The following is a 55,765-nucleotide window of genomic DNA, read 5'->3' on the forward strand; positions in this document are numbered from 1 at the left end:
CACACCCGTTCCCATACCGAACACGGAAGTTAAGCTCTTCAGCGCCGATGGTAGTCGGGGGTTTCCCCCTGTGAGAGTAGGACGCCGCCAAGCAAGCTTAAACCCAGCTCATTGAGCTGGGTTTTTTGTATTTTGGTTTATTGGTATCATAAAATTCCACTTAACTGTATAATATAATAACTTTATACGAATTTTAAATCAGCAATCAGGTTTTGTGGACCGCGAAAATGGAAATAATAAAGGATAGAGCGAGAAAGTTGAAATTCCTCGAGAAACGGCTTATAGTAAGATTATAGTCAAATATAGTCAAAGTCAGTAAAGGAGGGGGTTGAGTGGGACATAATATTTCTGACATCATTGAACAATATTTAAAACGAGTGTTAGATCAAAATGGCAAGGAAATTTTAGAGATTAAACGAAGTGAAATTGCAGATAAATTTCAATGCGTTCCTTCCCAAATAAATTATGTCATCAACACCAGATTTACAAGCGAAAGAGGATATATTGTTGAGAGCAAACGCGGGGGCGGCGGTTACATCAGAATCATTAAAATTAAAATGAACAATGAAGTTGTCCTGATCAATAATATAATTTCTCAAATTAATACCCATTTGTCTCAAGCAGCCTCTGATGACATTATTTTAAGGCTATTAGAAGACAAGGTAATTTCAGAAAGAGAAGCAAAAATGATGGTCAGCGTAATGGACCGCTCAGTTTTACACATTGACTTGCCTGAACGTGATGAATTAAGAGCGAGAATGATGAAGGCAATGCTGACTTCTTTAAAATTAAAATAAGCGGGTGAAAAGATTGATTTGTCAAGAGTGCCACGAGAGACCAGCCACTTTTCACTTTACAAAGGTTGTTAACGGAGAAAAAATAGAAGTTCATATTTGTGAACAATGTGCCAAAGAAAATAGTGATTCATATGGTATAAGTGCAAATCAGGGTTTCTCTATTCATAATTTACTTTCGGGTTTACTGAACATGGATTCTTCATTTCAAAATGCAGGAACTCAAATGTTCAGTCACTCGGAGCAAATATCTGCTTGTCCGAAATGCGGAATGACTTTTCAGCAATTCAGAAAAATTGGCCGTTTTGGATGTTCTGAATGTTACAAAACATTTCATAGCAACATTACACCAATCCTACGTAAAGTGCACAGCGGAAACACTGTGCATGCAGGTAAGATACCGAAACGAATAGGCGGCAATCTTCATGTCAGACGGCAGATTGATATGCTAAAAAAGGAATTGGAATCCTTAATCCATCAAGAAGAATTTGAAAATGCAGCTCATGTAAGAGATCAAATTCGTTCATTAGAACAATCACTCAAAAGTACAGATAGTGAGGAGGAACAGGGGTAATGTCGCTAAAGCATTTTATTCAGGACGCACTAAGCAGTTGGATGAAGCAGAAAGGACCTGAAAGTGACATTGTACTCAGCAGCCGCATACGTTTAGCAAGGAACTTTGAGCATATTCGGTTCCCTACGCGGTATTCCAATGAAGAAGCCTCATCCATCATACAGCAATTTGAAGATCAGTTTTCAGAGCAAGAAATTCCCGGAATCGGCAAATTTGTTTTGATTAGAATGAATGATGCACAGCCTTTAGAAAAGCGTGTACTTGTTGAAAAACATCTAATCAGTCCTAATCTGACAGAGTCTCCTTTTGGCGGCTGTTTGCTTTCTGAAAATGAGGAAGTAAGCGTCATGTTAAATGAAGAGGACCATATTAGAATTCAGTGTCTTTTCCCTGGATTTCAGCTTTTAGAAGCAATGAAAGCCGCAAACCAGGTCGACGACTGGATTGAAGAAAAAGTTGATTATGCATTCAATGAGCAAAGAGGATACTTAACCAGCTGTCCTACAAACGTAGGTACAGGTTTAAGGGCTTCGGTCATGATGCATCTGCCGGCACTGGTTTTAACTAGGCAAATAAATCGAATTATACCGGCAATTAATCAATTAGGCTTAGTTGTTAGAGGAATTTATGGGGAAGGCAGCGAAGCAGTAGGGAATATCTTTCAAATTTCAAATCAGATCACGCTTGGTAAGTCAGAGCAGGATATTGTAGAGGATCTTAACAGTGTTGCTGCTCAGTTGATTGAACAAGAACGATCTGCCCGAGAAGCGATTTATCAAACTTCTAAAATCGAACTTGAGGATCGGGTATATCGGTCTTACGGGGTCTTGTCTAATTGCCGGATGATAGAATCGAAAGAAACTGCAAAGTGCCTTTCAGATGTTCGGTTAGGCATAGACCTAGGCATTATAAAAGGACTTTCAAGCAACATACTTAACGAACTTATGATTTTGACGCAGCCAGGATTTTTACAGCAATACTCGGGAGGCGCTTTGCGTCCGAACGAAAGGGACATTCGAAGAGCGGCTCTCATCAGAGAACGGCTTCACTTAGAAATGAATGGGAAAAGACAGGAGGATGAATCGATATGATGTTTGGAAGATTTACAGAAAGAGCTCAAAAAGTACTGGCGCTAGCACAGGAAGAAGCACTTCGGTTAGGTCATAATAACATTGGCACTGAGCATATTTTATTAGGACTGGTAAGAGAAGGAGAGGGCATTGCTGCTAAAGCTCTTCAAGCGCTTGGACTCGGTTCAGATAAAATTCAGAAAGAAGTAGAAAGTTTGATCGGGCGCGGGCAGGAAATGTCTCAAACGATTCATTATACTCCTAGAGCTAAAAAAGTCATTGAGCTTTCAATGGATGAGGCAAGAAAACTCGGTCATTCTTATGTTGGAACAGAACATATTCTTCTTGGTCTGATTCGTGAAGGAGAAGGTGTTGCTGCGAGAGTTCTGAATAATCTCGGTGTCAGCTTAAATAAAGCAAGACAGCAGGTGCTCCAGCTTCTAGGAAGTAATGAAACAGGATCATCAGCGGCAGGAACAAACAGCAATGCGAATACGCCTACGCTTGACAGCTTGGCAAGAGACTTAACTGCTATTGCGAAGGAAGACAGCCTTGACCCTGTAATCGGCAGAAGCAAGGAGATCCAGCGTGTCATTGAAGTGTTAAGCCGCAGAACGAAAAACAACCCTGTTCTCATTGGGGAACCAGGTGTAGGTAAAACGGCTATCGCAGAAGGTTTGGCACAGCAAATTATCAATAATGAAGTACCCGAAATTTTGCGTGATAAACGTGTGATGACATTAGACATGGGAACAGTTGTTGCCGGCACAAAATACCGCGGAGAATTTGAGGATCGCCTGAAGAAGGTCATGGATGAAATTCGCCAGGCAGGAAATATCATTCTATTCATCGATGAGCTCCATACATTAATCGGGGCAGGCGGAGCAGAAGGTGCTATTGATGCATCTAATATTTTAAAACCTTCACTTGCTCGCGGCGAACTCCAATGTATTGGCGCAACGACTCTTGATGAGTACCGTAAATATATTGAAAAAGATGCAGCACTGGAACGCCGTTTTCAGCCGATTCAGGTTGATCAGCCATCTGTAGATGAAAGTATTCAAATTTTACAAGGTCTGCGTGACAGATACGAAGCCCACCACCGCGTTTCTATCACTGATGATGCCATTGAAGCTGCGGTTAAGCTTTCTGACAGATATATTTCTGACCGCTTCCTTCCGGATAAAGCAATTGACTTGATCGATGAAGCAGGTTCAAAGGTGAGACTGCGCTCATTTACAACGCCTCCTAACTTAAAAGAGCTTGAGCAGAAGCTTGATGAGGTTCGTAAAGAGAAGGATGCGGCAGTGCAAAGCCAAGAGTTTGAAAAAGCTGCTTCCTTGCGTGATACTGAACAACGCCTGCGCGAGCAAGTAGAGGATACGAAGAAATCATGGAAAGAGAAGCAAGGGCAGGAAAACTCAGAGGTTACTGTGGATGATATTGCGATGGTTGTATCCAGCTGGACCGGTGTGCCTGTATCTAAAATTGCCCAAACTGAAACTGATAAGCTTCTCAATATGGAAAACATTCTTCACTCCCGCGTCATCGGCCAGGATGAGGCAGTTGTAGCTGTTGCAAAAGCCGTCAGACGTGCGAGAGCAGGATTAAAAGATCCTAAACGCCCAATCGGCTCATTCATTTTCTTAGGCCCTACAGGTGTAGGTAAAACAGAACTTGCACGAGCACTTGCTGAATCCATTTTTGGCGATGAAGAATCCATGATCAGAATTGATATGTCTGAATACATGGAAAAACACTCAACTTCAAGACTTGTTGGTTCACCTCCGGGATATGTGGGATATGATGAAGGCGGTCAATTGACAGAGAAAGTCAGAAGAAAACCTTACTCTGTCGTGCTTCTTGATGAGATCGAGAAAGCGCACCCTGATGTCTTCAATATCCTTCTGCAAGTTCTTGAAGACGGGCGTTTGACTGATTCTAAAGGACGCACAGTCGATTTCCGCAATACCATTCTGATCATGACATCAAACGTTGGAGCAAGTGAGCTGAAACGCAATAAATATGTCGGCTTTAACGTTCAGGATGAAACTCAAAATCATAAAGACATGAAAGATAAAGTGATGGGTGAATTGAAACGAGCGTTCAGACCTGAGTTCATCAACCGTATTGATGAAATCATTGTCTTCCATTCACTTGAGAAAAAACATCTTACTGAAATTGTGTCATTAATGTCTGATCAATTAACGAAACGCCTGAAAGAACAAGATCTTTCTATCGAATTGACAGATGCTGCAAAAGCGAAAGTCGCGGAAGAGGGCGTTGACCTGGAATACGGTGCCCGTCCGTTAAGAAGAGCGATCCAAAAACATGTCGAGGATCGTTTATCTGAAGAACTCCTCAGAGGAAATATTCATAAAGGACAGCATATTGTTCTTGATGTAGAAGATGGCGAATTTGTCGTAAAAACGACTGCTAAAACGAATTAATATAGAAGACGGAAATGAGGCATACAGCATGTAAGTGTATGCCTCACTTTCATATCAAGAAATAGAACAAGGGAGAGGTCTTACACTATATATGGCTAAAACAAAATCGAAATTCATCTGCCAATCCTGCGGCTACGAGTCTCCAAAATGGATGGGGAAATGTCCGGGCTGCGGTGCTTGGAATACAATGGTGGAAGAAATGATTAAAAAAGCACCGGCCAATCGGAGAGCGGCTTTTTCTCATTCTGTTCAAACTGTACAGAAACCTTCACCTATTACATCAATCGAAACATCAGAAGAACCCCGCGTCAAAACCCAGCTTGGCGAGTTTAACAGAGTACTCGGCGGAGGTGTCGTTAAAGGCTCCCTCGTTTTAATTGGCGGTGATCCCGGTATCGGAAAGTCAACGCTATTACTGCAGGTTTCCGCTCAATTATCAGGCTCATCAAACAGTGTCCTGTATATTTCGGGAGAAGAATCTGTAAAGCAAACGAAGCTGCGAGCAGACCGTCTCGGCATTAATAATCCGTCACTGCATGTTTTATCTGAAACCGATATGGAGTATATTTCGTCTGCTATACAAGAGATGAATCCAGCGTTTGTCGTTGTTGACTCTATTCAAACGGTTTACCAAAGCGATATTACATCGGCTCCAGGCAGTGTGTCGCAGGTCAGAGAGTGTACCGCTGAGCTGATGAAAATTGCAAAAACAAAAGGTATTCCGATTTTTATCGTAGGGCACGTGACGAAAGAAGGGTCTATTGCAGGTCCGAGACTGTTGGAGCATATGGTTGACACTGTTTTATATTTTGAAGGAGAACGCCACCATACTTTCCGTATTTTGCGGGCTGTAAAAAACCGTTTCGGATCTACAAACGAAATGGGCATTTTCGAAATGCGGGAAGAGGGGCTCACTGAGGTTTTGAATCCTTCGGAAATTTTCTTAGAAGAACGCTCTGCTGGTTCCGCAGGCTCGAGTATCACTGCCTCTATGGAGGGCACTAGACCGATTCTCGTTGAAATTCAGGCGCTCATCTCGCCAACAAGCTTTGGCAACCCAAGGCGTATGGCAACGGGAATAGACCATAACAGGGTCTCTCTGTTAATGGCTGTGTTAGAAAAAAGAGTAGGGCTGCTGCTGCAAAATCAGGATGCTTATTTGAAAGTGGCTGGCGGCGTTAAGCTTGATGAACCGGCAATTGATCTTGCCATTGCGATTAGTATCGCATCAAGCTTTAGAGACACACCTCCAAATCCTGCAGATTGTTTTATTGGAGAAGTGGGATTAACCGGAGAAGTCCGGCGGGTTTCAAGAATTGAACAGCGTGTGAAAGAAGCGGCAAAGCTTGGTTTTAAACGCATGATCATACCCGCGGCAAATCTGGATGGATGGACAAAACCAAAAGGGATTGAGGTTATCGGAGTAGCAAATGTTGCAGAAGCGCTTCGTACTTCATTAGGAGGATAATAGATGGAAAAAGAGAAAAAAGGGGCGAAACACGAGTTAGACCTGTCATCTATATTGCAGTTTGTTGCTCCGGGTACACCGCTCAGAGCGGGGATGGAAAACGTCTTGAGAGCAAATACAGGCGGTCTGATTGTTGTTGGATATAATGATAAAGTAAAAGAAGTGGTGGACGGCGGCTTTCACATAAACACGGCTTTTTCTCCGGCGCATTTATATGAGCTGGCTAAAATGGATGGAGCGATCATTTTAAGTGATTCTGGTCAAAAGATCCTCTACGCGAATACTCAGCTGATGCCGGATGCCACAATTTCTTCATCAGAAACAGGAATGCGGCACAGAACTGCCGAAAGAGTAGCTAAGCAAACTGGCTGTCTTGTAATCGCTATTTCTGAAAGAAGAAATGTCATAACGTTATATCAGGAAAACATGAAGTATACACTAAAAGACATAGGATTTATTTTAACCAAGGCAAACCAAGCCATTCAAACACTTGAAAAATATAAGACAATCCTCGATAAAACGATTAATGCACTGAACGCGTTAGAGTTTGAGGAACTTGTTACCTTCAGTGATGTCTTGTCTGTCATGCATCGTTATGAAATGGTACTGAGAATCAAAAACGAAATTAATATGTATATCAAAGAGCTGGGGACAGAAGGGCATCTGATCAAACTGCAAGTCATTGAATTGATTACGGATATGGAAGAAGAGGCCGCTTTATTTATTAAGGACTATGTAAAAGAAAAGATTAAAGATCCGTTTGTTCTCTTGAAGGAGCTGCAGGATATGTCCAGTTATGATCTGCTGGATGATTCCATTGTGTATAAGCTTCTCGGTTACCCTGCTTCTACTAATCTTGATGATTATGTATTGCCGAGAGGATACAGGCTGTTAAATAAGATACCGCGTCTTCCGATGCCGATTGTTGAAAATGTTGTAGAAGCATTTGGAGTCCTACCAAGGATTATTGAGGCGAGTGCAGAAGAATTAGATGAAGTAGAGGGAATCGGTGAAGTACGAGCCCAAAAAATCAAAAAAGGATTAAAACGCCTGCAAGAGAAGCATTATTTAGACAGACAACTGTGATTTCGGTTAAAACCTTATGAATACGGGTATATTAATGTTGGTTTTTGTTTATTCTGATATTCGTAGGATGCATAAGACTTTGTGAAATTAAAATGTTAAAAAAGGAGGTGGGGGTATGTTAAAACGAATAGTTCAGGCGTTCTTCATTATTTTTGGCGGCGTTGTTGGTATATTTTTGATACCTGAATTGTTTGTACTGTTAAATATACAGGACATACCTTTAATAACAAACGCATATACGTCTGCGGCAATAGGAGCAATTATCTTTTTTCTCATCAGTATATGGGGTACAGAATACGTTGTGAACTGGGTGAAGTGGATAGAGGATTCATTGTTAAAAGCGCCGGTTCCAGATTTGTTATTTGGAAGTCTTGGCTTAGTTTTTGGACTTATAATTGCTTATCTTATCGTAAATGTTATTCCTTTAGACAATATACCTTACCGCATATTCAGCACAATAATTCCTGTATTTTTGGCTTTCTTCCTCGGTTATCTCGGCTTCCAGGTGGGCTTTAAGAAAAAGGATGAATTGATCAGCCTGTTTTCCATTAGCGCCAGAATGCAAAAGAAAAAAGGAACAGCTGATGAAGAACATGAGGTTCAAGACAAGAAGCTGAAAATTTTGGACACTAGTGTTATTATTGATGGGAGAATAGCAGATATTTGCCAGACTGGTTTTTTAGAGGGAGTTATCGTGATTCCGCAGTTTGTCCTTGAGGAATTGCAGCATATTGCAGACTCTTCAGATGTTTTAAAACGAAACAGAGGACGCCGCGGTCTTGATATCCTGAACCGCATTCAGAAAGAATTAGACATTGAAGTTGAAATTTACGAAGGCGACTTTGAAGATATTCAGGAGGTTGACAGCAAGCTCGTCAAACTTGCTAAGCTGACATCCGGGGTCGTTGTGACGAATGATTTTAATTTAAATAAAGTGTGCGAGCTTCAGAAGGTAGCAGTATTAAACATTAATGACCTAGCCAATGCGGTCAAGCCTGTTGTGCTTCCTGGCGAGGAAATGAATGTTCAGGTCATTAAGGACGGGAAAGAGCATAATCAGGGAGTTGCCTACTTGGATGACGGTACGATGATTGTCGTTGAAGAAGGACGGAATTATATCGGCAAGCATATTGATGTACTCGTCACAAGTGTGCTGCAGACAGCAGCGGGACGAATGATTTTTGCGAAGCCTAAGCTGTTGGAGAAGGCGCTGTAAAGGGAGAAGAAACAATGAGTTATGATGTGGTGATTCCTGCAGCCGGACAGGGAAAGCGGATGAAGGCAGGGAGAAATAAACTGTTCATTGAGCTGAAAGGAGACCCGGTGATCATACACACGTTAAGAGTGTTTGACAGCCATCGGCAGTGCGATAAAATCATTTTGGTGATTAACGAGCAGGAGCGGGAGCACTTTCAACACTTGCTGTCCGATTACCCGTTTCAAACTTCAATTGAGCTTGTAGCAGGCGGAGATGAGCGTCAGCACAGTGTGTATAAGGGGCTGAAAGCCGTAAAGCGGGAAAAGATTGTCCTTGTACATGACGGTGCCCGCCCATTTATAAAACATGAACAAATTGACGAACTGATCGCAGAGGCGGAACAGACAGGAGCGGCCATCCTTGCTGTTCCGGTAAAAGATACGATTAAACGCGTTCAAGATTTACAAGTCAGTGAGACGATTGAACGTTCAAGCTTGTGGGCTGTCCAAACGCCACAAGCTTTTCGTCTTTCTTTATTGATGAAGGCTCACGCTGAGGCCGAGCGCAAGGGATTTTTAGGGACGGATGACGCCAGCCTCGTTGAACAGATGGAGGGCGGTTCGGTCCGTGTTGTAGAAGGCAGCTATACAAATATTAAGCTGACGACGCCAGACGATTTGACGTCAGCTGAAGCTATCATGGAATCAGAAAGTGGGAATAAACATGTTTAGAATTGGACAAGGATTTGATGTGCATCAATTAGTTGAGGGCCGTCCTCTCATTATTGGCGGAATTGAAATCCCGTACGAAAAAGGGCTGCTTGGCCATTCTGATGCAGACGTATTGCTGCATACCGTCGCTGACGCCTGCCTGGGAGCTGTGGGTGAAGGAGACATAGGCAAGCATTTTCCTGACACAGATCCCGAGTTCAAGGACGCAGATTCTTTCAAATTACTTCAGCATGTCTGGGGAATCGTGAAACAGAAGGGGTATGTCCTTGGGAACATTGATTGCACCATCATAGCGCAAAAGCCGAAGATGCTGCCGTACATAGAAGATATGAGAAAAAGAATTGCTGAAGGCCTTGAGGCAGATGTTTCTCAAGTAAATGTAAAAGCAACAACGACAGAAAAGCTTGGATTTACAGGCCGGGCGGAAGGAATAGCGGCTCAGGCGACAGTACTGATACAAAAAGGCTAACTTGTTTTGATGCCGGGTCTATTTGGTGGTAGAATAGATTCATACATTTTTGCCTGAGGCCATACATGACATGAAAGGAAGTATTTGAAAATGGGAAACGAAGTACGCGTCCGTTATGCACCGAGTCCAACCGGACATTTGCATATTGGAAATGCCAGAACGGCGCTTTTTAATTATTTATTTGCCCGCAATCAAGGCGGTAAGTTTATCATTCGAGTTGAGGATACTGATAAAAAGCGCAATATTGAGGGCGGAGAACAAAGCCAGCTGAATTATCTGAAGTGGCTAGGTATTGACTGGGATGAGAGTGTGGATGTCGGAGGAGAGTACGGCCCATACCGTCAGTCCGAGCGTAACGATATCTATAAAGTGTACTATGAAGAGCTTCTTGAAAAAGGGCTTGCTTATAAATGTTACTGTACGGAAGAAGAGCTTGAAAAAGAGCGTGAAGAACAGATTGCCCGCGGAGAAATGCCTCGTTATTCCGGAAAACACAGAGACCTGACTCAGGAAGAACAGGAGAAATTTATCGCCGAAGGCAGAAAACCAAGTATTCGTTTCCGCGTGCCGGAAGGAAAAATCATCGCCTTTAATGATATCGTAAAAGGTGAAATTTCTTTTGAATCAGATGGCATCGGCGACTTCGTTATTGTGAAAAAGGACGGAACGCCTACTTATAACTTCGCGGTAGCTATTGATGACTACTTAATGAAAATGACACACGTGCTGCGCGGTGAGGATCATATTTCTAACACACCGAAACAGATTATGATCTATCAAGCATTCGGGTGGGATATTCCTCAGTTCGGACACATGACGCTGATTGTAAACGAAAGCCGTAAAAAGCTCAGCAAACGTGATGAATCCATTATTCAATTCATCGAGCAGTACAAAGAGCTTGGCTACCTGCCAGAAGCGCTGTTCAACTTTATCGGCCTGTTAGGCTGGTCACCGGTTGGAGAAGAAGAGCTTTTTACAAAAGAGCAGTTTATTGAAATTTTTGATGTAAATCGTTTATCTAAATCACCAGCTTTGTTTGATATGCATAAGCTAAAATGGGTTAACAACCAATATGTGAAGAAGCTGGATCTTGATCAGGTTGTTGAACTGACGCTTCCGCATTTGCAAAAAGCGGGCAAAGTTGGCACTGAGCTTTCTGCTGAAGAACAAGAGTGGGTTCGTAAACTGATTTCCCTGTATCATGAGCAATTAAGCTACGGTGCGGAAATTGTTGAGCTGACTGATTTGTTCTTTACGGATGAGATCGAGTATAATCAAGAAGCGAAAGCTGTTCTGGAAGAAGAACAGGTTCCTGAAGTGCTCAGCACATTCGCAGCGAAGCTTGAAGAGCTTGAGGAGTTCACTCCGGATAATATCAAAGCATCAATCAAAGCAGTGCAGAAAGAAACTGGCCATAAAGGGAAAAAACTGTTTATGCCGATTCGTGTTGCTGTAACAGGGCAAACTCACGGTCCGGAACTGCCGCAATCAATTGAATTGATCGGTAAAGAGACTGCAATTCAGCGTTTAAAGAATATCTAAATAAATGATTGTTGACAGGGAAGAGTATAAAGCTTTAGGCCATTACAGAAAGGATCTTCATTGGCTGAGAGAGATCCATGAGCCGGGTTTTAGAAGTGCGCCCTTAAGACCTTTGAAGAACGTTTTTTGAAACCAGTATTCAAAGGCGGCCGCCGCCGTTACAGGCTGAAGTTGGGAGAGCAGAAGTCTGCTTTTCAAACAGAGTGGAACCGCGCGGTTAAAGCGTCTCTGTCATGTTTACATGCAGAGACGCTTTTTTTATTGGGTAGAGGAAATCAGATAGAGAAACGGGGGGAAGCATGTGTTTTTTAGAATGCTCAAAGAAGACATTGATACTGTGTTCGATCAAGATCCCGCAGCAAGAAGCTATTTTGAAGTGATTTTAACTTATTCCGGTTTACATGCTATATGGGCGCATCGGATTGCACATGCTTTATATAAACGAAAATTTTATTTCCTTGCACGCCTTATATCTCAAGTAAGCCGATTTTTTACCGGGATAGAAATCCACCCCGGCGCTACAATCGGGAGAAGATTTTTCATAGACCACGGCATGGGGGTTGTCATTGGGGAGACATGTGAAATCGGGAATAACGTAACCGTTTTTCAGGGGGTTACCCTCGGGGGAACGGGGAAAGAAAAGGGAAAAAGGCACCCAACGATTAAAGATGACGCATTGATAGCCACAGGTGCTAAAGTGCTCGGTTCTATTACGGTCGGTGAAGGCTCAAAGATTGGCGCTGGTTCAGTAGTGCTGCATGATGTTCCTGATTTTTCAACAGTTGTCGGTATCCCTGGACGGGTCGTTGTACAAAATGGCAAGAAAGTAAGACGCGATTTAAACCATCAGGATTTGCCCGATCCAGTTGCTGACCGCTTTAAGTCTTTGGAACAGCAGATTTTAGAGCTGAAGGCAGAACTTGAAGACAGAAAAGAAAGGATCAATCAAAAATGACAATCACACTTTATAATACATTGACTAGACAGAAGGAAACATTCGTTCCTCTTGAAGAGGGAAAAGTGAAAATGTATGTATGCGGACCTACGGTTTACAATTACATTCATATCGGGAACGCGCGTCCGGCAATCGTTTACGATACGGTTCGAAACTATTTAGAGTATAAAGGCTATGATGTGCAGTATGTCTCTAACTTCACAGACGTAGACGATAAATTAATTAAAGCGGCAAATGAACTCGGTGAGGATGTACCCACCATTTCAGAGCGTTTTATTAAAGCATACTTTGAAGACGTAGGTGCGCTCGGCTGCCGAAAAGCCGACCTTCATCCGCGAGTAATGGAGAACATGGGTGCCATTATCGAATTCGTAGATCAGCTCGTGAAAAAGGGCTACGCATATGAATCAGAAGGTGACGTATATTTCAAAACCAGAGCGTTTGAAGGGTACGGAAAGCTTTCTCAGCAATCAATCGATGAACTTAGATCAGGTGCACGCATCCGAGTCGGCGAGAAAAAAGAAGATGCTCTTGATTTCGCACTGTGGAAAGCGGCAAAAGAAGGAGAAATCTCTTGGGATAGCCCTTGGGGAAAAGGACGTCCGGGCTGGCACATTGAATGCTCAGCAATGGTGAAAAAGTATCTCGGTGACCAGATTGATATCCATGCGGGCGGACAGGATTTAACATTCCCTCACCATGAAAACGAAATTGCGCAATCTGAGGCGCTGACAGGCAAAACGTTTGCGAAGTACTGGCTTCATAATGGTTATATCAATATTGATAATGAAAAAATGTCAAAATCACTAGGCAACTTTGTGCTTGTCCATGACATCATTAAACAGCATGATCCGCAGCTTTTGAGATTCTTTATGCTATCTGTTCATTATCGCCACCCGATTAACTATTCAGAAGAGCTTCTGGAGAATACGAAAAGCGCGTTCAACCGTTTAAAAACAGCGTACAGCAATCTTCAGCACCGTCTGAACAGCAGTACGAATTTAACCGAAGATGACGATCAATGGCTTGAAAAAGTTGAAGAACACCGCAAAGCATTCGAAGAAGCGATGGACGATGATTTTAATACGGCGAATGCCATTTCAGTCTTGTTTGACTTAGCGAAACACGCCAATTATTATCTTCAGAAAGATCATACGGCTGATCATGTGATTACGGCGTTTATTGAGATGTTTGACCGCATTGTTTCTGTCCTCGGTTTTTCGTTGGGTGAGCAGGAACTTCTCGATCAAGAGATTGAAGACTTAATCGAAAAGCGAAATGAAGCGCGCCGGAATCGCGATTTTGCATTGTCAGACCAGATCCGCGACCAGCTGAAAAGCATGAATATCATTCTTGAAGATACGGCTCAAGGCACTCGCTGGAAACGGGGAGAATAACAGATGCTTGAATTTGATACGATAAAAGATTCTAAGCAGCTTAACGGTCTTGCGCTTGCTTATATAGGTGATGCCATTTTTGAAGTGTATGTCAGGCATCACCTGCTTAAGCAGGGCTTTACCAAACCAAATGATCTTCATAAGAAATCAAGCCGGATTGTTTCAGCAAAGTCACAGGCTGAGATCCTATTTTTTCTGCAGAATCAATCATTTTTTACGGAAGAAGAGGAAGCGGTGCTGAAAAGAGGCAGAAATGCCAAGTCAGGGACAACACCTAAAAATACAGATGTTCAGACGTACCGCTACAGTACAGCATTTGAAGCGCTTCTGGGCTACCTTTTTCTAGAGAAAAAAGAGGAACGACTTAGTCAGCTCGTAGCCGAAGCTATACAATTCGGGACGTCAGGGAGGAAAACAAATGAGTCAGCAACATGATTACGTCATAGGGAAAAATGCAGTGATCGAGACGTTAAAATCTGATCGGAAGCTGTATAAGCTGTGGATGGCGGAAAACACCGTAAAGGGACAAGCACAGCAAGTGATTGAGCTTGCCAAAAAGCAGGGAATCACGATTCAATACGTCCCGAGAAAAAAACTCGATCAAATGGTGACAGGACAGCATCAGGGCGTAGTGGCACAGGTTGCAGCGTATGAATATGCAGAACTGGACGATTTATATAAAGCAGCCGAAGAAAAAAATGAACAGCCTTTCTTCCTCATTCTGGACGAGCTTGAAGACCCTCATAATCTTGGTTCCATTATGAGGACAGCAGATGCGGTCGGCGCTCATGGCATCGTCATTCCAAAACGGAGAGCTGTCGGGCTGACAACAACAGTGGCAAAAGCTTCAACAGGAGCAATTGAGCACATTCCTGTGGCAAGAGTCACCAATTTGGCACGGACGTTAGAAGAGATGAAAGAGCGGGGAATCTGGGTTGTCGGAACGGATGCGTCCGCGCGTGAGGATTACCGTAATATGGACGGCAATATGCCTTTGGCTCTAGTCATCGGAAGTGAAGGAAAAGGGATGGGCCGCCTTGTGAAGGAAAAGTGCGATTTTCTCATTAAACTCCCGATGGCCGGAAAGGTAACTTCACTAAATGCATCTGTCGCGGCTGGTCTTTTGATGTATGAAGTCTACCGGAAACGAAACCCTGTGGGAGAATAAAGACCCATGGATATCCTGTTAGTAGACGGGTACAACATGATTGGAGCCTGGCCGCAGCTGAAGGATTTAAAAGCGAACAGTTTTGAAGAGGCGAGAGACGTACTGATTCAGAAAATGGCGGAATATCAATCGTATACAGGAAACAGGGTTATTGTTGTTTTTGACGCGCATCTCGTAAAAGGGCTTGAGAAAAAACAGACCAACCATAGAGTTGAAGTAATTTTTACAAAAGAAAATGAGACGGCTGATGAGCGGATAGAAAAGCTCGCTCAGGCTTTGAATAATATTGCGACTCAAATTCACGTTGCGACCTCTGACTATACTGAGCAGTGGGCGATTTTCGGACAGGGGGCATTGCGGAAATCGGCCCGGGAGCTTTTGAGAGAGGTAGAAACGATTGAAAGGCGAATAGAGAGACGGGTAAGAAAAATCACTTCCGAAAAGCCGGCGGGTAAAATTGCTTTATCGGAAGAGGTTTTGAAAACGTTTGAAAAGTGGAGGCGGGGAGACTTAGATTAAGTTGACGCTTTTTTGCCCAATACTGTATAATATTTCTATCTACGTGCGCCGGGGGGATCGGAGTGAATCTACAGAACAACAAGGGAAAATTCAACAAAGAGCAGTTTTGCCAGTTGGAGGACGAGCAGGTCATTGAAAAGGTTCATGTTGGGGACAGTGATGCGTTAGATTACTTGATTACGAAGTACCGAAACTTTGTTCGGGCGAAAGCAAGATCCTATTTCTTAATAGGGGCGGACAGAGAGGATATTGTTCAGGAAGGCATGATAGGCCTCTATAAGTCTATTCGTGACTTCAAAGAGGACAAGCTTACCTCATTCAAAGCTTTCGCAGAATTATGTATTACCCGCCAAATTATTACCGCAATAAAGACAGCTACTCGCCAGAAACACATTCCTTTGAATTCCTACGTCTCATTAGATAAACCGATTTTTGATGAAGAATCAGACCGAACGCTGCTGGATGTCATTTCAGGAGCGAAAACCTTAAATCCTGAGGAAATGATCATTAATCAGGAAGAATTTGATGATATTGAAATGAAAATGGGAGAACTATTAAGTGATTTAGAGAGAAAAGTACTCGTCTTATATCTCGACGGGAGAAGTTACCAAGAGATTTCTGATGAACTGAACCGACATGTGAAATCGATCGACAATGCCCTTCAGCGTGTGAAACGCAAGCTGGAGAAGTACTTGGAAATTCGCGAAATCAGTTTGTAATAGGAATTTATGCTATATTGACAGTATTTTTCTGACTATGATATGTTACTAAAGATAAGAACTAATGTCTATTTAGAAAAAGGTGTAATGACATGAGAAAAAAGATTACGTTAGCATGCAAGACATGCGGAAACCGTAATTATACGACAATGAAGAGCTCTGCATCAGCGGCTGAGCGATTAGAAGTAAAGAAATACTGCAGTACTTGCAATTCACATACAGCTCATCTTGAAACAAAATAGTTTTTGCGCTTTTAAATTGTGGAGGTCTTTTACATGCGTATTATGAAATTCTTTAAAGATGTTGGGAAAGAAATGAAAAAGGTAAGCTGGCCTAAAGGAAAAGAGTTAACGCGTTATACCATTACGGTAATTTCAACAGTTATCTTTTTTGTTATCTTTTTTGCCCTCCTTGACACAGGAATTTCTCAATTAATTCGTTTAATAGTTGAATAATGATCAGCAATACGTGCTATAATAGATCATAATATTACTTGCCAAAACCCGTTCAGCGGGTTTTTTATTGTGGCTTAAAATGATAGTTATCATAGGCTTGCCGCCTATTTTTTGAAGCGTTATGGTAATTCACTAAAACCAAATGCGGGGAGGGAAGGACTGGACAGTCCTGAATAGAATGGAAAAGAATTGGTATGTTGTTCACACGTACTCTGGTTATGAGAATAAAGTAAAAGCCAACTTGGAAAAACGTGTTGAATCAATGGGGATGCAGGATAAAATTTTCCGTGTAGTCGTACCCGAAGAAGAAGAAACGGATATCAAAAACGGCAAGAAAAAAGTCGTGAAAAAGAAAGTGTTCCCTGGTTATGTGCTTGTTGAAATTGTAATGACAGACGACTCTTGGTATGTTGTCCGAAACACGCCGGGCGTTACTGGATTCGTAGGATCTGCCGGGTCAGGTTCAAAACCGACGCCGCTTCTTCCGGGCGAAGCAGAAACCATTCTGAAGAGAATGGGCATGGATGAACGCAAAACTGATATTGACTTTGAACTGAAAGAGACAGTGAAAGTAATAGACGGACCTTTTGCTAACTTTACAGGATCAATTGAAGAGATTGATTATGATAAAAGCAAGGTCAAAGTTTTCGTTAATATGTTCGGCCGTGAAACGCCGGTTGAGCTGGAATTTACCCAAATCGATAAATTGTAATGTGAAAAAACTTGAAATTGCTATATATAAATGATAATATAGCAAAGGTACGTCTTGGACTTATCCAAGGCAACTAGCATGATATTTCGTCATTCATATAAAGAATGAAACCTTGAGTGGGAGGGTTTACCCTATTACCACATCACGGACTTAAGGAGGTGTGTCTCGTGGCTAAAAAAGTAGTTAAAGTTGTAAAATTGCAAATTCCTGCTGGAAAAGCTAACCCAGCACCACCAGTTGGACCTGCACTTGGTCAAGCCGGTGTTAACATCATGGGATTCTGTAAGGAGTTTAACGCTCGTACAGCTGACCAAGCTGGTTTAATCATTCCTGTTGAAATTTCGGTTTACGAAGACCGTTCATTTACATTTATTACAAAAACTCCACCTGCTGCAGTATTGCTTAAAAAAGCAGCTGGAATTGAGTCTGGTTCTGGTGAACCAAACCGTAATAAAGTGGCAACCGTTAAGCGCGATAAAGTACGCGAAATCGCTGAAACGAAAATGCCTGACTTAAACGCAGCAGACGTTGAAGCGGCAATGCGCATGGTTGAAGGTACTGCCCGCAGTATGGGTATTGTAATCGAGGATTAATTTGTTTCTTGTCGGGTTGCGAGTTTTAACAAGTTCGCAACCCTTATTCGTGGGAGGTTATTCCGCTATAACCACATAAGGAGGAAATTTTAAAATGGCTAAAAAAGGTAAAAAGTACGTTGAAGCTGCTAAGCTTGTAGACCGTTCTAAAGCTTACGACGTCTCTGAAGCAGTAGCTCTCGTTAAAAAAACAAACACAGCTAAATTCGACGCTACAGTTGAAGTGGCTTTCCGTTTAGGGGTTGACCCTCGTAAAAACGACCAGCAAATCCGTGGAGCAGTTGTGCTTCCAAACGGAACTGGTAAAACTCAGCGCGTTCTCGTTTTCGCAAAAGGCGAAAAAGCGAAAGAAGCTGAAGCTGCTGGTGCAGATTTCGTAGGCGATACTGACTACATCAACAAAATTCAACAAGGCTGGTTCGATTTCGATGTAATCGTAGCTACACCTGACATGATGGGTGAAGTTGGTAAAATCGGTCGTGTACTTGGACCAAAAGGTTTAATGCCAAACCCTAAAACTGGTACAGTTACTTTCGAAGTTGAAAAAGCGATCGGCGAAATCAAAGCTGGTAAAGTTGAATACCGCGTTGATAAAGCTGGAAACATTCATGTGCCTATCGGTAAAGTTTCTTTCGAGGATGAAAAACTTGTTGAGAACTTCACAACAATGTACGATACAATCCTTAAAGCTAAACCTGCTGCAGCTAAAGGCGTTTACGTGAAAAACGTTGCTGTAACTTCTACTATGGGACCTGGTGTCAAAGTAGACTCTTCAACTTTTAACGTAAAATAATATTGACATGACATCAACATTCTGATATTATTCAAAATGTTGTAAAATAGAATATCATTTATACCGTAGACAGTAGGGGCCTAACCGCTTAATTATCCTACCGAGGTGTATATTATCACAGCTATTACGTTACGTATGCTTGTATATACAGCCTCCATGTCTCATGGAGGCTTTTTATATGGAATCCGTCGTCTCAGTCGTGATCACCTAACGGTATAAGTGTTACACAAGAATCTACAGGAGGTGTAACCATGAGCAGCGCAATTGAAACAAAAAAAGTTGTTGTTGAAGAAATTGCTTCTAAACTGAAAGAAAGTAAATCAACGATCATCGTTGACTATCGCGGACTTAACGTTTCTGAAGTAACTGAACTTCGTAAACAGCTTCGCGAAGCTAACGTTGAGTTCAAAGTTTACAAAAATACGATGACTCGCCGTGCGGTTGAACAAGCTGAGCTTAATGGTTTGAATGATTTCTTAACTGGACCGAACGCGATCGCATTCAGCACTGAAGATGTTGTCGCTCCGGCTAAAGTTCTTAATGACTTCGCTAAAAATCACGAAGCTCTTGAAATCAAAGCTGGCGTTATCGAAGGTAAAGTTTCTACTGTTGAAGAAGTGAAAGCTCTTGCTGAACTTCCATCACGCGAAGGCTTGCTTTCTATGTTGCTTAGCGTACTTCAAGCTCCAGTTCGCAACCTTGCTCTTGCTGCAAAAGCTGTGGCAGAACAAAAGGAAGAACAAGGCGCTTAATCTAATCAGTTTTTCATAAATTAAAACAAAATGGAGGAATTACAAATGGCTTTAAATATCGAAGAAATCATTGCTTCCGTTAAAGAAGCAACTGTACTTGAATTGAACGACCTAGTAAAAGCAATCGAAGAAGAATTTGGCGTAACTGCTGCTGCTCCTGTAGCTGTAGCTGGCGGAGCTGCTGCTGGCGGAGCTGCTGAAGAGCAAAGCGAATTCGATCTTATCCTTGCTGGTGCAGGATCTCAAAAAATCAAAGTTATCAAAGTTGTACGTGAAATCACTGGTCTTGGCTTGAAAGAAGCTAAAGAACTTGTTGACAACACTCCAAAACCACTTAAAGAAGGTATTGCTAAAGAAGAAGCTGAAGAGCTTAAAGCTAAACTTGAAGAAGTTGGCGCTTCTGTAGAAGTTAAGTAATCTTCACTTACCTGTAGGGGAAGCTCGCTTTTATGAGGCGAGCTTTTTCTTTGCCATTCTTTAAGCCATGAAAAAAGGAGGTTCTAATAATGAGTGAGCACTATTATTCAGAAAAACCTTCAGTAAAAAGCAACAAGCAAACCTGGTCTTTTAGGCTTCGGAATAAAGATTTCACGTTTACCAGCGACAGCGGGGTTTTTTCTAAAAAAGAAGTTGATTTCGGCTCCCGCCTGCTGATTGATTCTTTTGAAGAGCCTGAGGTTGAGGGCGGCATTTTAGATGTAGGCTGCGGATACGGCCCGATTGGTTTATCGCTCGCCAGCGACTTTAAAGACCGGACTATCCACATGATTGACGTTAATGAGAGAGCCGTAGAACTATCAAATGAAAATGCGGAACAAAACGGAATAACAAACGTTAAGATTTATCAAAGCGATTTGTTTTCAAACGTTGATTCTGCTCAAACATTTGCTTCTATTCTTACAAATCCCCCAATCCGAGCCGGAAAAAAAGTTGTCCATGCTATCTTTGAGAAAAGCGCTGAACACTTAAAAGCTTCAGGTGAGTTGTGGATCGTCATACAGAAAAAGCAAGGAGCGCCTTCTGCCATTGAAAAGCTCGAGGAACTGTTCGATGAGGTTTCCGTCGTTCAAAAAAAGAAAGGCTATTATATCATAAAAGCAAAAAAAGTTTGACTCGGTATTTTAACTATGTTAATATTGTAAAATGCCAATGTATATATTTTGCTTGATATGATGAATTGTCAATATCTATGTATAAATTATACAAGTATGGAAATGCTAATAAAATCGGTATTTGTTTTTGGATGTGGTTTTCTTAATTAGAAACCCTTTTTTCTTTTGTCTTGTAAAAGTATTTTCTTTCTTTGGAAGAAATGCTTATTACACATATAATACGCATGATTTGAGGGGTGAATCAGTTGACAGGTCAACTAGTTCAGTATGGACGACACCGCCAGCGCAGAAGCTATGCTCGCATTAGCGAAGTGTTAGAATTACCAAATCTCATTGAAATTCAAACCTCTTCTTATCAGTGGTTTCTTGATGAGGGTCTTAGAGAGATGTTTCAAGACATATCACCAATTGAGGATTTCACTGGTAACCTCTCTCTTGAGTTCATTGATTATAGTTTAGGTGAGCCTAAATATCCTGTAGAGGAATCAAAAGAACGTGATGTGACTTACTCAGCTCCGCTAAGAGTGAAGGTTCGTTTAATTAACAAAGAAACTGGAGAGGTAAAAGACCAAGATGTCTTCATGGGTGATTTCCCTATTATGACAGATACAGGTACTTTTATCATTAACGGTGCGGAACGCGTTATCGTTTCCCAGCTTGTTCGGTCTCCAAGTGTATATTTCAGTGGTAAAGTAGACAAAAACGGTAAAAAAGGTTTTACCGCAACTGTCATTCCAAACCGTGGCGCATGGTTAGAATACGAAACTGATGCGAAAGATGTTGTTTATGTCCGCATTGATCGCACACGTAAGTTGCCGGTTACGGTTCTTTTGCGTGCTCTCGGCTTCGGCTCCGATCAAGAGATTCTTGATCTCATAGGAGAAAACGAATACCTGCGAAATACGCTTGATAAAGATAACACAGAAAACAGCGACAAAGCGTTGCTGGAAATTTACGAGCGTCTCCGTCCTGGAGAGCCGCCTACAGTAGAAAATGCGAAAAGCTTGCTTGATTCTCGTTTCTTTGATCCGAAACGATACGATCTTGCCAATGTAGGACGCTATAAAATTAATAAAAAACTTCATATTAAGAATCGCCTCTTCAATCAGAGACTTGCTGAAACGCTTGTTGATCCTGAAACAGGAGAAATCCTTGCTGAAAAAGGTCAGATTCTTGATAGAAGAACACTTGATAAAGTACTGCCATACTTAGAAAACGGAATCGGTTTTAGAAAGCTGTATCCGAATGGTGGCGTTGTTGAAGATGAAGTGACTCTTCAATCAATTAAAATCTTTGCTCCGACTGATCAAGAAGGAGAACAGGTTATCAATGTAATCGGCAATGCTTACATCGAAGAAGAGATTAAAAACATCACGCCTGCTGATATTATTTCTTCAATCAGTTACTTCTTCAACCTGCTGCACGGAGTAGGCGACACAGATGATATCGATCATCTTGGAAACCGCCGTTTACGTTCTGTAGGTGAGCTTCTCCAGAACCAATTCCGTATCGGTTTAAGCCGTATGGAGCGTGTGGTTCGTGAGAGAATGTCAATTCAAGATACGAATACAATTACGCCTCAGCAGCTGATCAATATTCGTCCTGTTATTGCGTCCATTAAAGAGTTCTTTGGAAGCTCACAGCTTTCTCAATTCATGGATCAGACGAACCCGCTTGCTGAATTAACGCACAAGCGCCGTCTGTCAGCATTAGGACCGGGCGGATTGACACGGGAGCGTGCCGGAATGGAAGTGCGTGACGTTCACTACTCCCACTATGGCCGTATGTGTCCGATTGAAACGCCTGAGGGCCCGAACATCGGTTTGATCAACTCACTATCATCTTATGCAAAAGTAAACCGTTTTGGCTTTATTGAAACGCCATATCGCCGCGTTGACCCTGAAACAGGGAAGGTAACGGGCAGAATCGATTACTTAACTGCTGATGAAGAGGATAACTATGTTGTCGCTCAAGCGAATGCTCGTCTTGATGACGAAGGCGCCTTTATTGATGACAGCATCGTAGCTCGTTTCCGCGGGGAGAACACCGTTGTTTCCAGAAATCGTGTAGACTACATGGATGTATCGCCTAAGCAGGTTGTATCTGCTGCGACAGCATGTATCCCGTTCTTAGAAAACGATGACTCCAACCGTGCCCTCATGGGAGCGAACATGCAGCGTCAGGCTGTGCCTTTGATGCAGCCGGAAGCGCCATTTGTTGGAACTGGTATGGAATACGTATCAGGAAAAGACTCTGGTGCCGCTGTTATTTGTAAACACCCTGGTATCGTTGAACGCGTAGAAGCGAAAAACGTTTGGGTTCGCCGTTATGAAGAAGTAGACGGTCAAAAAGTAAAAGGAAACCTGGATAAATACAGCCTGCTGAAATTTGTCCGCTCTAACCAAGGTACGTGCTACAACCAGCGTCCGATCGTAAGTGTCGGCGATGAAGTGGTAAAAGGAGAAATCCTTGCTGACGGTCCTTCTATGGAGCTTGGTGAACTTGCACTTGGCCGTAACGTAATGGTCGGCTTCATGACATGGGATGGCTACAACTATGAGGATGCCATCATCATGAGTGAACGCCTAGTGAAGGATGATGTTTATACATCTATCCACATTGAAGAATACGAATCAGAAGCACGTGATACGAAACTTGGACCTGAAGAAATCACTCGCGATATTCCAAACGTCGGTGAAGATGCGCTTCGCAATCTTGATGACCGCGGAATCATCCGTATTGGGGCAGAAGTAAAAGACGGAGATCTTCTTGTTGGTAAAGTAACGCCTAAAGGCGTAACTGAACTGACCGCAGAAGAACGCCTTCTTCACGCCATCTTTGGCGAGAAAGCCCGCGAGGTTCGTGATACTTCTCTTCGTGTGCCTCATGGCGGCGGCGGAATTATCCATGACGTTAAAGTCTTCAACCGTGAAGACGGAGACGAACTTCCTCCAGGTGTTAACCAGTTAGTACGCGTATATATCGTTCAGAAACGTAAGATTTCTGAAGGAGATAAAATGGCCGGTCGTCACGGTAACAAAGGTGTTATCTCTAAGATTCTTCCTGAAGAGGATATGCCTTACCTTCCTGACGGCACACCAATTGATATCATGCTTAACCCGCTGGGCGTACCATCACGTATGAACATCGGGCAGGTATTGGAACTTCACATGGGTATGGCCGCTCGTTACCTTGGCATTCACATTGCATCTCCTGTATTTGACGGAGCGCGAGAAGAGGATGTCTGGGAAACACTTGAAGAAGCCGGCATGTCTCGTGACGCCAAAACAGTGCTTTACGACGGACGTACTGGAGAGCCGTTTGATAACCGTGTATCTGTCGGTATCATGTACATGATCAAACTAGCTCACATGGTTGACGATAAACTTCATGCACGCTCTACAGGCCCTTACTCGCTTGTTACGCAGCAGCCTCTTGGCGGTAAAGCGCAATTTGGCGGACAGCGTTTTGGTGAGATGGAGGTTTGGGCACTTGAAGCTTACGGTGCGGCTTACACTCTTCAAGAAATTCTGACTGTTAAGTCTGATGACGTGGTTGGACGTGTGAAAACATACGAAGCCATCGTTAAAGGCGACAATGTTCCTGAACCAGGTGTTCCGGAATCATTCAAAGTATTAATCAAAGAACTTCAAAGCTTAGGTATGGATGTCAAAATCCTTTCTGGTGATGAAGAAGAAATAGAAATGAGAGATTTAGAAGACGAAGAAGATGCGAAACAAGCTGACGGCCTGGCATTATCAGGTGATGAAGAGCCGGAAGAAACAGCATCTGCAGACGTTGAACGCGATGTAGTAACAAAAGAATAATCTCTAGTTATAAAGGCAAGTGACATCGGTTAATCCGAAGATAAAAAGGGAGGTAGGCCCCTTGCTAGATGTGAACAATTTTGAGTATATGAACATCGGTCTTGCTTCACCAGATAAAATCCGTTCATGGTCTTTTGGTGAAGTGAAAAAGCCTGAAACGATAAACTATCGTACGTTAAAACCTGAAAAGGACGGTCTATTCTGCGAACGCATTTTCGGACCGACTAAGGACTGGGAATGTCATTGCGGGAAGTACAAGCGAGTTCGTTATAAAGGCGTAGTTTGTGACCGCTGCGGAGTCGAAGTAACACGGGCTAAAGTCCGTCGTGAGAGAATGGGGCACATTGAACTGGCTGCCCCAGTTTCCCACATTTGGTATTTCAAAGGTATTCCAAGCCGTATGGGTCTTGTGCTGGATATGTCACCTCGTGCTTTAGAAGAAGTCATTTACTTTGCTTCTTACGTTGTAACTGATCCGGCGAATACACCGCTTGAAAAGAAACAGCTTCTGTCTGAGAAAGAATATCGTGCTTATCTTGATAAATACGGTAATAAATTCCAAGCATCTATGGGTGCTGAAGCAATTCATAAACTTCTTCAAGATATCGATCTTGTCAAAGAAGTTGATATGTTAAAAGAAGAGCTGAAAACTTCACAAGGACAACGCCGTACTCGTGCGATCAAACGTCTTGAAGTTTTAGAAGCCTTCCGTAACTCAGGAAACAAGCCTTCTTGGATGATCCTTGATGTGCTTCCTGTTATTCCTCCGGAGCTTAGACCGATGGTTCAGCTAGATGGCGGACGTTTTGCGACTTCTGATTTGAATGACCTTTATCGTCGTGTCATCAACCGTAACAATCGTTTGAAACGCCTTTTGGACCTTGGTGCGCCTAGCATCATCGTTCAAAACGAAAAGCGTATGCTTCAAGAGGCTGTCGATGCCCTAATTGACAACGGCCGCCGCGGACGCCCTGTAACAGGTCCTGGAAACAGACCGTTAAAATCTCTTTCTCACATGCTGAAAGGGAAGCAAGGCCGTTTCCGTCAAAACCTTCTTGGTAAACGTGTCGATTACTCCGGACGTTCTGTAATCGTTGTTGGTCCTCATTTGAAAATGTACCAATGCGGATTACCGAAGGAAATGGCGCTTGAACTTTTCAAACCTTTCGTTATGAAAGAACTTGTTGAAAAAGGTCTTGCTCACAACATTAAGAGTGCGAAACGCAAAATTGAGCGCGTACAGCCTGAAGTTTGGGATGTACTAGAATCAGTTATTAAGGAGCACCCGGTACTGCTGAACCGTGCCCCTACACTTCATAGATTAGGTATCCAGGCGTTTGAACCAACGCTTGTTGAAGGACGCGCAATCCGTCTTCACCCGCTCGTATGTACAGCTTACAACGCTGACTTTGACGGTGACCAAATGGCGGTTCACGTACCATTATCTGCTGAAGCACAAGCTGAAGCACGCATCTTGATGCTTGCTGCTCAAAACATCTTGAACCCTAAAGATGGTAAACCGGTTGTAACACCGTCTCAGGATATGGTACTGGGTAACTATTACCTGACACTTGAGCGTGCCGGTGCTGTCGGTGAAGGCATGGTCTTCAAGAATACAGACGAAGCGCTTCTTGCTTATCAAAACGGATATGTTCACCTTCATACGAGAGTAGCTGTTGCAGCTAACTCACTTAAGAATGTGACATTTACCGAAGAACAGCGCTCAAAATTGTTAATTACAACTGTCGGTAAGCTTGTCTTCAATGAAATTCTTCCGGAATCATTCCCTTACATGAATGAACCAACGAAGAGCAACATTGAAGAGAAAACACCTGACCGATTCTTCTTAGAAAAAGGTGCTGACGTTAAAGCTGTTATCGCACAGCAGCCAATCAATGCGCCGTTTAAAAAAGGCATTCTGGGTAAAATCATCGCGGAAATCTTTAAACGATTCCATATCACGGAAACGTCTAAAATGCTTGACCGCATGAAAAACCTAGGTTTCAAATATTCAACAAAAGCTGGTATTACAGTTGGGGTTTCTGACATCGTCGTACTCGATGATAAACAAGAAATTCTTGAAGAAGCGCAAAGCAAAGTTGACAACGTTATGAAGCAGTTCCGCCGCGGTCTTATCACTGAAGAAGAACGCTATGAGAGAGTCATCTCTATCTGGAGTGCTGCAAAAGACGTTATCCAAGGCAAACTGATGAAATCACTTGATGAACTCAACCCGATCTACATGATGAGTGACTCTGGTGCCCGTGGTAACGCATCTAACTTTACGCAGCTTGCCGGAATGCGCGGCCTGATGGCCAACCCGGCTGGACGTATCATTGAGTTGCCGATCAAATCAAGTTTCCGTGAAGGTCTGACAGTATTGGAGTACTTTATCTCCACACACGGTGCGCGTAAAGGTCTTGCCGATACCGCTCTTAAAACTGCTGACTCAGGTTACCTTACACGTCGTCTCGTTGACGTTGCGCAGGATGTTATCATTCGTGAAACTGATTGCGGAACTGACCGAGGCATTCTTGCTAAGCCTCTTAAAGAAGGAACCGAAACAATTGAGCGCTTAGAAGAACGCTTAATCGGACGTTTTGCAAGAAAACAAGTGAAGCACCCTGAAACAGGTGAAGTGCTTGTGAATGAAAACGAACTGATCGATGAAGATAAAGCACTGGAGATTGTCGAAGCCGGCATTGAAGAAGTGTGGATCCGTTCTGCCTTCACATGTAATACGCCTCATGGTGTATGTAAACGATGCTATGGCCGAAATCTTGCAACTGGCTCCGATGTTGAAGTCGGTGAAGCTGTCGGAATCATTGCTGCCCAATCAATCGGTGAGCCTGGTACACAGTTAACAATGCGTACATTCCATACAGGCGGGGTTGCCGGAGACGATATCACACAGGGTCTTCCGCGTATCCAAGAGCTTTTCGAAGCGCGTAATCCGAAAGGTCAGGCAACAATTACAGAAATCGACGGTACTGTCGTTGAGATCAATGAAGTTCGTGATAAGCAACAGGAAATTGTGGTTCAAGGCGCAGTGGAAACACGTTCTTATACGGCACCTTACAACTCCCGCCTGAAAGTAGCGGAAGGAGATAAAATTACTCGAGGCCAAGTACTGACAGAAGGTTCAATCGATCCGAAAGAACTTCTTAAAGTAACTGACCTGACGACTGTTCAAGAGTATCTTCTCCATGAGGTTCAAAAGGTTTACCGTATGCAGGGTGTTGAAATCGGTGATAAACACGTAGAAGTAATGGTTCGCCAGATGCTTCGCAAAGTACGCGTGATTGATGCCGGTGACACTGATGTGCTTCCAGGTACATTGCTTGATATTCACCAATTTACTGAAGCGAACAAAAAGGTATTGCTTGAAGGCAATCGACCTGCTACAGGCCGTCCTGTCTTACTCGGTATTACAAAAGCATCTCTTGAAACTGATTCATTCTTATCTGCTGCTTCCTTCCAGGAAACAACACGTGTCCTTACAGATGCAGCGATCAAAGGTAAGCGTGACGAGCTTCTCGGCTTGAAAGAGAATGTTATCATCGGTAAGCTTGTTCCAGCTGGTACAGGAATGATGAAATACCGTAAAGTAAAACCAGTATCAAATGTTCAGCCGACTGACGATATGGTCCCGGTTGAATAACTGATTTAATTCTGCTGAAAGACTGCAAAAACGGTCTTTCAGCAGATATATTTATGAAAAAGTCACTCTATGAGAAGAAGAAATCTAAAAAATGTCATACCTTGTTGACATTCGTCTCCTAGAATGATAATATAACCAAGGTGCTCGAAATAAACCTGTTACTTTGGAGGATATGTTTATGTCTTATGATAAAGTATCACAGGCCAAATCAATTATTATTGGTACGAAGCAAACAGTGAAAGCTCTAAAGCGAGGTTCAGTAAAGGAAGTAGTCGTTGCAAAAGACGCAGATCCGATACTCACGTCAAGTGTTGTTTCACTTGCTGAAGATCAAGGTATCTCTGTCTCAATGGTTGAATCCATGAAAAAGCTCGGCAAAGCCTGCGGAATTGAGGTAGGAGCAGCCGCTGTTGCCATTATTTTATAACGTACTTTTGTTTTTGCGTAAGATTCCATCTTGTGTAAAGACATTGTTTTTTGCCTTTTGATGAACCACCTGGGTATGTGGGTTATAAAACGTAATGAAGGGAGGAAAAATTCATGCCTACAATTAATCAGCTAATTCGCAAAGGACGCGTGAGTAAAGTAGAAAACTCAAAGTCTCCTGCACTTAACAAAGGATACAACAGCTTTAAAAAAGAGCACACTAACGTATCTTCTCCACAAAAACGCGGGGTATGTACTCGTGTTGGTACAATGACACCGAAAAAACCGAACTCAGCACTTCGTAAATATGCTCGTGTTCGTTTGACTAACGGAATCGAGGTTACTGCTTACATTCCTGGTATCGGTCACAACCTGCAAGAGCACAGTGTTGTACTTATCCGCGGCGGACGTGTAAAAGACTTACCAGGGGTACGTTACCACATCGTTCGTGGTGCGCTTGATACTGCTGGAGTTGAAAACCGTGCACAAGGCCGTTCTAAATACGGTACGAAAAAACCTAAAGCAAAATAATATACGAAAATACGCATAATTGATGAAGGGAGGATATTCAGATGCCACGTAAAGGTCCTGTAGCAAAAAGAGATGTTTTACCTGATCCGATTTACAACTCTAAGCTTGTATCTCGTCTAATCAACAAAATGATGATCGATGGTAAAAAAGGTAAGTCTCAAACAATCCTATACAAGTCATTCGATATCATTAAAGAACGTACTGGCAATGATGCAATGGAGGTTTTCGAACAAGCATTGAAAAACATCATGCCTGTACTTGAAGTAAAAGCACGCCGTGTAGGTGGTGCGAACTACCAAGTTCCTGTAGAAGTTCGTCCTGAACGTCGTACGACTCTTGGACTTCGCTGGTTAGTTAACTACGCTCGTCTTCGCGGAGAAAAAACGATGGAAGAGCGTTTAGCTAACGAAATCCTTGACGCAGCTAACAACACTGGTGCTGCTGTTAAGAAACGTGAAGACACTCATAAGATGGCTGAAGCAAACAAAGCATTTGCTCACTATCGCTGGTAGGATTTATAGATTAACAAAACACAATTTCCTAATAAGGAAGGAGAAATTACCCAATGGCAAGAGAGTTCTCCTTAGAAAAAACTCGTAATATCGGTATCATGGCTCACATCGATGCCGGTAAAACGACTACTACAGAACGTATCTTGTTCTATACTGGTCGTATCCACAAAATTGGTGAAACTCATGAAGGAGCTTCACAAATGGACTGGATGGAGCAGGAACAAGAACGTGGTATCACAATCACTTCCGCTGCGACAACTGCACAGTGGAAAGGATACCGCGTAAACATCATCGACACTCCAGGACACGTAGACTTCACAGTTGAAGTTGAACGTTCTCTTCGTGTACTTGATGGTGCTGTTGCTGTACTTGACGCGCAATCAGGCGTTGAGCCTCAAACAGAAACTGTTTGGCGTCAGGCAACAACTTATGGAGTACCGCGTATCGTTTTTGTTAACAAAATGGACAAAATCGGTGCAGACTTCCTTTACTCTGTAGGAACTTTAAGAGACCGTCTTCAAGCAAACGCTCATGCAATTCAATTGCCGATCGGTGCTGAAGATAACTTCGAAGGTATCATTGACCTTGTAGAAAACGTTGCGTATTTCTACGAAGATGACCTCGGAACTCGTTCTGATGCAAAAGAAATCCCTGAAGAGTACAAAGAGCAAGCTGAAGAGCTTCGCAACAGCCTTATTGAAGCTGTATGTGAGCTTGATGAAGAGCTTATGGATAAGTACCTTGAGGGTGAAGAAATCACAATTGACGAGTTAAAAGCAGGAATTCGTAAAGGTACATTAAATGTTGAATTCTACCCTGTTCTTGTTGGTTCTGCCTTCAAAAACAAAGGTGTTCAACTAGTACTTGATGCTGTTCTTGACTACCTTCCTGCACCAACTGACGTTGCTGCAATCAAAGGTACACGTCCTGATACAAATGAAGAGATTGAGCGTCATTCTTCTGACGAAGAGCCATTCTCTGCATTAGCATTTAAAGTTATGACTGACCCTTACGTTGGTAAGTTGACGTTCTTCCGTGTGTACTCTGGAACACTTGATTCTGGTTCATACGTGAAAAACTCTACTAAAGGCAAACGTGAGCGTGTTGGACGTATTCTTCAAATGCACGCTAACAGCCGTGAAGAAATCTCTACTGTATACGCAGGGGATATCGCAGCTGCTGTAGGTCTAAAAGATACAACTACTGGAGATACTCTATGTGATGAGAAGGATCTTGTTATCCTTGAGTCAATGGAATTCCCAGAACCAGTTATCGACGTTGCTATTGAGCCTAAATCAAAAGCTGACCAAGATAAAATGGGTATCGCTTTAGCGAAACTTGCTGAAGAAGATCCTACATTCCGTACTCAAACAAACCCAGAAACTGGCCAAACGATCATCTCTGGTATGGGTGAACTTCACCTTGATATCATTGTTGACCGTATGAAACGCGAATTTAAAGTAGAAGCCAACGTTGGTGCTCCTCAAGTTGCGTACCGTGAAACATTCCGTACCGGTGCAAAAGTTGAAGGGAAATTCGTACGTCAGTCTGGTGGACGCGGTCAGTTCGGACACGTTTGGATCGAATTCGAACCAAACGAAGAAGGCGCTGGCTTTGAATTTGAAAATGCGATTGTCGGTGGGGTCGTTCCTCGTGAATACATCCCAGCTGTTCAAGCAGGTCTGGAAGATGCACTTGAAAATGGTGTACTAGCAGGCTTCCCGCTTATCGACATTAAAGCTAAACTTTTCGACGGTTCTTACCATGATGTTGACTCAAACGAAATGGCATTTAAAGTTGCTGCTTCTATGGCATTGAAAAATGCAGTCAGCAAATGTAACCCAGTTCTTCTTGAACCAATCATGAAAGTAGAAGTGGTTATTCCAGAAGAATACATGGGAGATATCATGGGTGATATCACTTCACGTCGCGGACGCGTAGAAGGTATGGAAGCACGCGGTAACGCTCAAGTTGTTCGCGCTATGGTTCCTCTTGCTGAAATGTTCGGTTACGCTACTGCACTTCGTTCTAATACGCAAGGTCGCGGTACGTTCACTATGCACATGGATCACTACGAAGAAGTGCCGAAGAGCGTCGCAGAAGAAATTATCAAAAAAAATAAAGGCGAATAATTGATTTTGCCTCTTAACTCAAGTATAACTACTATTGTAAGATGAGGAAGTGAAAGCTTTCTTTCACTTCCTATCACTCTATACATTACTAATTAAAAGCTCTTAAGGAGGATTTTAGAATGGCTAAAGAAAAATTCGACCGTTCCAAATCACATGCCAATATTGGTACAATTGGACACGTTGACCATGGTAAAACAACTTTAACTGCTGCTATCACAACAGTACTTCATAAGAAATCTGGTAAAGGTACAGCTATGGCGTACGATCAAATTGATGGTGCTCCAGAAGAACGTGAGCGCGGTATCACAATCTCTACTGCACACGTTGAGTACGAAACTGAAACTCGTCACTATGCACACGTTGACTGCCCAGGACACGCTGACTATGTTAAAAACATGATCACTGGTGCTGCGCAAATGGACGGAGCTATCCTTGTAGTATCTGCTGCTGATGGCCCAATGCCACAAACTCGTGAGCACATCCTTCTTTCTAAAAACGTTGGTGTACCATACATCGTTGTATTCTTAAACAAATGCGACATGGTAGACGACGAAGAGCTTCTTGAACTAGTTGAAATGGAAGTTCGCGATCTTCTTAGCGAATACGACTTCCCTGGTGATGATGTACCAGTAATCAAAGGTTCTGCTCTTAAAGCTCTTGAAGGTGACGCTGAGTACGAAGCGAAAATCTTCGAACTTATGGATGCGGTTGATGAGTACATCCCAACTCCAGAACGCGACACTGAAAAACCATTCATGATGCCAGTTGAGGACGTATTCTCAATCACTGGTCGTGGTACAGTTGCTACTGGCCGTGTAGAACGCGGACAAGTTAAAGTCGGTGACGAAGTTGAAATCATCGGTCTTCAAGATGAGAACAAGAAAACAACTGTTACAGGTGTTGAAATGTTCCGTAAGCTTCTTGATTACGCTGAAGCTGGTGACAACATTGGTGCCCTTCTTCGCGGTGTATCTCGTGAAGAAATCCAACGTGGTCAAGTACTTGCTAAACCAGGTACAATCACTCCACACAGCAAATTCAAAGCTGAAGTTTACGTTCTTTCTAAAGAAGAGGGTGGACGTCATACTCCATTCTTCTCTAACTACCGTCCTCAGTTCTACTTCCGTACAACTGACGTAACTGGTATCATCCATCTTCCAGAAGGCGTAGAAATGGTTATGCCTGGAGATAACACTGAAATGAACGTTGAACTTATTTCTACAATCGCTATCGAAGAAGGAACTCGTTTCTCTATTCGTGAAGGCGGACGTACTGTTGGTTCAGGCGTTGTTTCTACAATCACTGAGTAATAGTATGATTTTAAACGAGACCCCTGCGGGTCTCGTTTTTTGTTTGCTTATCTTTTTCTTGTATAATAGGATCTATCATATTCGAGGGGTTAATATTTATGATTCCTGAAAAGAAATCAATCGCAATCATGAAAGAACTAAGCATTGGAAATACAAGGCAAATGCTGATGATTAATGGAGTTGACGTGAAAAATCCATTGCTGCTTTTTTTACATGGCGGGCCGGGAACGTCGCAAATCGGATATGTTAGACATTATCAAAAAGAGCTGGAACAGTATTTCACAGTAGTTCATTGGGATCAGAGAGGATCGGGGCTTTCTTATTCTAAGCGAATTTCGCATCACTCTATGACAATAAATCACTTCATTAAAGATACAATCCAAGTCACTCAATGGCTTTTAGCTCATTTTTCAAAATCAAAACTTTACCTAGCCGGTCATTCTTGGGGATCAATACTGGCGCTTCATGTGCTGCAGCAGCGTCCTGATTTATTTTACACGTATTATGGAATCAGCCAGGTTGTTAACCCGCAAGATGAAGAATCAACTGCTTATCAACATATTCGTGAAATTTCCGAATCAAAAAAAGCCAGCATATTATCTTTCCTCACACGTTTCATTGGTGCTCCGCCTTGGAAGCAGGATATCCAGCACCTTATCTATCGGTTTTGTGTTGAGCTAAGCAGGGGTGGATTCACTCACCGTCATCGTCAATCTCTAGCTGTATTATTTCAAATGCTTACTGGCAATGAGTATGGAGTGCGTAACATGCACAGCTTCCTTAATGGATTGCGCTTCAGTAAAAAACATTTAACTGATGAGTTGTACCGGTTTAATGCTTTTACATCAGTTCCTTCTATTAAAGTACCGTGTGTTTTCATTTCAGGGAAACATGACTTAATTGTTCCTGCTGAAATATCGAAACAGTATTATCAAGAACTTGAGGCACCCGAAAAGCGCTGGTTTCAATTTGAGGATTCAGCTCACACCCCGCATATTGAGGAGCCATCATTATTCGCGAACACATTAAGTCGGCATGCACGACACCATTTATGATAGATCCTTGATAAATAAGAAAAACCCCTGTATAATAAAAAAAGTGTGCAAACCATGCATATTTTAAATAAGTCTTGCAACATGCGCCTATTTTCTGTATAATGGTGTATGTTGGTCTTTGACTGCGATGAAGTGAGAGGTTGCTGACACACCCGGCCGCTTTGCCATGGCAAGGTGTTCAGGTTTTTCTCACGGAGAACTGTCTAACGTGATGTAGGCGAAAAGGAGGGAAAATAATGGCAAAACAAAAAATTCGTATTCGTTTGAAAGCATATGATCATAGAATCCTTGATCAATCTGCAGAGAAGATTGTTGAAACGGCAAAACGTTCTGGTGCCAGCGTATCTGGTCCGATTCCGTTGCCAACTGAAAAATCAGTTTACACAATCCTTCGTGCGGTGCACAAATACAAAGATTCTCGTGAGCAATTTGAAATGCGTACACATAAACGTTTAATCGACATTGTGAACCCAACACCACAAACTGTTGATGCTCTTATGCGATTAGACTTACCATCTGGTGTCGATATCGAAATTAAACTTTAATTCTAAAATATAGAATGATCTTAATAGGAGGTGTGACGAATGACCAAAGGAATCTTAGGAAGAAAAATTGGTATGACGCAAGTATTCGCTGAGAATGGTGATCTTATTCCGGTAACTGTTATCGAGGCTGCTCCAAACGTTGTTCTTCAAAAGAAAACAGCTGAAAACGACGGTTACGAAGCAATCCAGCTTGGTTTTGACGACAAGCGTGAAAAGCTTTCTAACAAACCTGAAAAAGGGCACGTTGCAAAAGCGGAAACTGCTCCTAAGCGCTTCGTTAAAGAATTACGCGGAGTGGAAATGGATGCGTATGAAGTTGGTCAGGAAGTCAAGGTTGAAATTTTCTCTGCTGGAGAAATCGTAGATGTAACAGGAGTATCTAAAGGTAAAGGTTTCCAAGGTGCGATTAAGCGCCACGGACAATCTCGCGGACCTATGTCTCACGGTTCACGCTACCACCGTCGTCCTGGTTCAATGGGACCTGTAGATCCTAACCGTGTATTCAAAGGTAAATTATTACCTGGACGTATGGGCGGAGAGCAAATCACTGTTCAAAACCTTGAAATCGTAAAAGTTGATGCAGAACGCAATCTTCTTTTGATCAAAGGTAACGTACCTGGTGCGAAGAAATCTTTAATCACTGTTAAAAGTGCTGTTAAATCTAAATAATTCTCTTAGGAAAGGAGGAAATTGATTATGCCAAAAGTAGCATTATACAACCAAAACGGTTCTACTGCTGGTGACATCGAATTAAACGCTTCTGTATTTGGTATCGAACCAAATGAGAGTGTTGTATTCGACGCTATTCTTATGCAAAGAGCTTCCTTACGTCAAGGAACTCACAAAGTAAAAAATCGTTCTGAAGTACGCGGCGGAGGTCGTAAACCATGGCGTCAAAAAGGTACTGGACGTGCCCGTCAAGGTTCAATCCGTTCACCGCAATGGCGCGGAGGTGGTGTCGTATTCGGCCCAACACCACGCAGCTATTCTTATAAATTACCTAAAAAAGTTCGCCGCTTGGCAATCAAATCAGTATTGTCTTCTAAAGTGATCGACAACAACATCATCGTTCTTGAAGATCTTACTCTTGATACGGCTAAAACAAAAGAAATGGCAGCTATCCTTAAAGGATTATCTGTTGAGAAAAAAGCTTTAATCGTAACTGCGGATGCAAACGAAGCAGTAGCATTATCTGCTCGTAACATTCCTGGAGTTACTGTTGTTGAAGCTAACGGAATCAACGTTTTAGACGTTGTCAACCACGAGAAGCTTCTGATTACAAAAGCAGCGGTTGAAAAAGTAGAGGAGGTGCTTGCATAATGAAAGATCCTCGTGATGTTCTAAAGCGCCCCGTCATTACTGAACGTTCTGCTGATTTAATGACTGAAAAAAAATATACTTTTGAAGTTGATGTAAGAGCTAACAAAACAGAAGTGAAAGACGCGGTTGAAAGCATCTTTGGAGTGAAAGTTGATAAAGTCAACATCATGAACTACAAAGGCAAATCAAAACGTGTCGGACGCTACACTGGTATGACTAGCCGTCGCAGAAAAGCGATCGTAAAACTTACTGCAGACAGCAAAGAAATCGAAATTTTTGAAGCTTAATTATCTGTAAAAAGAAGGAGGGAAATTCAAAATGGCGATTAAAAAGTATAAACCGACCTCTAATGGACGTCGTGGCATGACAACTTCAGATTTTGCTGAAATCACGACTGACAAGCCGGAAAAATCCTTGCTTGCTCCCCTTCACAAAAAAGGCGGACGTAACAACCAAGGTAAATTGACTGTACGTCACCAAGGTGGCGGACATAAACGCCAATACCGTGTTATCGACTTCAAACGCGATAAAGATGGTATACCTGGACGCGTTGCTACAGTTGAATACGATCCAAACCGTTCAGCTAACATCGCTCTAATCAACTATGCAGACGGAGAAAAACGTTACATTCTTGCTCCTAAAGGAATTCAAGTAGGTACTGAAATCATGTCAGGTCCTGAAGCTGACATTAAAGTAGGTAATGCACTTCCACTTATCAACATCCCTGTTGGTACAGTTGTGCATAACATTGAATTAAAACCTGGTAAAGGCGGACAGCTTGTACGTTCAGCTGGTACATCTGCTCAGGTTCTTGGTAAAGAAGGTAAATACGTTCTTGTACGTCTTAACTCTGGTGAAGTTCGCATGATCCTTTCTGCTTGCCGTGCTTCTATCGGTCAAGTAGGTAACGAACAGCACGAACTTATCAACATTGGTAAAGCTGGACGTTCTCGCTGGAAAGGCATCCGTCCTACAGTTCGTGGTTCTGTAATGAACCCTAACGATCACCCACACGGTGGTGGTGAAGGACGTGCGCCAATCGGACGTAAATCACCAATGTCTCCATGGGGCAAACCAACTCTTGGATTCAAGACTCGTAAGAAAAAGAACAAATCCGATAAATTTATCGTACGTCGTCGTAAAAATAAATAACGGGGTTGTCTACGGTTCTTTTCGGACCGTAGTGCAATCACGAAGGGAGGTTCCAAAATGGCTCGCAGCTTAAAAAAAGGACCATTTGTCGATGGACACTTGATGACTAAAATCGAGAAATTAAATGAAACTGACAAGAAACAAGTCGTAAAAACTTGGTCTCGTCGTTCTACTATTTTCCCACAGTTTATTGGTCACACAATCGCAGTCTATGACGGACGTAAACACGTGCCTGTATTCATCTCTGAAGATATGGTAGGGCACAAGTTGGGTGAATTCGCTCCAACTCGTACGTACAAAGGTCATGCTAGTGATGACAAAAAAACAAGACGCTAAGAGAGGAGGCTTTTAAATGCAAGCTAAAGCTGTTGCAAGAACAGTCCGTATTGCTCCTCGTAAAGCACGTCTAGTAATGGACCTGATTCGAGGCAAGCAAGTAGGTGAGGCAGTATCAATCTTGAACCTTACACCAAGAGCTGCTTCTCCAATTATCGAGAAAGTATTAAAATCCGCTATTGCAAATGCTGAGCATAACTATGAAATGGACGCTAACAACCTGGTTATTTCTCAAGCATTCGTTGACGAAGGCCCTACGTTAAAAAGATTTCGCCCACGTGCTATGGGACGTGCGAGCCAAATCAACAAACGTACGAGCCACATTACAATCGTTGTATCAGAAAAGAAGGAGGGATAAGTAGTGGGTCAAAAGGTAAATCCAGTCGGTCTTCGTATCGGAGTCATTCGTGATTGGGAATCTAAGTGGTACGCTGGTAAAGATTACGCTGACTTCCTGCACGAAGATTTAAAAATTCGTGAATACATTAGCAAACGCCTTTCTGACGCTTCTGTTTCTAAAGTAGAAATTGAGCGTGCAGCAAACCGCGTTAACATTACGATCCACACAGCTAAGCCTGGTATGGTTATCGGTAAAGGCGGTTCTGAAGTCGAAGCACTTCGCAAAGCCCTTAACAGCCTTACTGGCAAGCGTGTACACATTAACATTCTTGAAATCAAAAGAGCAGATCTTGATGCACAGCTAGTTGCTGACAACATCGCTCGTCAATTAGAAAACCGTGTTTCTTTCCGCCGTGCGCAGAAACAACAAATCCAACGTACTATGCGTGCTGGAGCACAAGGTGTGAAAACAATGGTTTCTGGTCGTCTTGGCGGTGCAGATATCGCTCGTTCTGAATACTACAGTGAAGGAACTGTTCCATTGCACACATTGCGTGCGGACATTGACTATGCAACATCTGAAGCTGATACTACTTACGGTAAGCTTGGTGTAAAAGTCTGGATCTATCGTGGAGAGGTTCTTCCTACTAAGAAGAAAACTGAGGAAGGAGGAAAATAATATGTTATTACCAAAACGCGTTAAATATCGCAGAGAGCATCGCGGAAAAATGCGTGGCCGTGCGAAAGGCGGTACTGAAGTACATTTCGGAGAATTCGGTATCCAAGCTCTTGAAGCTTCTTGGATTACTAACCGTCAAATCGAAGCTGCACGTATTGCGATGACTCGTTACATGAAACGTGGCGGTAAAGTTTGGATCAAAATTTTCCCTTCTAAACCTTACACTGCTAAACCACTTGAGGTACGTATGGGATCCGGTAAAGGGGCTCCAGAAGGTTGGGTAGCTGTTGTAAAACCGGGCAAAGTTTTATTTGAAATTTCTGGTGTGTCTGAAGAGGTTGCTCGTGAAGCGCTTCGCCTTGCATCTCACAAATTGCCAATTAAAACGAAGTTCGTAAAACGTGAAGAAATTGGTGGTGAATCAAATGAAAGCTAATGAAATTCGTGACCTTACCACTGCTGAAATTGAACAAAAAGTAAAGTCTCTTAAAGAAGAACTTTTCAATCTTCGCTTTCAATTAGCGACAGGACAACTTGAAAATACTGCTCGCATTCGTGAAGTGCGCAAAGCTATCGCGCGCATGAAAACTGTGATTCGTGAAAGAGAAATTGCTGCTAATAAATAATCACTGAGGGGAGGTCGTGAGCATGAGCGAACGTAACCAACGCAAAGTTTACCAAGGCCGTGTTGTTTCTGACAAAATGGATAAAACCATTACTGTTGTTGTTGAGACATACAAAAAACATACACTTTACGGTAAACGCGTAAAATACTCAAAAAAATTCAAAGCACATGATGAAAATAATCAAGCTAAAATCGGTGACATCGTTAAGATTATGGAAACTCGTCCTTTGTCTGCAACTAAGCGTTTCCGTCTAGTTGAAGTTGTCGAAGAAGCTGTTATTATCTAATAAAGTTCGGAATTCTTTTTCCGAAGGGAGGTAACAAATAATGATTCAACAAGAGACTCGTTTAAAAGTAGCTGACAACTCTGGCGCACGTGAAGTACTTACTATTAAAGTTCTTGGTGGTTCTGGACGTAAAACAGCTAACATTGGTGATGTAATTGTTTGCACGGTTAAACAAGCAACACCAGGAGGCGTTGTCAAAAAAGGTGAAGTCGTAAAAGCTGTTATCGTTCGCACTAAAAGCGGAGCGCGCAGAAGTGACGGTTCATACATCAGCTTCGATGAGAATGCATGTGTTATCATCCGTGACGACAAGAGCCCACGCGGAACTCGTATCTTCGGACCAGTTGCTCGTGAATTGCGTGAAAACAACTTTATGAAAATTGTTTCTCTAGCTCCAGAAGTTATCTAATGAAATAAATGCCTTACTCAAGGAGGTGCGATCAGGATGCATGTAAAAAAAGGCGATAAAGTTATGGTTATCTCTGGTAAAGATAAAGGCAAACAAGGAACAATCCTTGCTGCTTTCCCTAAAAAGGACCGCGTTTTAGTTGAAGGTGTTAACATGGTAAAGAAACACTCTAAACCAACTCAAGCTAACCCTCAAGGCGGTATTTCTAATCAAGAGGCGCCAATTCATGTATCAAACGTTATGCCGCTCGATCCTAAAACAGGTGAAGTGACTCGCGTAGGATACAAAGTGGAAGATGGCAAAAAAGTTCGTGTAGCAAAAAAATCTGGGCAAGTTCTAGATAAATAGTATTAAAAGGAAGGGAGGTCTATCTCATGAACCGCCTTAAAGAAAAGTACAATAAAGAAATTGCACCTGCTTTAATGACTAAGTTCAATTATGATTCAGTCATGCAAGTGCCTAAAATCGAAAAAATCGTAATCAACATGGGTGTTGGTGACGCTGTTCAAAACGCCAAAGCAATCGACAGTGCTGTTGAAGAATTAACGTTTATCGCAGGTCAAAAACCTGTCGTTACTCGTGCGAAGAAATCAATTGCTGGATTCCGTCTTCGTGAGGGAATGCCTATCGGTGCGAAAGTAACTCTTCGCGGAGAGCGCATGTATGATTTCCTTGATAAACTTATTTCTGTTTCTTTACCGCGTGTACGTGACTTCCGCGGGGTTTCTAAAAAATCTTTCGATGGTCGCGGTAACTACACACTTGGTATCAAAGAACAGTTAATCTTCCCTGAAATTGACTACGATAAAGTAACAAAGGTTCGCGGAATGGACATCGTTATCGTAACAACAGCTAATACTGACGAAGAAGCTCGTGAGCTATTAACTCAAGTAGGTATGCCGTTCCAGAAATAATCAATGAAAGGGAGGCGAAATCGTGGCTAAAAAGTCTATGATTGCGAAACAACAACGTACACCAAAGTTTAAAGTACAAGAGTACACACGCTGTGAACGCTGCGGACGTCCGCATTCAGTCATTCGTAAATTTAAACTTTGCCGTATTTGTTTCCGTGAGCTTGCATATAAAGGACAAATTCCTGGCGTGAAAAAAGCCAGCTGGTAATCCCCAAGAAAGGGAAGGAGGTAATTATATAATGGTTATGACAGATCCAATTGCAGATATGCTAACTCGTATTCGCAATGCAAACATGGTACGTCATGAGAAGCTTGAAATTCCTGCTTCTAAATTGAAAAGAGAAATTGCTGAAATTTTAAAGCGTGAAGGTTTCATTCGTGACGTTGAGTTCGTAGAAGACAGCAAACAAGGTATCATCCGCGTTTTCTTGAAATACGGACAAAACAACGAGCGCGTTATCACTGGTCTTAAAAGAATCAGCAAGCCTGGTTTGCGTGTTTATGCTAAATCTAATGAAGTACCCCGCGTACTTAACGGTCTTGGAATCGCGATTATTTCTACATCACAAGGTGTTTTAACGGACAAAGAAGCCCGTGCAAAACAAGCTGGTGGAGAAGTTCTAGCATACGTTTGGTAAGAAGTTTAACATGAATGGAGGTGTTTGGTATGTCTCGTGTAGGTAAGAAGCTACTTGAGATTCCTTCTGATGTTACAGTAACGTTAAATGATAACAACACTGTAGCTGTGAAAGGACCAAAAGGAGAATTAACTCGTACGTTTCACCCTGATATGGAGATTAAAGTAGAGGACAATGTGCTTACAGTCGCTCGTCCTTCTGATCAAAAAGAGCACCGTGCCCTGCATGGTACGACTCGCAGTCTGCTTGGCAACATGGTTGAAGGTGTATCTAAAGGATTTGAAAGAGGTTTGGAATTAGTCGGTGTCGGTTACCGTGCTTCTAAATCCGGAAATAAACTTGTTTTAAACGTTGGATACTCTCATCCTGTTGAGATCGTTCCTGAAGAAGGCATCGAAATCGAAGTTCCTTCTCAAACAAAAGTAGTTGTAAAAGGTACAGACAAAGAACGCGTAGGAGCTATTGCTGCTAACATCCGCGCTGTACGTTCTCCAGAGCCTTACAAAGGTAAAGGAATCCGCTACGAAGGTGAAGTTGTTCGCCGTAAAGAAGGTAAATCTGCTAAGTAAGATCGCTTAAAGTGAAGAAAGGAGTGACCTAGATGATTACGAAAACTAGCAAAAATGCTGCTCGTCTTAAAAGACACGCTCGTGTTCGCGCTAAACTTTCCGGTACTGCTGAAAGACCGCGCCTGAACGTTTTCCGTTCTAACAAGCACATTTACGCTCAAATCATCGATGATGTAAATGGTGTAACACTTGCTAGTGCATCTACTCTCGATAAAGACTTGAACGTTGAAAGCACTGGAGATACTTCTGCTGCTACTAAAGTTGGAGAATTAGTTGCAAAACGCGCTGCTGAAAAAGGCATTTCTGACGTAGTATTTGACCGTGGCGGATACTTATACCATGGACGTGTAAAAGCTTTGGCTGATGCCGCTCGTGAAGCTGGACTTAAATTTTAATAAAAGAAGGAGGGACACATGATTATGCGTCGTATTGACCCAAGCAAATTAGAGTTAGAAGAACGCTTAGTTACGGTTAACCGCGTAGCGAAAGTTGTTAAAGGTGGTCGTCGTTTCCGCTTCGCAGCTCTAGTCGTTGTCGGTGACAAAAACGGACACGTAGGATTCGGTACTGGTAAAGCACAAGAAGTACCAGAAGCGATCCGCAAAGCTGTTGAAGATGCGAAAAAGAATTTGATTGAAGTACCAATGGTTGGAACTACAATTCCACACGAAATCATCGGACGTTTCGGTGCAGGTAACATCTTGTTAAAACCTGCTTCTGAAGGTACTGGAGTTATCGCCGGAGGCCCTGTACGTGCGGTACTTGAGCTGGCTGGTGTAGCTGATATCCTTTCTAAGTCTTTAGGTTCTAACACACCGATCAACATGATTCGTGCAACACTTCAAGGTTTAAGTGAACTTAAACGTGCTGAAGACGTTGCGAAGCTTCGTGGAAAATCTGTAGAAGAACTGTTAGGATAAGGAGGGAACATTAATGGCTAAATTAGAAATTACCCTCAAACGAAGTGTAATCGGTCGCCCGGAAGACCAACGCGTTACTGTAAGAACACTTGGTTTAAAGAAAACAAACCAAACTGTTGTTCATGAAGACAACGCTGCGATCCGTGGTATGATTAATAAAGTATCTCATTTAGTTTCTGTTAAAGAACAATAAAAATATTTGATCGGATAAGGAGGTGTCCTAATGAAACTTCATGAATTAAAACCTTCAGAAGGTTCACGCAAAACGCGTAATCGCGTAGGTCGTGGTATTGGTTCTGGCAACGGTAAAACAGCTGGTAAAGGTCACAAAGGTCAAAACGCTCGTTCTGGCGGCGGTGTACGCCCTGGATTCGAGGGGGGACAAATGCCTTTATTCCAACGTCTTCCTAAACGCGGTTTCACTAACATCAACCGCAAGGAATACGCTGTAGTCAACCTAGACAAATTGAACGGTTTTGCAGAAGGAACGGAAGTCACTCCTGAACTTCTTCTAGAGACTGGTGTTATTAGCAAACTTAATGCAGGAGTAAAGATTCTTGGCAACGGTAAATTAGAGAAAAAATTAACTGTAAAAGCCAATAAATTCTCTGCTTCTGCGAAAGAAGCTGTTGAAGCTGCTGGCGGTACAGCTGAGGTGATCTAACTTGTTTAAAACAATCTCCAACTTTATGCGTGTGAGTGATATCAGGAATAAAATCATATTCACTTTACTCATGCTTATCGTCTTTCGCATAGGTGCGTTTATTCCTGTGCCTTACGTTAACGCTGAAGCGTTACAGGCGCAGTCTCAAATGGGTGTTTTTGATCTCCTTAATACATTTGGCGGCGGTGCGCTTTACCAATTTTCCATTTTCGCAATGGGAATTACTCCTTATATCACGGCTTCGATCATCATTCAGCTGCTTCAGATGGATGTTGTACCGAAGTTTACCGAGTGGTCTAAGCAAGGTGAAGTTGGCCGCCGTAAATTAGCTCAGTTCACAAGGTACTTTACGATTGTGCTTGGTTTCATCCAAGCATTAGGTATGTCATATGGATTTAACAATCTGGCAAACGGTATGCTGATCGAAAAATCCGGTGTATCGACATATCTTATCATTGCTTTAGTACTCACTGGCGGAACTGCCTTTTTAATGTGGCTTGGGGAACAAATTACTTCTCATGGAGTAGGCAACGGAATATCGATCATTATCTTCGCGGGGATTGTGTCTAGTATTCCAAAAACAATTGGGCAAATATATGAGACTCAATTTGTCGGTAGCAACGATCAGTTGTTTATTCATATTGTGAAAATCGCACTTCTTGTGATTGCGATTTTAGCAGTTATTGTTGGAGTTATTTTCATTCAGCAAGCCGTACGGAAAATTGCGATTCAATATGCTAAAGGCACAGGTCGTTCACCTGCTGGCGGAGGTCAGTCTACACACCTTCCATTGAAAGTGAATCCTGCAGGGGTTATTCCGGTAATCTTTGCGGTTGCGTTTTTGATAACGCCGCGGACGATCGCGTCATTCTTTGGAACAAACGATGTGACAAAGTGGATTCAAAACAACTTTGATAATACGCATCCGGTGGGTATGGCGATATATGTTGCGTTGATTATTGCCTTTACGTACTTTTATGCTTTTGTACAGGTAAACCCTGAACAAATGGCTGATAACCTTAAAAAACAGGGTGGCTATATCCCGGGGGTTCGTCCAGGGAAAATGACTCAAGATAGAATTACGAGCATTTTGTATCGACTTACGTTTGTGGGTTCTATATTCTTAGCCGTGATTTCCATTCTTCCTATCTTTTTCATTCAATTCGCTGGATTGCCTCAAAGTGCACAAATTGGCGGAACATCTTTGTTAATTGTTGTCGGGGTAGCCTTGGAGACAATGAAACAACTAGAAAGCCAGTTGGTGAAACGAAACTACCGTGGATTTATGAAAAACTAGAGGAAATGGATTTATCCATTCCCTCTTAATAAAGAGAGGACGGGGGAAATCCGAATGAACTTAGTCTTAATGGGGCTTCCTGGTGCCGGTAAAGGCACACAGGGCGAACGAATTGTTGAGGATTATGGGATTCCTCATATCTCAACAGGAGATATGTTCCGTGCTGCTATGAAAGAAGAAACACCACTCGGACTCGAAGCAAAATCTTATATTGATAAGGGAGAGCTCGTACCTGACGAAGTCACAATCGGAATTGTAAAAGAGAGACTTGGCAAAGATGATTGTGAAAGAGGTTTTCTTCTGGACGGATTTCCGCGAACAGTCGCTCAAGCCGAAGCTCTTGAAGAAATTCTTGAGGAATACGGCAAGCCGATTGATTATGTCATTAACATTGAAGTCGACAAAGATGTTCTGATGGAACGTCTGACTGGACGCAGAATTTGCAGTGTTTGCGGCACAACCTATCATTTAGTCTTTAATCCGCCGAAAACGCCGGGTATTTGTGATAAAGACGGAGGCGAACTCTATCAACGGGCAGATGATAATGAGGAAACCGTCTCTAAACGGCTTGAGGTAAACATGAAGCAAACTCAGCCTTTACTCGATTTCTATTCAGAGAAAGGTTATCTTGCAAACGTGAATGGCCAGCAGGACATTCAAGACGTGTATGCAGATGTGAAGGATCTTCTTGGAGGATTAAAAAAATGATTATCTGTAAAACCCCACGTGAACTTGGTATCATGCGGGAAGCAGGGCGAATCGTGGCTTTAACTCATGAAGAGTTAAAAAAGCACATTAAACCAGGAATCTCGACAAAAGAATTGGATCAAATTGCCGAACGTTTTATTAAGAAGCAGGGTGCAATCCCATCTTTTAAGGGGTATAATGGGTTTCGCGGGAGCATTTGCGTATCAGTTAATGAAGAACTCGTTCACGGCATACCTGGCAGCAGGGTGCTGAAGGACGGTGACATCATCAGTATTGATATCGGTGCTAAATTAAATGGTTATCATGGTGACTCTGCATGGACATATCCGGTAGGAAACATCAGCGATGATGACAAAAAACTTCTGGAAGTGACAGAGGAGTCTTTATATAAAGGCTTGCAGGAAGCAAAACCAGGTGAACGTTTGTCGAATATTTCCCACGCAATACAAACGTATGTCGAAAATGAGCAGTTTTCAGTTGTTAGGGAGTATGTCGGACATGGTGTTGGTCAAGACTTGCATGAGGACCCGCAAATTCCTCATTACGGTCCGCCCAACAAAGGACCACGGCTTAAACCTGGCATGGTTCTCGCTATTGAACCTATGGTGAACGCTGGCAGCCGCTACGTGAAAACATTGGCTGATAACTGGACGGTTGTAACGGTAGATGGGAAAAAGTGTGCTCATTTTGAACATACGATTGCGATTACGGAAACGGGTTTTGATATACTGACGAGAGTCTAGATGATGAAAATAATTCCGAAGACAGATGTTTTTCAAGCTTGATAGGGCAGAAAGCTTGGGTGAACATTGGCAAGACCGAATTCATCTTGCTGCTTGTCGTTGGAATTTTAACCATCATCAATGTACTAACAGCAGACGGAGAAAAGCGTACATTTCATTCTCCTAAGAAAAAGAATATCAATCATTTAACCCTTTATGATTGCGTATCTCCGGAAGTTCAGAACAGTATAAACGAAACAGGGCGTGTGACAAACTTCTTTTGAAATTTGTCAGAAAGCAAGTTACTGATTTGAAGAAGGGAGAACACTTGAATGGCGAAAGACGATGTAATTGAAGTGGAAGGTACTATAGTCGAAACACTGCCAAACGCGATGTTCAAAGTTGAACTTGAAAATGGCCACACTGTTTTGGCTCATGTATCTGGTAAAATCCGCATGCACTTCATTCGCATTTTACCTGGAGACAAAGTTACGGTAGAATTATCTCCATATGACTTAACTCGTGGCAGGATTACGTACCGTTACAAATAAAGCACTCCGGAAACTGAAGGAGGTTGGAAACACATGAAAGTGAGACCATCAGTTAAACCAATCTGCGAAAAATGTAAAGTTATTCGCAGAAAAGGAAAAGTAATGGTGATCTGTGAAAATCCAAAGCATAAACAAAAACAAGGATAATTTATAAGGAGGTGCCCAGAGAATGGCTCGTATTGCTGGTGTAGATATCCCACGTGACAAACGTGTTGTTATTTCTTTAACATACATCTTCGGAATTGGCCGCACAACGGCTCAGCAAGTTTTAAAAGAAGCTGGAGTTTCAGAAGATACTCGTGTGCGCGATCTTACTGAAGAAGAACTTGGTAAAATCCGTGATATTATTGACAAACTGAAAGTAGAAGGTGACCTTCGCCGTGAAGTTTCTCTTAATATCAAACGTCTGATCGAAATCGGAAGCTACCGCGGAATCCGTCATCGCAGAGGATTACCTGTTCGCGGACAAAACTCTAAAAACAACGCGCGTACTCGTAAAGGTCCGCGTCGTACTGTAGCTAACAAGAAAAAATAAGTAAGGGAGGTTCTTAAACAATGGCTGCTGCTCGTAAATCTAACACGCGTAAACGTCGCGTGAAAAAGAATATTGAGTCTGGAATTGCTCATATTCGTTCAACTTTCAATAACACGATCGTTACGATCACTGACACTCATGGTAATGCTATTTCTTGGTCTAGTGCCGGAGCTTTAGGATTCAGAGGTTCTCGTAAATCTACTCCTTTTGCTGCGCAAATGGCTGCAGAAACAGCTGCTAAAGGTTCAATCGAACATGGTCTTAAAACTCTAGAGGTTACTGTTAAAGGACCTGGTTCAGGCCGTGAAGCTGCAATCCGTGCACTTCAAGCTGCTGGACTAGAAGTCACTGCTATCAGAGACGTAACTCCTGTTCCTCATAACGGATGCCGTCCACCAAAACGTCGCCGCGTGTAATTTGTTTGTATAGATTTTGTGTCCCTGTCAATAATGGGTTATGATACAGTTATTTATGAAACGAATGCACCGACTCGTTGCCTGAGCACATACGGGACTAAACAATGGGGAATTTCGGATGGAATCTCATATGATTCTATTCGAGGTTTCGACGTTTTGAAGGAGGGTTTTAAGTAATGATCGAGATTGAAAAACCAAAAATCGAAACGGTTGAAATCAGCGACGATGCCAAATTTGGTAAGTTTGTCGTAGAGCCACTTGAGCGTGGATATGGTACAACTCTGGGTAACTCCTTACGTCGTATCCTCTTATCCTCACTCCCTGGTGCCGCTGTAACATCAATCCAGATAGATGGTGTACTGCACGAATTCTCGACAATTGAAGGCGTTGTGGAAGATGTTACAACGATTATCTTACACATTAAAAAGCTTGCATTGAAAATCTACTCTGATGAAGAGAAGACGCTAGAAATTGATGTACAGGGTGAAGGAACTGTAACGGCAGCTGATATTACACACGATAGTGATGTAGAGATCTTAAATCCTGATCTTCATATCGCGACTCTTGGTGAGAATGCGAGTTTCCGAGTTCGCCTTACTGCTCAAAGAGGACGTGGGTATACGCCTGCTGACGCAAACAAGAGAGACGATCAGCCAATCGGCGTGATTCCGATCGATTCTATCTATACGCCAGTTTCTCGTGTATCTTATCAGGTAGAGAACACTCGTGTAGGCCAAGTTGCAAACTATGATAAACTTACACTTGATGTTTGGACTGATGGAAGCACTGGACCGAAAGAAGCAATTGCGCTTGGTTCAAAGATTTTAACTGAACACCTTAATATATTCGTTGGTTTAACTGACGAAGCTCAACATGCTGAAATCATGGTTGAAAAAGAAGAAGATCAAAAAGAGAAAGTTCTTGAAATGACAATTGAAGAATTGGATCTTTCTGTTCGTTCTTACAACTGCTTAAAGCGTGCGGGTATTAACACGGTTCAAGAGCTTGCGAACAAGACGGAAGAAGATATGATGAAAGTTCGAAATCTAGGACGCAAATCACTTGAAGAAGTGAAAGCGAAACTAGAAGAACTTGGACTCGGACTTCGCAAAGACGATTGACTAGTTTCCCTTGTGAACTAGGATTTTCGTGTGTTTATTATTCAGAAACAGCATTCCAATAAAGGAGGGGACATCACATGTCATACAGAAAACTAGGACGTACGAGTGCACAGCGTAAAGCTATGCTTCGTGATCTTACAACTGATTTGATCATCAACGAAAGAATCGAAACAACTGAAACACGTGCGAAAGAACTTCGCTCTGTAGTTGAAAAAATGATCACGCTTGGCAAACGCGGTGATCTTCACGCTCGCCGTCAAGCTGCTGCATACATCCGCAACGAGGTTGCAAACGAAGAAAATAACCAAGATGCACTTCAAAAATTATTCTCTGACATTGCAACTCGTTACGAGGAGCGCCAAGGCGGATACACACGTATTATGAAGCTTGGTCCTCGCCGTGGTGACGGAGCACCAATGGCAATTATCGAATTGGTTTAATCACATATTTTTGTGTATCTAAAGAAGGGCGGGACAGTTTCTAACTGGATCTATGCCCTTTTTTTAGATACTGCAACTTTTAATAGAGAGAAAAGCAGAGCATTAGCTGAGAGGAGGCCGGTTTTCCATGAATCAAAATCAGTTGATATCGGTAGAGGATATCGTATTTCGATATCGGAAGGACGCAGAAAGACGAGCACTAGACGGCGTCTCCCTGCAGGTGTATGAGGGTGAATGGCTTGCAATCGTAGGTCATAACGGTTCAGGGAAATCAACACTGGCCCGGGCATTGAATGGTTTAATTCTTCCTGAATCAGGCGACATTGAGGTTGCCGGGATTCAATTGACAGAGGAATCCGTTTGGGAAGTGCGTAAGAAGATAGGTATGGTCTTTCAAAATCCGGATAACCAATTTGTCGGAACGACTGTTCGCGATGATGTGGCTTTTGGTTTAGAAAACAATGGTGTACCGCGGGAAGAAATGATTGAGAGAGTGGACTGGGCAGTAAAACAGGTAAATATGCAAAATTTTCTCGATCAAGAGCCGCACCATCTCTCCGGAGGCCAAAAGCAGAGAGTTGCGATTGCGGGGGTTATTGCCGCACGTCCTGATATTATTATCTTAGATGAAGCAACATCCATGCTTGATCCGATCGGGCGAGAAGAAGTGCTTGAAACGGTAAGACATTTAAAAGAGCAGGGCATGGCGACTGTCATATCCATTACACATGATCTGAATGAGGCAGCAAAAGCAGACAGGATCATTGTCATGAATGGCGGTAAAAAATATGCTGAAGGGCCGCCTGAAGAGATTTTTAAATTGAATAAAGAACTTGTTCGAATTGGGCTTGATTTACCCTTCTCATTCCAGCTTAGCCAGCTTTTAAGAGAAAATGGACTGGCTTTGGAAGAAAACCATTTGACTCAGGAAGGGCTGGTGAAAGAGCTGTGGACATTACAATCAAAGATGTAGAGCATCGCTATCAGATGAAGACGCCGTTTGAGCGCCTAGCACTGTATGATATCAATGCATCGATTAAAGAAGGAAGCTACGTAGCCGTTATCGGGCATACAGGCTCTGGCAAGTCCACTCTTCTACAGCACCTAAATGGTCTCCTGAAGCCGACGAAGGGACAGATATCACTAGGCAGCACTGTCATTCAGGCAGGGAAAAAGAATAAAGATCTGAAAAAACTTCGTAAAAAAGTCGGAATCGTTTTCCAATTTCCTGAGCATCAATTATTCGAAGAAACAGTTCTTAAAGATATTTCATTCGGACCGATGAACTTTGGTGTTAAAAAAGAAGATGCTGAACAAAAAGCGAGAGAGATGCTGCAGCTTGTAGGTTTATCAGAAGAGCTTTTGGACAGGTCACCCTTTGAATTAAGCGGGGGACAAATGCGCAGAGTTGCAATTGCAGGCGTACTTGCAATGGACCCTGAAGTGCTTGTTCTGGATGAACCGACTGCAGGATTAGACCCAAGAGGTCGAAAAGAGATTATGGACATGTTTTATGAGCTTCATCAACGTGGGAACCTGACGACGATCCTTGTGACACACAGCATGGAGGATGCAGCTGCATACGCTGATGAAATGATTGTTATGCATAAAGGAACGATACAAGCATCAGGCAGTCCGCGTGATCTGTTTTTAAAGGGTGAAGAGATGGCCGGCTGGGGGCTGGATCTTCCTGAAACAATAAAATTCCAAAGACACCTTGAAGCTGCACTGGGTGTGCGATTTAATGAGCCTATGCTCACAATCGAAGATGCCGCTGCCGAAATCCGTGCTCTTTTTCAGGGAGAGAAGACTTTATGATGGACAGCATGATTATCGGCAAGTATGTACCAGGGACTTCACTTGTGCACCGGCTTGACCCCAGAACAAAACTGATCACGATCTTTTTATTTGTCTGCATTGTATTCTTAGCCAATAATGTTCAGACATATGCGTTGCTTGGTTTATTTACAATTGGCGTCGTTTCTTTAACAAGAGTTCCTTTCTCTTTTTTAATGAAAGGGCTGAAGCCAATCATCTGGATTGTCCTTTTTACGTTCCTTCTTCACATTCTTATGACACATGAAGGACCGATTATCTTTCAAATAGGTTTTTTCAAAGTCTATGAGGGCGGTCTGGTTCAGGGGATATTCATTTCTCTTAGATTCGTCTATTTGATTTTAATCACAACCTTATTAACGCTTACGACTACACCGATTGAGATTACCGATGGAATGGAGCAGCTGCTGAACCCATTGAAAAAATTAAAGCTTCCTGTTCATGAGCTGGCTCTTATGATGTCAATTTCTTTACGGTTTATTCCGACACTGATGGAGGAGACAGATAAGATCATGAAGGCTCAGATGGCGCGAGGCGTTGATTTTACAAGCGGGCCTGTCAAAGAAAGAGTGAAGGCTATTGTCCCGCTTCTTGTCCCGCTCTTCGTCAGCGCATTTAAACGCGCCGAAGAGCTTGCGGTGGCAATGGAAGCAAGAGGCTATCAAGGCGGAGAAGGACGTACGAAATATAGAAAGCTTGTATGGACAGGAAAAGACACTTCTGTCATTGTCAGCTTAATTGTATTAGCTGCTTTGTTATTTTTCTTAAGGGCTTAGAGGTGCTGTATGAGACTGAAATGCACGATTTCTTATGACGGACATTTGTTTAACGGTTATCAGGTTCAGCCGGGCAAAAGAACGGTTCAGGATGAACTGGAGAAAGCTTTGGCTGTCCTGCATAAGTCAAAAGACAGAATTCCGGTCGTTTCGTCTGGAAGAACAGACAGCGGGGTTCACGCAGCCGGACAGGTGATTCATTTTGACACTTCGCTGTCTATCCCGGCTGAGAGATGGCCATATGCCTTAAATGCACTGCTTCCGGACGATATCGCAGTCAAACAGGCAGAAATTGCGGATGATGGGTTCCATGCACGATTTAGCGCAGTCAAAAAAGAATATCGCTACTTTGTATACACGGAGAAACACCCGGACGTATTTAAACGGCATTACGCTTACCATTTTTCATATCACCTTAATGTGCAGGACATGAGAGAAGCGGCAAAGCATCTTATAGGGACACATGATTTTACGAGCTTTTGCGCGGCTAAAACAGAAGTGCAGGACAAGGTAAGAACGATATACGAACTTGATTGGACTGAGACGGCTGACGGCCTGCAAATGCGGATCACAGGCAGCGGTTTCTTATATAATATGGTCAGAATTATTGCGGGTACTTTGCTTGATGCAGGTATTGGAAAAATTTCTCCCGATGAGGTGAAATCCATGCTGGAAGCGAAGGATCGCGAAGCGGCAGGGCGCACAGCGCCGGGGCACGGGCTATATTTATGGAACGTTTACTATGACAACTAAACCAGGTGTATAATATTTTCTTGACAGAGTCTGCATAAAGTTATAAGATATCATATGGTATGTATTTCAACCCCACGATAAGCCCCGGAACTTATTGTGTTGTGAAATAGAACGTAATCGAAGTTTATTGAAAATGACAGATCATTTAGGAGGGAAATTCAATGCGTACAACACCTATGGCTAACGCAAGTACTATTGAACGCAAGTGGTTAGTTGTTGATGCTGCTGGCAAGACTTTAGGTCGTCTTTCTTCAGAAGTTGCAGCTATCCTTCGCGGAAAACACAAACCAACTTACACACCACACGTTGATACTGGAGATCATGTGATCATCATCAACGCTGAAAAAATCGAGTTAACTGGTAAAAAGTTAACTGACAAAATCTACTACCGTCACACTCAACATCCAGGCGGATTAAAATCAAGAACTGCTCTTGAAATGCGTACAAACTACCCTGAGAAAATGCTTGAGCTTGCTATCAAAGGCATGCTTCCAAAAGGTTCTCTAGGTCGTCAAATGTTCAAAAAATTGAACGTATACCGTGGTTCTGAGCATCCACACGAAGCACAAAAACCTGAAGTTTACGAACTTCGCGGTTAATTAAAAAGGAGGTTACCAATTTGGCACAGGTTCAATATTACGGTACTGGCCGTCGTAAAAGCTCTGTAGCGCGTGTGCGTTTAGTTCCAGGAGAAGGCCGTATCGTCGTTAATAATCGTGAAATCAGCGAACACATCCCATCTGCAGCTTTAATCGAAGATATCAAACAACCATTAACTTTGACTGAAACAGCTGGCACTTATGATGTTTTAGTAAACGTACATGGAGGCGGCTTATCTGGTCAAGCTGGAGCAATCCGTCACGGTATCGCTCGTGCTTTGCTTGAAGCAGATCCAGAATACCGTACAACTCTTAAACGTGCAGGTCTTCTGACTCGTGACGCTCGTATGAAAGAACGTAAAAAATACGGTCTTAAAGGCGCTCGTCGTGCACCTCAGTTCTCAAAACGTTAATTTTACGTTTTCAAAAAGCTCTCGACCTTGGGTTGGGAGCTTTTTTCTTTCAATAAAACGTGGCAGCTTCGCATAAAAATAACACTGAATGGACGCTTGACGGGGTTAAGCAAATTGTTTGTTTATAAACAGTCTCACTGTAATAATCATGATAGCTTTCATTCTTATTCAATTGGAAGTTCGGTCAATGTTTATTATCGTTATGTGATCAGCCCAGCTCCATCTAACCACTGTATCTCATCCGTTAAAGTTCACTGCTGATTCTTAACCCGGAGAAACAATAGCTCTCATTGCTAATGGCTTTATGTAACGAAGTAAAAGTAAATCTGATGATATAAATCACATATCTCCTTTGTGATTTTTTTGCGTTTTTATGAACTTTTTTCTAAATATGCAAAGGGAAAGCGATATCAATCTAGAAATATTTGTTATACTCTATACATTAAAGTAAGGAGAAGATTCATGAATGCGTTAGTAGCTCATAATAGCAAAGCCTGGGATAAAAAAGTAGAAACAGGCAATGAATGGACTGTTGCTGTTGAGCAGCAGGTTATCGAACAAGCAAAAAAAGGAAATTGGGATATAAGGGTAACACCAATGAAAGATGTACCGAAGGATTGGTTTCCGCCTGTCGAAGGACTGAAAGTACTCTGTTTAGCATCAGGCGGCGGCCAGCAGGGTCCAGTTTTGGCAGCCGCAGGCGCGGATGTCACCGTACTAGATAACTCAGAAAAACAGCTGAATCAGGATAGAATGATTGCTGAGCGAGATGGTCTCACGATACACACTGTCAAAGGAAGCATGGACGATTTAAGTGTATTTAATGATGAATCATTTGATGTCATTGTACATCCTGTTGCCAATGTTTTTGTTGAGAATGTCCTCCCGGTATGGAAGGAAGCGCACCGTGTGTTGAAAAGGAACGGCATTCTAATCTCGGGTTTTGTCAATCCTGTTGTATTTCTGTTTGATACAGAATTAGAACAGCAAGGTGTTTTAAAAGTAAAACACTCCATTCCATACGCTGACCCAGAAGATCTTCCGAAACATAAAGTGAAAAAACTGATCGAAAATAATGAGGCTCTGGAATTCGGCCATTCCTTAGAAGACCAAATCAAAGGCCAAATTGATGCCGGTTTTATCGTTACTGGTTTTTATGAAGATAAAGGCGGGTTTGTATTAGACCAATATATCCATACATATTCTGCAACAAGAAGCATGAAAGTATGAAAAGCAGCGACCTGTTAGAGGGGCTGCTTTTTTCATAACTACTTACAGAACATTTGTTCCGGATCCTGCGGAAAGCTGATTTTTTATCGATTTTACACCTTCATTTGGGCGAATTTCCAACCGAATTCGGGCATTGTTTCATCATCCAAACCTCAAAATAATCGGTAAAAGGAGAGTGAATTTATATGGCAGAAGTACTGTCTTTTATGGATGTGAAACGCCAAAAGGATTTTGAATTAGAAAAGAACTTGCTCAAAGAACTCTCTCTGAGACAAATTATCCAGTCTGTTAAGGATTGTTTGGAACCATTATTTCCATTTTTACATGATGAACGAGATATTATTACCGAAGGCTGTATTGATTTTGCTATAGAAGCCTATTTGTTAGGCGGGCGTTTTGGGATATTCGGCTATTACGGAGAATCCATGCAGAGTATCAGTGCCCGCTCTGCAAGAGAAGAAGAAGAGCTGCGTATGGAGTTTTTTGATTATCTCTATAATTGGATACACGAGCAATACGCAACATTTGATAAAAACACTGTTTATGAAGCGGCACGCAAGTTCATTAAAGATTGGTGGACAGCAGGGTTTGTTCAAAGAGAAAAACAGTGTAAGCTTCGCATGCGGTAATCATATTTCCCGGCCCTGTCCCATAGTTATGTAATAACGGACAAGCGGGAGGGGAAGGGATGAGGAAAAAGCTTAAATGGCTCAGTTTTTTGCTAGGTTTCATCATATTACTATTTCTGTTCAAGTATCAGTTCAGCAATAACGACTCTTGGAAGCCGTGGAGCCTGCCCTTGAGCGGTAAAATCATTTATCTAGATCCAGGTCATGGCGGGCCTGACGGCGGAGCAGTCGGCGGAAAGCTGTTAGAGAAGGATGTTACCCTGGAAGTGGCCTTTAGAGTCAGGGATTATCTTCAAGAACAAGGAGCGCTTGTTATCATGACCAGAGAAAG

Annotated in this window: 71 protein-coding genes, 1 rRNA gene, 1 pseudogene and 2 other annotated features (1 of these 75 cut by a window edge); all 73 genes and pseudogenes read left to right on the forward strand. The window is 42.5% G+C overall.

What is annotated here, in order from left to right; genetic code table 11:
* Positions 1–93: ribosomal RNA gene (gene rrf, locus CW370_RS19630) — 5S ribosomal RNA — on the forward strand; the annotation flags it as partial.
* Positions 94–332: 239 nt separating this feature from the next.
* Positions 333–797, forward strand: coding sequence for a transcriptional regulator CtsR (ctsR, locus tag CW370_RS19635; RefSeq protein ID WP_003225724.1), 465 nt, complete (start codon positions 333–335; stop codon positions 795–797).
* A 13-nt stretch (positions 798–810) separates the two neighbouring features.
* The gene (gene mcsA, locus CW370_RS19640; RefSeq protein ID WP_014475591.1) at positions 811–1,368 is read left to right on the forward strand and encodes a protein-arginine kinase activator protein McsA; all 558 of its coding nucleotides are present in this window, start codon (positions 811–813) and stop codon (positions 1,366–1,368) included.
* Positions 1,368–2,459, forward strand: coding sequence for a protein arginine kinase (locus CW370_RS19645; RefSeq protein ID WP_003235007.1), 1,092 nt, complete (start codon positions 1,368–1,370; stop codon positions 2,457–2,459). Before mcsA ends, CW370_RS19645 begins: the two co-directional genes overlap by 1 nt.
* Entirely contained in the window at positions 2,456–4,888 is a 2,433-nt protein-coding gene (gene clpC / locus CW370_RS19650; RefSeq protein ID WP_014475592.1) for an ATP-dependent protease ATP-binding subunit ClpC, read from the forward strand. The genes CW370_RS19645 and clpC overlap by 4 nt, the downstream gene beginning before the upstream one ends.
* Positions 4,889–4,979: 91 nt before the next feature.
* Positions 4,980–6,356, forward strand: a complete 1,377-nt coding sequence (gene radA, locus CW370_RS19655) for a DNA repair protein RadA (protein WP_015252992.1) — start codon at positions 4,980–4,982, stop codon at positions 6,354–6,356.
* A 3-nt stretch (positions 6,357–6,359) separates the two neighbouring features.
* Positions 6,360–7,442, forward strand: coding sequence for a DNA integrity scanning diadenylate cyclase DisA (gene disA, locus CW370_RS19660; RefSeq protein ID WP_003225736.1), 1,083 nt, complete (start codon positions 6,360–6,362; stop codon positions 7,440–7,442).
* A 115-nt stretch (positions 7,443–7,557) separates the two neighbouring features.
* Entirely contained in the window at positions 7,558–8,658 is a 1,101-nt protein-coding gene (locus tag CW370_RS19665; RefSeq protein ID WP_003235014.1) for a PIN/TRAM domain-containing protein, read from the forward strand.
* A 14-nt stretch (positions 8,659–8,672) separates the two neighbouring features.
* Positions 8,673–9,371: a 2-C-methyl-D-erythritol 4-phosphate cytidylyltransferase gene (gene ispD, locus CW370_RS19670; RefSeq protein WP_024572791.1), complete on the forward strand. Its 699-nt coding sequence runs from the start codon at positions 8,673–8,675 to the stop codon at positions 9,369–9,371.
* Positions 9,364–9,840 carry a 2-C-methyl-D-erythritol 2,4-cyclodiphosphate synthase gene (gene ispF, locus CW370_RS19675; protein WP_003225745.1) on the forward strand — a complete coding sequence of 159 codons (477 nt, stop codon included), beginning with the start codon at positions 9,364–9,366 and terminating at the stop codon, positions 9,838–9,840. The genes ispD and ispF overlap by 8 nt, the downstream gene beginning before the upstream one ends.
* A gap of 90 nt (positions 9,841–9,930) precedes the next feature.
* Positions 9,931–11,382 (forward strand): glutamate--tRNA ligase, encoded by a 1,452-nt coding sequence (gltX, locus tag CW370_RS19680; RefSeq protein WP_014478617.1) that lies wholly within the window; start codon positions 9,931–9,933, stop codon positions 11,380–11,382.
* Between the two features lie 2 nt (positions 11,383–11,384).
* Positions 11,385–11,615, forward strand: a binding site (T-box leader).
* A 68-nt stretch (positions 11,616–11,683) separates the two neighbouring features.
* On the forward strand, positions 11,684–12,337 hold the full coding sequence (gene cysE / locus CW370_RS19690; RefSeq protein ID WP_003225749.1) for a serine O-acetyltransferase: 654 nt from the start codon (positions 11,684–11,686) through the stop codon (positions 12,335–12,337).
* Positions 12,334–13,734 (forward strand): cysteine--tRNA ligase, encoded by a 1,401-nt coding sequence (gene cysS, locus CW370_RS19695; protein WP_024572793.1) that lies wholly within the window; start codon positions 12,334–12,336, stop codon positions 13,732–13,734. Before cysE ends, cysS begins: the two co-directional genes overlap by 4 nt.
* A gap of 3 nt (positions 13,735–13,737) precedes the next feature.
* Entirely contained in the window at positions 13,738–14,169 is a 432-nt protein-coding gene (locus tag CW370_RS19700; protein ID WP_004399685.1) for a mini-ribonuclease 3, read from the forward strand.
* Complete coding sequence (rlmB, locus tag CW370_RS19705; protein WP_014478620.1) at positions 14,153–14,902, forward strand: 23S rRNA (guanosine(2251)-2'-O)-methyltransferase RlmB; 750 nt, start codon at positions 14,153–14,155, stop codon at positions 14,900–14,902. Before CW370_RS19700 ends, rlmB begins: the two co-directional genes overlap by 17 nt.
* Positions 14,903–14,908: 6 nt before the next feature.
* Positions 14,909–15,421 carry a ribosome-dependent mRNA decay endonuclease Rae1/YacP gene (gene rae1, locus CW370_RS19710; RefSeq protein WP_003235032.1) on the forward strand — a complete coding sequence of 171 codons (513 nt, stop codon included), beginning with the start codon at positions 14,909–14,911 and terminating at the stop codon, positions 15,419–15,421.
* Positions 15,422–15,483: 62 nt separating this feature from the next.
* Complete coding sequence (gene sigH, locus CW370_RS19715) at positions 15,484–16,140, forward strand: RNA polymerase sporulation sigma factor SigH (protein WP_003225758.1); 657 nt, start codon at positions 15,484–15,486, stop codon at positions 16,138–16,140.
* A 92-nt stretch (positions 16,141–16,232) separates the two neighbouring features.
* Positions 16,233–16,382: a 50S ribosomal protein L33 gene (gene rpmG / locus CW370_RS19720; protein ID WP_003156421.1), complete on the forward strand. Its 150-nt coding sequence runs from the start codon at positions 16,233–16,235 to the stop codon at positions 16,380–16,382.
* 33 nt (positions 16,383–16,415) lie between these two features.
* Positions 16,416–16,595 carry a preprotein translocase subunit SecE gene (gene secE, locus CW370_RS19725; protein WP_004399676.1) on the forward strand — a complete coding sequence of 60 codons (180 nt, stop codon included), beginning with the start codon at positions 16,416–16,418 and terminating at the stop codon, positions 16,593–16,595.
* 178 nt (positions 16,596–16,773) lie between these two features.
* Positions 16,774–17,307 (forward strand): transcription termination/antitermination protein NusG, encoded by a 534-nt coding sequence (nusG, locus tag CW370_RS19730; RefSeq protein WP_003225764.1) that lies wholly within the window; start codon positions 16,774–16,776, stop codon positions 17,305–17,307.
* A gap of 167 nt (positions 17,308–17,474) precedes the next feature.
* The gene (gene rplK / locus CW370_RS19735) at positions 17,475–17,900 is read left to right on the forward strand and encodes a 50S ribosomal protein L11 (RefSeq protein ID WP_003156430.1); all 426 of its coding nucleotides are present in this window, start codon (positions 17,475–17,477) and stop codon (positions 17,898–17,900) included.
* 94 nt (positions 17,901–17,994) lie between these two features.
* Positions 17,995–18,693, forward strand: a complete 699-nt coding sequence (gene rplA, locus CW370_RS19740; protein ID WP_003235040.1) for a 50S ribosomal protein L1 — start codon at positions 17,995–17,997, stop codon at positions 18,691–18,693.
* Positions 18,694–18,738: 45 nt separating this feature from the next.
* Positions 18,739–18,879 (forward strand) — a sequence feature (ribosomal protein L10 leader region).
* Positions 18,880–18,944: 65 nt separating this feature from the next.
* Positions 18,945–19,445, forward strand: a complete 501-nt coding sequence (gene rplJ, locus CW370_RS19745) for a 50S ribosomal protein L10 (RefSeq protein ID WP_003235042.1) — start codon at positions 18,945–18,947, stop codon at positions 19,443–19,445.
* 45 nt (positions 19,446–19,490) lie between these two features.
* The gene (rplL, locus tag CW370_RS19750; protein WP_003156436.1) at positions 19,491–19,862 is read left to right on the forward strand and encodes a 50S ribosomal protein L7/L12; all 372 of its coding nucleotides are present in this window, start codon (positions 19,491–19,493) and stop codon (positions 19,860–19,862) included.
* 89 nt (positions 19,863–19,951) lie between these two features.
* Positions 19,952–20,557, forward strand: a complete 606-nt coding sequence (locus tag CW370_RS19755; RefSeq protein ID WP_003235045.1) for a class I SAM-dependent methyltransferase — start codon at positions 19,952–19,954, stop codon at positions 20,555–20,557.
* A gap of 245 nt (positions 20,558–20,802) precedes the next feature.
* Positions 20,803–24,384: a DNA-directed RNA polymerase subunit beta gene (gene rpoB, locus CW370_RS19760; RefSeq protein WP_009966326.1), complete on the forward strand. Its 3,582-nt coding sequence runs from the start codon at positions 20,803–20,805 to the stop codon at positions 24,382–24,384.
* 61 nt (positions 24,385–24,445) lie between these two features.
* Complete coding sequence (rpoC, locus tag CW370_RS19765) at positions 24,446–28,045, forward strand: DNA-directed RNA polymerase subunit beta' (RefSeq protein WP_004399688.1); 3,600 nt, start codon at positions 24,446–24,448, stop codon at positions 28,043–28,045.
* 178 nt (positions 28,046–28,223) lie between these two features.
* A complete protein-coding gene (locus CW370_RS19770; RefSeq protein WP_003225778.1) occupies positions 28,224–28,472 on the forward strand; it encodes a 50S ribosomal protein L7ae-like protein in 249 nt (82 codons plus the stop codon).
* A 113-nt stretch (positions 28,473–28,585) separates the two neighbouring features.
* Positions 28,586–29,002: a 30S ribosomal protein S12 gene (gene rpsL / locus CW370_RS19775; protein WP_003225781.1), complete on the forward strand. Its 417-nt coding sequence runs from the start codon at positions 28,586–28,588 to the stop codon at positions 29,000–29,002.
* A 41-nt stretch (positions 29,003–29,043) separates the two neighbouring features.
* A complete protein-coding gene (rpsG, locus tag CW370_RS19780) occupies positions 29,044–29,514 on the forward strand; it encodes a 30S ribosomal protein S7 (protein ID WP_003225784.1) in 471 nt (156 codons plus the stop codon).
* Positions 29,515–29,567: 53 nt separating this feature from the next.
* On the forward strand, positions 29,568–31,646 hold the full coding sequence (gene fusA, locus CW370_RS19785) for an elongation factor G (RefSeq protein WP_003235056.1): 2,079 nt from the start codon (positions 29,568–29,570) through the stop codon (positions 31,644–31,646).
* A 119-nt stretch (positions 31,647–31,765) separates the two neighbouring features.
* Positions 31,766–32,956, forward strand: a complete 1,191-nt coding sequence (gene tuf, locus CW370_RS19790; protein ID WP_017695827.1) for an elongation factor Tu — start codon at positions 31,766–31,768, stop codon at positions 32,954–32,956.
* A 98-nt stretch (positions 32,957–33,054) separates the two neighbouring features.
* Entirely contained in the window at positions 33,055–34,011 is a 957-nt protein-coding gene (locus CW370_RS19795) for an alpha/beta fold hydrolase (RefSeq protein WP_024571502.1), read from the forward strand.
* Between the two features lie 236 nt (positions 34,012–34,247).
* Positions 34,248–34,556: a 30S ribosomal protein S10 gene (gene rpsJ, locus CW370_RS19800; protein ID WP_003156464.1), complete on the forward strand. Its 309-nt coding sequence runs from the start codon at positions 34,248–34,250 to the stop codon at positions 34,554–34,556.
* A gap of 39 nt (positions 34,557–34,595) precedes the next feature.
* Positions 34,596–35,225 (forward strand): 50S ribosomal protein L3, encoded by a 630-nt coding sequence (gene rplC / locus CW370_RS19805; protein ID WP_004399671.1) that lies wholly within the window; start codon positions 34,596–34,598, stop codon positions 35,223–35,225.
* Between the two features lie 27 nt (positions 35,226–35,252).
* Positions 35,253–35,876: a 50S ribosomal protein L4 gene (gene rplD / locus CW370_RS19810; protein ID WP_004399658.1), complete on the forward strand. Its 624-nt coding sequence runs from the start codon at positions 35,253–35,255 to the stop codon at positions 35,874–35,876.
* Positions 35,876–36,163: a 50S ribosomal protein L23 gene (gene rplW, locus CW370_RS19815; RefSeq protein WP_003156467.1), complete on the forward strand. Its 288-nt coding sequence runs from the start codon at positions 35,876–35,878 to the stop codon at positions 36,161–36,163. Before rplD ends, rplW begins: the two co-directional genes overlap by 1 nt.
* Positions 36,164–36,194: 31 nt before the next feature.
* Entirely contained in the window at positions 36,195–37,028 is an 834-nt protein-coding gene (gene rplB, locus CW370_RS19820; RefSeq protein ID WP_003225795.1) for a 50S ribosomal protein L2, read from the forward strand.
* 57 nt (positions 37,029–37,085) lie between these two features.
* Positions 37,086–37,364 (forward strand): 30S ribosomal protein S19, encoded by a 279-nt coding sequence (gene rpsS / locus CW370_RS19825; protein WP_003156472.1) that lies wholly within the window; start codon positions 37,086–37,088, stop codon positions 37,362–37,364.
* A gap of 16 nt (positions 37,365–37,380) precedes the next feature.
* Positions 37,381–37,722: a 50S ribosomal protein L22 gene (gene rplV, locus CW370_RS19830; protein WP_003156475.1), complete on the forward strand. Its 342-nt coding sequence runs from the start codon at positions 37,381–37,383 to the stop codon at positions 37,720–37,722.
* A 3-nt stretch (positions 37,723–37,725) separates the two neighbouring features.
* Positions 37,726–38,382 (forward strand): 30S ribosomal protein S3, encoded by a 657-nt coding sequence (gene rpsC / locus CW370_RS19835; RefSeq protein WP_003242001.1) that lies wholly within the window; start codon positions 37,726–37,728, stop codon positions 38,380–38,382.
* A gap of 1 nt (position 38,383) precedes the next feature.
* A complete protein-coding gene (gene rplP / locus CW370_RS19840; protein WP_003225801.1) occupies positions 38,384–38,818 on the forward strand; it encodes a 50S ribosomal protein L16 in 435 nt (144 codons plus the stop codon).
* Positions 38,808–39,008 (forward strand): 50S ribosomal protein L29, encoded by a 201-nt coding sequence (rpmC, locus tag CW370_RS19845; RefSeq protein ID WP_003156482.1) that lies wholly within the window; start codon positions 38,808–38,810, stop codon positions 39,006–39,008. The genes rplP and rpmC overlap by 11 nt, the downstream gene beginning before the upstream one ends.
* A 22-nt stretch (positions 39,009–39,030) precedes the next feature.
* Positions 39,031–39,294 carry a 30S ribosomal protein S17 gene (gene rpsQ / locus CW370_RS19850; protein ID WP_003225804.1) on the forward strand — a complete coding sequence of 88 codons (264 nt, stop codon included), beginning with the start codon at positions 39,031–39,033 and terminating at the stop codon, positions 39,292–39,294.
* Between the two features lie 40 nt (positions 39,295–39,334).
* Positions 39,335–39,703 (forward strand): 50S ribosomal protein L14, encoded by a 369-nt coding sequence (gene rplN, locus CW370_RS19855; protein ID WP_003225805.1) that lies wholly within the window; start codon positions 39,335–39,337, stop codon positions 39,701–39,703.
* Positions 39,704–39,739: 36 nt separating this feature from the next.
* Positions 39,740–40,051, forward strand: coding sequence for a 50S ribosomal protein L24 (gene rplX / locus CW370_RS19860; RefSeq protein ID WP_003156486.1), 312 nt, complete (start codon positions 39,740–39,742; stop codon positions 40,049–40,051).
* Positions 40,052–40,077: 26 nt separating this feature from the next.
* Positions 40,078–40,617: a 50S ribosomal protein L5 gene (gene rplE / locus CW370_RS19865; RefSeq protein ID WP_003225809.1), complete on the forward strand. Its 540-nt coding sequence runs from the start codon at positions 40,078–40,080 to the stop codon at positions 40,615–40,617.
* 22 nt (positions 40,618–40,639) lie between these two features.
* The gene (rpsN, locus tag CW370_RS19870) at positions 40,640–40,825 is read left to right on the forward strand and encodes a 30S ribosomal protein S14 (protein ID WP_003156488.1); all 186 of its coding nucleotides are present in this window, start codon (positions 40,640–40,642) and stop codon (positions 40,823–40,825) included.
* A 31-nt stretch (positions 40,826–40,856) separates the two neighbouring features.
* On the forward strand, positions 40,857–41,255 hold the full coding sequence (gene rpsH / locus CW370_RS19875; protein WP_003241998.1) for a 30S ribosomal protein S8: 399 nt from the start codon (positions 40,857–40,859) through the stop codon (positions 41,253–41,255).
* A 29-nt stretch (positions 41,256–41,284) separates the two neighbouring features.
* On the forward strand, positions 41,285–41,824 hold the full coding sequence (rplF, locus tag CW370_RS19880; RefSeq protein WP_004399690.1) for a 50S ribosomal protein L6: 540 nt from the start codon (positions 41,285–41,287) through the stop codon (positions 41,822–41,824).
* 32 nt (positions 41,825–41,856) lie between these two features.
* The gene (gene rplR / locus CW370_RS19885; protein WP_003225816.1) at positions 41,857–42,219 is read left to right on the forward strand and encodes a 50S ribosomal protein L18; all 363 of its coding nucleotides are present in this window, start codon (positions 41,857–41,859) and stop codon (positions 42,217–42,219) included.
* 24 nt (positions 42,220–42,243) lie between these two features.
* Positions 42,244–42,744: a 30S ribosomal protein S5 gene (gene rpsE / locus CW370_RS19890; RefSeq protein WP_003328273.1), complete on the forward strand. Its 501-nt coding sequence runs from the start codon at positions 42,244–42,246 to the stop codon at positions 42,742–42,744.
* Positions 42,745–42,757: 13 nt separating this feature from the next.
* Complete coding sequence (rpmD, locus tag CW370_RS19895; protein ID WP_003156497.1) at positions 42,758–42,937, forward strand: 50S ribosomal protein L30; 180 nt, start codon at positions 42,758–42,760, stop codon at positions 42,935–42,937.
* 30 nt (positions 42,938–42,967) lie between these two features.
* A complete protein-coding gene (rplO, locus tag CW370_RS19900) occupies positions 42,968–43,408 on the forward strand; it encodes a 50S ribosomal protein L15 (protein WP_003225819.1) in 441 nt (146 codons plus the stop codon).
* 1 nt (position 43,409) lies between these two features.
* Positions 43,410–44,705, forward strand: a complete 1,296-nt coding sequence (gene secY, locus CW370_RS19905; RefSeq protein WP_024571501.1) for a preprotein translocase subunit SecY — start codon at positions 43,410–43,412, stop codon at positions 44,703–44,705.
* A gap of 54 nt (positions 44,706–44,759) precedes the next feature.
* On the forward strand, positions 44,760–45,413 hold the full coding sequence (locus CW370_RS19910) for an adenylate kinase (protein ID WP_004399686.1): 654 nt from the start codon (positions 44,760–44,762) through the stop codon (positions 45,411–45,413).
* Positions 45,410–46,156: a type I methionyl aminopeptidase gene (map, locus tag CW370_RS19915; RefSeq protein ID WP_003225828.1), complete on the forward strand. Its 747-nt coding sequence runs from the start codon at positions 45,410–45,412 to the stop codon at positions 46,154–46,156. The genes CW370_RS19910 and map overlap by 4 nt, the downstream gene beginning before the upstream one ends.
* 65 nt (positions 46,157–46,221) lie before the next feature.
* A pseudogene (locus CW370_RS19920) lies at positions 46,222–46,490 on the forward strand (ribosome-binding protein ybzG).
* Positions 46,468–46,686 carry a translation initiation factor IF-1 gene (gene infA, locus CW370_RS19925; RefSeq protein WP_003156508.1) on the forward strand — a complete coding sequence of 73 codons (219 nt, stop codon included), beginning with the start codon at positions 46,468–46,470 and terminating at the stop codon, positions 46,684–46,686. Before CW370_RS19920 ends, infA begins: the two are co-directional and overlap by 23 nt.
* Before the next feature lie 33 nt (positions 46,687–46,719).
* Positions 46,720–46,833: a 50S ribosomal protein L36 gene (gene rpmJ, locus CW370_RS19930; RefSeq protein ID WP_003156543.1), complete on the forward strand. Its 114-nt coding sequence runs from the start codon at positions 46,720–46,722 to the stop codon at positions 46,831–46,833.
* Positions 46,834–46,855: 22 nt separating this feature from the next.
* The gene (gene rpsM / locus CW370_RS19935; RefSeq protein WP_003235095.1) at positions 46,856–47,221 is read left to right on the forward strand and encodes a 30S ribosomal protein S13; all 366 of its coding nucleotides are present in this window, start codon (positions 46,856–46,858) and stop codon (positions 47,219–47,221) included.
* A 20-nt stretch (positions 47,222–47,241) separates the two neighbouring features.
* Complete coding sequence (gene rpsK, locus CW370_RS19940; RefSeq protein ID WP_009966385.1) at positions 47,242–47,637, forward strand: 30S ribosomal protein S11; 396 nt, start codon at positions 47,242–47,244, stop codon at positions 47,635–47,637.
* A gap of 176 nt (positions 47,638–47,813) precedes the next feature.
* Complete coding sequence (locus tag CW370_RS19945; RefSeq protein ID WP_003225835.1) at positions 47,814–48,758, forward strand: DNA-directed RNA polymerase subunit alpha; 945 nt, start codon at positions 47,814–47,816, stop codon at positions 48,756–48,758.
* 77 nt (positions 48,759–48,835) lie between these two features.
* The gene (gene rplQ, locus CW370_RS19950) at positions 48,836–49,198 is read left to right on the forward strand and encodes a 50S ribosomal protein L17 (protein ID WP_003225836.1); all 363 of its coding nucleotides are present in this window, start codon (positions 48,836–48,838) and stop codon (positions 49,196–49,198) included.
* A gap of 127 nt (positions 49,199–49,325) precedes the next feature.
* Positions 49,326–50,171, forward strand: a complete 846-nt coding sequence (locus tag CW370_RS19955) for an energy-coupling factor ABC transporter ATP-binding protein (protein WP_024571500.1) — start codon at positions 49,326–49,328, stop codon at positions 50,169–50,171.
* Positions 50,147–51,016: an energy-coupling factor ABC transporter ATP-binding protein gene (locus CW370_RS19960; protein WP_003235106.1), complete on the forward strand. Its 870-nt coding sequence runs from the start codon at positions 50,147–50,149 to the stop codon at positions 51,014–51,016. Before CW370_RS19955 ends, CW370_RS19960 begins: the two co-directional genes overlap by 25 nt.
* Entirely contained in the window at positions 51,013–51,810 is a 798-nt protein-coding gene (locus tag CW370_RS19965; RefSeq protein ID WP_004399656.1) for an energy-coupling factor transporter transmembrane component T family protein, read from the forward strand. The genes CW370_RS19960 and CW370_RS19965 overlap by 4 nt, the downstream gene beginning before the upstream one ends.
* A 9-nt stretch (positions 51,811–51,819) precedes the next feature.
* Positions 51,820–52,563 carry a tRNA pseudouridine(38-40) synthase TruA gene (gene truA / locus CW370_RS19970; RefSeq protein WP_024571499.1) on the forward strand — a complete coding sequence of 248 codons (744 nt, stop codon included), beginning with the start codon at positions 51,820–51,822 and terminating at the stop codon, positions 52,561–52,563.
* Positions 52,564–52,724: 161 nt separating this feature from the next.
* Entirely contained in the window at positions 52,725–53,162 is a 438-nt protein-coding gene (gene rplM / locus CW370_RS19975; RefSeq protein ID WP_003241966.1) for a 50S ribosomal protein L13, read from the forward strand.
* Between the two features lie 20 nt (positions 53,163–53,182).
* Complete coding sequence (gene rpsI, locus CW370_RS19980; RefSeq protein WP_004399691.1) at positions 53,183–53,575, forward strand: 30S ribosomal protein S9; 393 nt, start codon at positions 53,183–53,185, stop codon at positions 53,573–53,575.
* 462 nt (positions 53,576–54,037) lie between these two features.
* On the forward strand, positions 54,038–54,805 hold the full coding sequence (locus CW370_RS19985) for a class I SAM-dependent methyltransferase (RefSeq protein ID WP_024571498.1): 768 nt from the start codon (positions 54,038–54,040) through the stop codon (positions 54,803–54,805).
* A 185-nt stretch (positions 54,806–54,990) separates the two neighbouring features.
* Positions 54,991–55,434, forward strand: coding sequence for a YbaK family protein (locus CW370_RS19990; protein WP_003235118.1), 444 nt, complete (start codon positions 54,991–54,993; stop codon positions 55,432–55,434).
* A gap of 59 nt (positions 55,435–55,493) precedes the next feature.
* A protein-coding gene (cwlD, locus tag CW370_RS19995) for an N-acetylmuramoyl-L-alanine amidase CwlD (RefSeq protein ID WP_004399672.1) crosses the window boundary here: on the forward strand, positions 55,494–55,765 show its 5' portion. 442 nt of this gene lie beyond the right edge of the window; 272 of the gene's 714 nt are visible here — the first part of the coding sequence; its start codon is at positions 55,494–55,496; the stop codon falls past the right edge of the window.

The organism is Bacillus sp. SN32 (assembly GCF_002837495.1).
GTDB classification, from domain to species: domain Bacteria; phylum Bacillota; class Bacilli; order Bacillales; family Bacillaceae; genus Bacillus; species Bacillus subtilis.

Excerpts from the sequence above, each read along its gene's own strand:
- CW370_RS19645 (WP_003235007.1), top strand. The coding sequence starts at position 1,368 with ATGTCGCTAAAGCATTTTATTCAGGACGCACTAAGCAGTTGGATGAAG.
- clpC (WP_014475592.1), top strand. The coding sequence starts at position 2,456 with ATGATGTTTGGAAGATTTACAGAAAGAGCTCAAAAAGTACTGGCGCTA.
- radA (WP_015252992.1), top strand. The coding sequence starts at position 4,980 with ATGGCTAAAACAAAATCGAAATTCATCTGCCAATCCTGCGGCTACGAG.
- disA (WP_003225736.1), top strand. The coding sequence starts at position 6,360 with ATGGAAAAAGAGAAAAAAGGGGCGAAACACGAGTTAGACCTGTCATCT.
- CW370_RS19665 (WP_003235014.1), top strand. The coding sequence starts at position 7,558 with ATGTTAAAACGAATAGTTCAGGCGTTCTTCATTATTTTTGGCGGCGTT.
- ispD (WP_024572791.1), top strand. The coding sequence starts at position 8,673 with ATGAGTTATGATGTGGTGATTCCTGCAGCCGGACAGGGAAAGCGGATG.
- ispF (WP_003225745.1), top strand. The coding sequence starts at position 9,364 with ATGTTTAGAATTGGACAAGGATTTGATGTGCATCAATTAGTTGAGGGC.
- gltX (WP_014478617.1), top strand. The coding sequence starts at position 9,931 with ATGGGAAACGAAGTACGCGTCCGTTATGCACCGAGTCCAACCGGACAT.
- cysS (WP_024572793.1), top strand. The coding sequence starts at position 12,334 with ATGACAATCACACTTTATAATACATTGACTAGACAGAAGGAAACATTC.
- CW370_RS19700 (WP_004399685.1), top strand. The coding sequence starts at position 13,738 with ATGCTTGAATTTGATACGATAAAAGATTCTAAGCAGCTTAACGGTCTT.
- rlmB (WP_014478620.1), top strand. The coding sequence starts at position 14,153 with ATGAGTCAGCAACATGATTACGTCATAGGGAAAAATGCAGTGATCGAG.
- rae1 (WP_003235032.1), top strand. The coding sequence starts at position 14,909 with ATGGATATCCTGTTAGTAGACGGGTACAACATGATTGGAGCCTGGCCG.
- rpmG (WP_003156421.1), top strand. The coding sequence starts at position 16,233 with ATGAGAAAAAAGATTACGTTAGCATGCAAGACATGCGGAAACCGTAAT.
- secE (WP_004399676.1), top strand. The coding sequence starts at position 16,416 with ATGCGTATTATGAAATTCTTTAAAGATGTTGGGAAAGAAATGAAAAAG.
- nusG (WP_003225764.1), top strand. The coding sequence starts at position 16,774 with ATGGAAAAGAATTGGTATGTTGTTCACACGTACTCTGGTTATGAGAAT.
- rplA (WP_003235040.1), top strand. The coding sequence starts at position 17,995 with ATGGCTAAAAAAGGTAAAAAGTACGTTGAAGCTGCTAAGCTTGTAGAC.
- rplJ (WP_003235042.1), top strand. The coding sequence starts at position 18,945 with ATGAGCAGCGCAATTGAAACAAAAAAAGTTGTTGTTGAAGAAATTGCT.
- rplL (WP_003156436.1), top strand. The coding sequence starts at position 19,491 with ATGGCTTTAAATATCGAAGAAATCATTGCTTCCGTTAAAGAAGCAACT.
- CW370_RS19755 (WP_003235045.1), top strand. The coding sequence starts at position 19,952 with ATGAGTGAGCACTATTATTCAGAAAAACCTTCAGTAAAAAGCAACAAG.
- CW370_RS19770 (WP_003225778.1), top strand. The coding sequence starts at position 28,224 with ATGTCTTATGATAAAGTATCACAGGCCAAATCAATTATTATTGGTACG.
- rpsL (WP_003225781.1), top strand. The coding sequence starts at position 28,586 with ATGCCTACAATTAATCAGCTAATTCGCAAAGGACGCGTGAGTAAAGTA.
- rpsG (WP_003225784.1), top strand. The coding sequence starts at position 29,044 with ATGCCACGTAAAGGTCCTGTAGCAAAAAGAGATGTTTTACCTGATCCG.
- fusA (WP_003235056.1), top strand. The coding sequence starts at position 29,568 with ATGGCAAGAGAGTTCTCCTTAGAAAAAACTCGTAATATCGGTATCATG.
- tuf (WP_017695827.1), top strand. The coding sequence starts at position 31,766 with ATGGCTAAAGAAAAATTCGACCGTTCCAAATCACATGCCAATATTGGT.
- CW370_RS19795 (WP_024571502.1), top strand. The coding sequence starts at position 33,055 with ATGATTCCTGAAAAGAAATCAATCGCAATCATGAAAGAACTAAGCATT.
- rpsJ (WP_003156464.1), top strand. The coding sequence starts at position 34,248 with ATGGCAAAACAAAAAATTCGTATTCGTTTGAAAGCATATGATCATAGA.
- rplC (WP_004399671.1), top strand. The coding sequence starts at position 34,596 with ATGACCAAAGGAATCTTAGGAAGAAAAATTGGTATGACGCAAGTATTC.
- rplD (WP_004399658.1), top strand. The coding sequence starts at position 35,253 with ATGCCAAAAGTAGCATTATACAACCAAAACGGTTCTACTGCTGGTGAC.
- rplW (WP_003156467.1), top strand. The coding sequence starts at position 35,876 with ATGAAAGATCCTCGTGATGTTCTAAAGCGCCCCGTCATTACTGAACGT.
- rplB (WP_003225795.1), top strand. The coding sequence starts at position 36,195 with ATGGCGATTAAAAAGTATAAACCGACCTCTAATGGACGTCGTGGCATG.
- rpsS (WP_003156472.1), top strand. The coding sequence starts at position 37,086 with ATGGCTCGCAGCTTAAAAAAAGGACCATTTGTCGATGGACACTTGATG.
- rplV (WP_003156475.1), top strand. The coding sequence starts at position 37,381 with ATGCAAGCTAAAGCTGTTGCAAGAACAGTCCGTATTGCTCCTCGTAAA.
- rplP (WP_003225801.1), top strand. The coding sequence starts at position 38,384 with ATGTTATTACCAAAACGCGTTAAATATCGCAGAGAGCATCGCGGAAAA.
- rpmC (WP_003156482.1), top strand. The coding sequence starts at position 38,808 with ATGAAAGCTAATGAAATTCGTGACCTTACCACTGCTGAAATTGAACAA.
- rpsQ (WP_003225804.1), top strand. The coding sequence starts at position 39,031 with ATGAGCGAACGTAACCAACGCAAAGTTTACCAAGGCCGTGTTGTTTCT.
- rplN (WP_003225805.1), top strand. The coding sequence starts at position 39,335 with ATGATTCAACAAGAGACTCGTTTAAAAGTAGCTGACAACTCTGGCGCA.
- rplX (WP_003156486.1), top strand. The coding sequence starts at position 39,740 with ATGCATGTAAAAAAAGGCGATAAAGTTATGGTTATCTCTGGTAAAGAT.
- rplE (WP_003225809.1), top strand. The coding sequence starts at position 40,078 with ATGAACCGCCTTAAAGAAAAGTACAATAAAGAAATTGCACCTGCTTTA.
- rpsH (WP_003241998.1), top strand. The coding sequence starts at position 40,857 with ATGGTTATGACAGATCCAATTGCAGATATGCTAACTCGTATTCGCAAT.
- rplF (WP_004399690.1), top strand. The coding sequence starts at position 41,285 with ATGTCTCGTGTAGGTAAGAAGCTACTTGAGATTCCTTCTGATGTTACA.
- rplR (WP_003225816.1), top strand. The coding sequence starts at position 41,857 with ATGATTACGAAAACTAGCAAAAATGCTGCTCGTCTTAAAAGACACGCT.
- rpsE (WP_003328273.1), top strand. The coding sequence starts at position 42,244 with ATGCGTCGTATTGACCCAAGCAAATTAGAGTTAGAAGAACGCTTAGTT.
- rpmD (WP_003156497.1), top strand. The coding sequence starts at position 42,758 with ATGGCTAAATTAGAAATTACCCTCAAACGAAGTGTAATCGGTCGCCCG.
- rplO (WP_003225819.1), top strand. The coding sequence starts at position 42,968 with ATGAAACTTCATGAATTAAAACCTTCAGAAGGTTCACGCAAAACGCGT.
- CW370_RS19910 (WP_004399686.1), top strand. The coding sequence starts at position 44,760 with ATGAACTTAGTCTTAATGGGGCTTCCTGGTGCCGGTAAAGGCACACAG.
- map (WP_003225828.1), top strand. The coding sequence starts at position 45,410 with ATGATTATCTGTAAAACCCCACGTGAACTTGGTATCATGCGGGAAGCA.
- infA (WP_003156508.1), top strand. The coding sequence starts at position 46,468 with ATGGCGAAAGACGATGTAATTGAAGTGGAAGGTACTATAGTCGAAACA.
- rpmJ (WP_003156543.1), top strand. The coding sequence starts at position 46,720 with ATGAAAGTGAGACCATCAGTTAAACCAATCTGCGAAAAATGTAAAGTT.
- rpsM (WP_003235095.1), top strand. The coding sequence starts at position 46,856 with ATGGCTCGTATTGCTGGTGTAGATATCCCACGTGACAAACGTGTTGTT.
- rpsK (WP_009966385.1), top strand. The coding sequence starts at position 47,242 with ATGGCTGCTGCTCGTAAATCTAACACGCGTAAACGTCGCGTGAAAAAG.
- CW370_RS19945 (WP_003225835.1), top strand. The coding sequence starts at position 47,814 with ATGATCGAGATTGAAAAACCAAAAATCGAAACGGTTGAAATCAGCGAC.
- rplQ (WP_003225836.1), top strand. The coding sequence starts at position 48,836 with ATGTCATACAGAAAACTAGGACGTACGAGTGCACAGCGTAAAGCTATG.
- CW370_RS19955 (WP_024571500.1), top strand. The coding sequence starts at position 49,326 with ATGAATCAAAATCAGTTGATATCGGTAGAGGATATCGTATTTCGATAT.
- CW370_RS19965 (WP_004399656.1), top strand. The coding sequence starts at position 51,013 with ATGATGGACAGCATGATTATCGGCAAGTATGTACCAGGGACTTCACTT.
- truA (WP_024571499.1), top strand. The coding sequence starts at position 51,820 with ATGAGACTGAAATGCACGATTTCTTATGACGGACATTTGTTTAACGGT.
- rplM (WP_003241966.1), top strand. The coding sequence starts at position 52,725 with ATGCGTACAACACCTATGGCTAACGCAAGTACTATTGAACGCAAGTGG.
- CW370_RS19985 (WP_024571498.1), top strand. The coding sequence starts at position 54,038 with ATGAATGCGTTAGTAGCTCATAATAGCAAAGCCTGGGATAAAAAAGTA.
- CW370_RS19990 (WP_003235118.1), top strand. The coding sequence starts at position 54,991 with ATGGCAGAAGTACTGTCTTTTATGGATGTGAAACGCCAAAAGGATTTT.